Here is a 56265-nt window from a genome sequence, read left to right as displayed (position 1 = left end):
CTCGCCCTGCATCGCCGCCATGGCGAGGCGATCGCCTATTCCGGCTTCGATATCGTGCCGTTCGGCATTCGCTGGTGCCGGCGCTGGGCGCGCCGGCATGCCGCGTCCTTTCGCTTCGACCATGCCGATATCGCCAACAGCTTCTACAATCCGAGGGGGACGCTCTCGCCGGCCGAGTATCGCTTCCCCTACGAAGATGACAGCATGGATTTGTCGATCTCGACGAGCGTCTACACCCACATGATGCGGCGCGAGGTGGTGCATTACCTGAAAGAGACCGCGCGCGTGACCGCGCCGGGCGGGCGGCTGTATGCCACCGCCTTCGTGCTCGATGCCGGGGCACGCGACGCGCTCGGCCAGGGACGTGCCGCCTTCCGCTTCGAACATGTGTTCGAGGGATCGCGCGTCGAGGAGGCCGGCGCGCCGTCGGTGGCGGTCGGGCTGGACCCGGAGGTCTTCAGCGAAACGCTCGGCGAGGCCGGTGCCCGGAGCGTGGATATCCGGCCCGGAAGCTGGCGCGGCGGCGCAGGGACGGACTTTCAGGACATCGTTGTGGCGCGCTTCTAGGCGCACCGGCGCAAATCTTGCGAGGTATCGGGCGTATCTGAAGGATATCGCCCATGAGCGTCCCGTTTCGCGCCGCCTCCCTGCTGTCAGGCCCGCATGGCCGGATCGAAGACCGGTCCAACAATTTCACCGCCCTGCGCATCGCGCTCGCGGTCTTCATCGTGTACGGCCACGCCTTGATGCTGCCCTTCGGGGTCGACCAGGCCGGGGCCTGGTTCGCCGGGATCGATGGCGCGGTCCAGTACGCGCTCGACGGCTTCTTCATCCTGTCGGGCTACATGCTGACCGCAAGCCTGTTCCGCGGCGCGTCGCTCTCCGGCTTTGCCGCTGCGCGCATCCTTCGCATCTTTCCCGGCCTCATCGTCACGGTCCTGGTGCTGTGGCTCATCGTCGGACCGATGGAGACCCGGCTGGGCCTCGGCGCCTATCTGCAACAGGCCCAGACCTGGTGGTTCCCGCTGGCGGTGATCGGGCAGATTTCGCCGCAGGCCACCTTGCCGGGCGTCTTCGACACTCATGCCATGACGTACATGAACGGGCCGCTCTGGACGATCCGGTACGAGCTGGCCTGCTATCTCGCCGCCGGCGGGCTGGCGGCTGTCGGCGTGTGGCGCAGGAAGGCCGGCGTGCTGGGCCTGACTGCGCTGGTCGTGGCCTGGTCGGTGATCGAGGCCATCGCGCCCTATACCGGCCCGCTGGACGACACGCTTTATGCAGCTGCGCGCTTCGGCGGAGGCTTTCTGATCGGGGCGTCGGCCTTTGCGCTGCGCGACCGTCTGCCGCTGGGCGCAGTCCCGGCGCTTGCCCTGACCGGGCTGGCCGTCCTGCTTTCCGGCACGCCGCTGGCCATGGTCTCCGGCCAGGTCGCCGTCGCCTACGTTCTGCTATGGCTCGGCTTCGTTCGCCTGCCCGGACGCGCGGGCGCAGCCGTGCGCGAGGTGGAGGATGTCTCCTACGGCATTTACATCCTGCACTGGCCCATCGGCCAGGTCGTGCTGAACGCCATGCCGGACATCGCACCGCATGTCTTGTTTGTGGCGATGCTGACCGGCGCGCTGGGTGCAGGCTGGTTGCTGCGGCGCTATGTCGAGCTGCCGGCGCTGGCGCTGAAGCCGCGCCTGAGCGCAGTTTTCAGCACCGGCTTTGCCGGGCATGCCCGCACAGGCGCGCGCGCCGGCGTGCCTGCAGAGTAGAGGGCCTAGCGCGCGGCGGCCGCTTCGACCGCGCGCATGACGCGCAGCACGTTGCCGCCCCAGATCTTCGCGATGTCCTCTTCAGAATAGCCGCGCGCGATCAGTTCGGCGGTTACTGCAGGGGTCTGTGTCGCGTCGTCAAACCCGCCCAGACCGCCGCCGCCGTCGAAATCGGACGCGATGCCGACATGGTCGATTCCCGCGATCTCGACCGCGTGGTCGATATGGTCGACGAAGTCCGAGATCGTGACGTCATTGCCCGATGACGCGCGCAGCTCGGCCAGCCGGTCGCGATAGGTGTCGAAGACCTCCTGAGCGGCCGCCTCGCGCCCTTCGGGCGTATCGAGACCCATCTCCACGGCCAGCGCCTGCTCGGCGGCGCGCAGCGCGGGGTCGATCTCGCCGACATAGCCGCGGAAGGCCACCATCTGGGCGACGCCGCCATTGTCGCGGATGGCGCGCAACTGCTCGTCGTCGAGATTGCGCGGATGATCGAACAGCACGCGGACGCCGGAATGGCTGGCGATAACCGGCGCGCGCGACAGCTCGATCGACTCCAGCATGGTGCGCTTGCCCACGTGGGAGATGTCCACCATCACGCCGTGATCGTTGAGTTCACGGATCAGGCCGCGGCCAAGCTCGGTCAGGCCGGGATCTTCGGGCGGATCGCCGGCGGCGAGATTGGGATTGGAGCTGCCCCCAAACTGGTTGTTGCCGAAATGGGTGACCGACATGTAGCGCACGCCGCGATCAGCCCACATCTCGACATTGGACAGATCTTCTCCCAGCGGCCAGGAATTCTCCATGCCGATCAGCGCAACGCGCCGGCCGGAGGCGTGGATGGCCTCGACCTCGTCGGCGGTCGTGGCGAGCGCGATCTGGTCGGGATAGGCCCGCACCATGCGCATGATCGCCTCATATTTCTCGTCGGCGATACGCGCGGCTTCTTCATAGCCGATCGGGCTGATCGTGCCCTGGCCGACATAGACGATGAAGAAGGCGGCATCGAGCCCGCCGGCCCGCATCTTGGGCAGGTCGACCTGGGCGCGGGTAAAGCCGCCCGGATCGAGCCGGTAGGTCGCATAGCCCTCGTTGATGTCGACATGGGTGTCGAGCGTGAAGACGCGGTCGTGCAGCGCGCGGTCGCTGACCGGCAGGTTGTCGGCGCCGGACGCCTCGGCCCGGCTTCCGGCCTGACTGCCGGCAGAACCCGCCATGGCGGTGTCCGGCTGCATCGACGCACATCCAGCGGCCAGAGCCGCCAGCGAAATCACGCACAGTTCACGCATTCATCTCTCCCCGGATTGAATTTCCCGGGAGGCTAGAGAGGTCGGCGTGAGAGTGCAATCAGGCCGGTGCCGCGATCAGGCCTTGAACGGGTCCGCCATCAGGATGACGTCCTCGCGTTCGGGCGAGGTGGACAGCATGGCGACCGGGCAGCCGATCAGCTCCTCGACGCGGCGCACATATTTGACCGCCGCGGCAGGGAGGTCAGCCCAGCTTCTTGCGCCGAACGTGCTCTCGCCCCAGCCCTCCATCGTCTCGTAAACCGGCTCGATCCGGGCCTGATCGCGGGTCGAGGCCGGCATACGGTCCAGGATCTCGCCATCCAGCTTGTAGCCCGTGCAAACCTTCAGCTCGTCGAAGCCGTCGAGGACATCGAGCTTGGTCAGCGCCACGCCGTGCAGCCCGTTCAGACGCGCGCTCTGGCGCACCAGAACCGCGTCGAACCAGCCGCAGCGGCGCTGGCGGCTCGTGACGGTACCGAACTCGCGCCCGCGCTCGCCGAGCCGCTGGCCGGTCTCGTCGGTCAGTTCGGTCGGGAAGGGGCCTTCGCCCACGCGCGTGGTGTAGGCCTTGACGATACCGAGCGCATATCCGGTCTTGCTCGGACCGACACCGGTGCCCGCGGCGGCCTGGCCCGAGACGGTGTTGGAACTCGTCACGAAGGGATAGGTACCGTGATCGACGTCGAGCATGGCGCCCTGCGCACCTTCGAACAGGATTTTCTCGCCCCGGTTCATCGCCTCGTCCAGCTCGCGCCAGACCGGTGCCGCGTAGGGCAGGATTTTCGGAGCGATCTCCAGCAGCGCGGCGACCAGCTCGTCGGCCTTGTAGGGCTCCAGGCCCTGGCCCTTGCGCAGCGTGTTGTGATGGTGAAGCAGATCGGTGACGCGCGCGCGCAGCCCGTCCTCGTCGGCCAGATCGATCAGACGGATCGCGCGGCGTCCGACCTTGTCTTCGTAAGCCGGCCCGATGCCGCGCCGTGTCGTGCCGATCTTCATGCCGTCATCGCGGTTCTCGCGCGCGGCATCCAGGTCGCGGTGAACGGGCAGGATCAGCGCGCAGGTCTCGGCGATCTTCACAAGATCGGGGGTGACGTCCACGCCCTGGGCGCGCACGCGCTCGACCTCGTCGATGAAGGCCCAGGGATCGACCACGACGCCGTTGCCGAGCACCGACAGCTTGCCGCGCACGATGCCGGACGGCATCAGGGACAGCTTGTAGACGACCCCGTCCACGACCAGGGTGTGACCGGCATTATGCCCGCCCTGAAAGCGCGCGACCGCATCGGCGCGAAGGCTGAGCCAGTCGACGATCTTGCCCTTGCCCTCGTCGCCCCACTGGGCGCCGACAACCACCACATTGGCCATGGAAAAACTCCGCGTTTCTTCGATTGAAGTGCGGGACAACGGCTTATAGCGCGCCCGCGCTGCGGGCAAGCGTCAGGCGCGGCGCGCCCCTGTTTGCGCTTGGATTTGCCGCCCGTCCGGCGCATTATGTAATCAATCGAAAACCAGGAGGGCTCCAGATGCGTGTACTGATCATGGCCGGCGTGCTCGTTTGCACGGTCTCTTCCGGCCTCCCGGCTGCCGTCTCTCAGAGCGCGCCGCCCGGCTGCGCGCAATCGGAGCGTCACAGCGAGTTCGGCTTCTGGGTGGGCGAATGGAATGTCTATGACCGCGAAGGCCGGTTTGCCGGCCGCAACGATGTTTCGCTCCGCTCTGGCGACTGCCTCATCGTGGAGGAGTGGGAGTCGGCAGGTGGTGGCGACGGCACATCGATGAATTTCGTCGATCCGGAAAGCGGCCACTGGCGCCAGATCTGGGTCAGCGCCAATACCCATATCGCCTATTCGGGCGGGTTGAACGCGCGCGGGGAGATGATCCTTCGCGGAGAGATAAGCTATTTCGGCGGCGAGACGGAGACGACAGCCGATTTTCGCGGCAAGTGGACCCCGCTGGAGACCGGCCGCGTGGTCCAGCATTTCCAGCAATACGATCCCGGGAGCGATAGCTGGCAGGACTGGTTTGCCGCAACCTATGTCCCGCGCGGCGACGATCCCAACGGGACCGAACCGGACGCCGATGCGACCGGCCCGGTCATCGAGACGCTGACCGGCTTCGACTAGCGCGCCGGCCTAACCGCCGAAATGGTAGCCGAGCCGCACGCCGAACTCGTCGAGCGCCTGGTTGCGTCCATTGCCCAGAATCTGGCCGTGGGAGAAATGCTCGTAATAGGCCCCGACCGCCCAGCGTTCGGTCATCATGTAGTCGGCGCCGATCTGGCTCCGGAACAGCCAGTCGGATCCGAGCAGGGCGCGGGTTTCGGCAATGCGGATGCGGTCCGGGTCGCCCGGCGGCAGATCGACCACGTCGCTCACGCCGTCATTGTAGGAGATGCCCAGCGAGCCCTCGATGCGCAGGCGGTCGGTCAGATGCCCGTCCCAGGCCAGACCGGCGGCGACGAGATTGGTATATCCCTGCGTGCTGAACGAGCCATAGAGATAGGGGCGCGGCGACCAGACCCGAGCGAGGAAATCGGGGCTGCTGAACAGCGCCTCGACCGAGACTTGTGGCCCGTCCTCGGCGTGATCCACGACATCGTGCGCGACCAGGCCGACGCGCAGCTCATCGAGCTGAGCCTCGGCGCCCGCTGCGCCAGCCATCAGAAGCGCCAACGCGCCGGCACCGGTTCGAATCATCATGAATTCATTTCCTCCCCGATGGCTCGTGCCTGCAACCCCGCAGGTCAGACGAGCTCCGATATCGCTTCGTGATACGCCCAATCGAGCCACGGGCCAAGCGCGCGCACGTCGTCGGTATCCACCGTCGGTCCGCACCAGATGCGCAGGCCTGCCGGCGCCTTGGGATGCGGGGCGACGTCGAAGGCCGCCTCCTCGCGGTCGAGTAGCGCCGCCAACTTGCGCGACACGGCCCAGCGCTCCTCCTCGCTTTTGCCCTCCAGCGCCTTGCCGGAGAATTTCAGCGTGATGGAGGTGTGCGAGCGCGTGGCCGGATCGGCGGTCAGGTAGTCGATCCAGTCGTAGGACTCCACCCAGTCGGCCAGCGCCTCGAAATTGGCGTCGGTGCGCGCCACCAGGCCCTCTAGCCCGCCCTCGCGCATCGCCCATTTCAGGGAGTCGATATAGTCTTCTGTCGCCAGCAAGGAGGGCGTGTTGATCGTGGAGCCCTCGAACATTTTGGAATCTTCGGCTGCCGCCTCGAACCATTGCAGGATGCGCGGGACGGGCCAGGCCGGCTTGTGCTCGGCGAGCCGCTTGCGCGCGCGCGGGCTGAGGACGGCGATACCGTGCTGGGCTTCCCCGCCCATGCATTTCTGCCAGGAGAAGGTGGTCACATCGAGCTTGTCCCAGGGCAGGTTCATGGCAAAGGCGGCCGAGGTCGCGTCGCACAGGGTCAGCCCCTCGCGATTCGCCGGGATCCAGTCACCGTCCGGGATGCGGACGCCGGAGGAGGTCGCATTCCAGGTGAAGATGACATCGCGCGAGAAGTCGGCCTCGTCATAGTCGGGCGCGACACCGAACGGGGCTTCGAACAGGCGCAGATCGGAAAGCTTCAGCTCGTCGCGCGCGTCGATCAGCCAGCGCCGGCCGAACTCGTCGCAGGAGAAGACGTCGACGCCGCGTGCACCGAGCAGGGACCACATCGCGCCTTCCATCGCGCCGGTATCGGAGGCCGGCGTGATGATGACGCGGTAATCGTCGGGGATTTCGAGCATGGCCCCGGTGCGCTCGATCGCCTCGGCCAGCCGCGCCTTGGGAATGCCGCCGCGATGGGTCCGTCCCAGCGGTGCGCCGGACAGTGCCGCCAGCTCCCAGCCCGGACGCTTCTTGGTCGGGCCGGAGGAAAAGCGCGGATCGGCGGGGCGGGTGGACGGCTTCTGGCTCATGACGACTCCCGGTCGGTCTTCAGGAAAACGAGGCGGCACTGTGCGATGCAGCACGGCAGATGAAAAGGCCCTGCGGCGACTTTTCCGGGATGGGGCTCAGGATGTCATACCGATACGTGTGCGGATCGATTGCGGTGTCTCGCCGGACTCGCGCAAGGCCTGCAACGTCAAGGACTTGTCGCGCTTGGCGAAGCGCTGGCCGTCCTCGTCCAGCAGAAGGCGGTGATGGCGGTAGCGCGGCACCGGCCAGTCCATCAGCGCCTGCAGCAGGCGGTGGACATGGGTGGCGAAGAACAGGTCCAGCCCCCGGACCACATGGGTCACACCCTGAAGCGCGTCGTCGTGGGTGCAGGCCAGATGATAGCTGGTGCCGACATCCTTGCGGCCCAGGATCACGTCGCCCAGGGTTTCCGGCCGGGCGGGCAGCTCGCCATGCTCGCCCTGCGGCCCCTCGCCCTCCTCGATGAAGGTCAGCGCGTCGAAGCGCGATCCCAGCGCCTCCCGGCAGGCCCGCATGGACAGGCGCCAGGCGAAGGCATCTCCGCGCGCCAGGCGCGCCTGCTCCTCGTCCTCACCCATCGGTTCGCACGGGCCGGGATAGATCACGCCCTCCGGGCCCTCTCCGGGGTGATGGGGTGCGCGCGCGATCTCCTCGGCGATCTCCTTGCGGGTCTTGAAGCAGCGATAGACCAGGCCGCGCCGGGCGAGCGGCTCCAGCGCCCGGGCATAGTCGGGAAAATGCGCGCTCTGACGGCGCACGGGCGTCTCCCACTCCTGCCCCAGCCAGGCGAGGTCTTCAAAGATCGCCTCCTCGAACTCCAGCGTGCAGCGCGTGACATCGATATCCTCGATGCGCAGCAGGAAGCGCCCGCCGGCCTCGCGCGCCGCCTCGAAGGCGGTCAGCGCGGAGAAGGCATGGCCCAGATGCAGGAGCCCGGTCGGAGAGGGGGCGAAGCGCGTGGTGAAGCTAAACTTGTGTTCGCGGGTCACGTTGAGGCAATCGAGTGAGTAGGGGCGATTTCGTAAACTCAAGTACTTCAATGATATCTTTGAAATCTTTGTCTGAGTCGTAATCGGATCGGTATTGAGGAAACACTGCCATAACAATTAACATCGCTTGGCCCTTGCTAGCCCCCCACAACTCCTCGGCAAGTGGGCGTCTCAAAGCTCGCGACATTACTTCAGCCATTCGGGCAGTGCGGCTGGTGAATATCGCTAGCGCTTCTTCCCCGAGGTCGTCCCGACCTAGGCCATAAGCCTTCAAATGATGGAGTATGGCGCCTTTAACTTTGCCCTCTATCGGTGCAAACACTCCGACCAGTACTTTGATCGCTTGCCAAGCCACCCAGAGCGCTGGAACCAACAGAACGAACCAAAACCAATTCATGAGATCCCCCGAAAGTGGGTGCATCGTACGCAATTAGCGGGAGATTTAAAATGATACTGATTGACGGACCGCGCATTGCGCCGCGCAGCGGCACGGCGAAGAAGCTGGTTGTGCTGTTTCACGGCTATGGCTCGAACGGGCAGGACCTGGCCGGGCTGGCACAGCACTGGGCCGGCAGCTTTCCCGACGTGGCCTGGGCCTCGCCCAATGCGCCCGAGCCGGTGCCCGGCGCGCCCGGCGGCTATCAGTGGTTTCCGATCTCCCGCCTCGATCCCGACCTGATGGAGGCCGGAGCCCGCTCTGCCGCGCCAACCGCGCAGCATTTCCTGGATTCCGAGCTGCGCCGCTGGTCGCTGACGGGCGAGGACCTGATCCTGGTCGGGTTTTCGCAAGGCACCATGATGGCGCTGCACTGCGGCCTGCGGCGCGAGACCGGGCCGGCCGGCATTATCGGCTATTCCGGCGCGCTGGCGGGGGCCGAACGCCTGAAGCAGGAGATCACGGCCAAGCCGCCAGTCCTGCTGGTCCATGGCGACCGCGACGATGTGCTGCCTCCGGCCATGACCTTGATGGCGGCGCAGGGGCTGGCCGCAGCGGGCGCAGGCGCGGAGTTCCACCTCTCGCCCGGACTGCCGCACTCGATCGGTCAGGACGGGCTGGAGCTCGGCGCGCGCTTTCTGAAAGCCGCCTTCGCCGGCCGGTATCGCTGAGCGTTTTCCAGAACTGTTACGGCGGTGTCACACCAACGTCATATGAGGTAAGTTACTCTCCTGACATCCGAGGTGGGCCGGACTGATTCGAAATGACGGATCAGGGTTTTGACCAAGGGAGGCGCGTCTTCACGACGATGCACAACATTGCGGACCGGACCCGCGTTCTTGCGAACGCCGGTATCACGGAGATGCTCGCGGAGGTGAGCCGGTGATGCATGTCTCGCGCATCGCTCCGCAGGATCTGCGCTGCCTCGTGCTGAATGCGGATTACCAGCCGCTCTCCTATTACCCGCTGTCGACATGGCCCTGGCAGGAAGCGGTCAAGGCGGTGTTCCTGGAACGCGTCGACATTGTGTCCGAGTACGACCGGGCGATCCGCTCTCCCAGCTTCGAGATGCGCGCGCCCAGCGTGGTTGCCCTGCGCGACTATATCAGCCAGGACCGGCCGCCGGCCTTTACCCGCTTCAACGTCTTCCTGCGCGACCGCTTCACCTGCCAGTATTGCGGCACGAACAAGCTGGACATGCTGACCTTCGATCATGTCATTCCGCGCTCGCGCGGCGGCAAGACGACGTGGGAAAATATCGTCGCAGCCTGTGCGCCGTGCAATCTGAAGAAGGGCGGGATGCTGCCGCGCGAGGCCCGCATGCCGCTGCTCCAGGCGGCCGAACGGCCCAGCATGCACCAACTGCAATATACCGGCCGCCGCTTCCCGCCGAAATACCTGCACGAAAGCTGGCTCGACTATCTCTACTGGGACGTCGAGCTGGAGGCGTAGCGCGCTCTTGGGGAATGTCCCCGTGCCCCGCTCCCGTCAGGATACCCCACATGCCCCGCACCCCCACCATCGCGCTCGCCTACGACTTTGACGGCACGCTCTCGCCCGGCTCGATGCAGGAGCATTCCTTCATCCCGGAGATCGGGGAGGAGAAGGACGCGTTCTGGAAGCGGGTGAACGGCGAGGCGGCGCGCCTGGGGGCCGACAATATCCTCATCTACATGCACGAGATGGTGAAGGCGGCCCGACGGGAAGGGAAGCGTTTTCGCCTGGACGATATCCGGCGCCATGGCGCCGATATCGGCTTCTTCCCCGGCGTGGCCGATGGCTGGTTCGAACGGCTGCGCGCGCACGGGGCCGGGCAGGGCGTTAAGGTACAGCACTTCATCATCTCGTCGGGGCTGAAGGAGATGATCGCCGCCAGCGCGATCGGTCCCGAATTCGAGGCCATCTTCGCCAGCGAGTTCAAATATGACGCCAACGACGTGCCCGAATGGGCGGCTTCGGCGGTGAATTACACCAACAAGACCCAGTTCCTGTTCCGTATCAACAAGGGCGCGCTGGACCTGTCCGACCATTCCGAGGTCAACAAGTATATTCCTGAGGATGACCGCCCGGTGCCCTTCCGCAACATGATCTATATCGGAGACGGGGATACCGACGTGCCGTGCATGCGCACGGTCAAGGAGCAGGGCGGGGTTTCCATCGCGGTCCACCCGGCCGGCGACGAGACGCTGGCGGAGAAGACCGCCGCGCTGAAGACCGACCGGCGCGTCCAGTTCACCGCCGACGCGGACTATAGCGACGGCTCCCCGCTCGACGCCTATGTGAAGGCGGCCATCGACAAGATGGCGGCGGTCGAACGCTTGAGGGCGCTGGAGGGGTAGGCCGCGGGCTTGGTCCGAGCAGGGTGTGCTAGACCTTCTCCGTCACCTTGATCGCGATCCGGCAGCCGGTCTTGATCAGGCCGGACAATAGCGGATAGGCGAAGGCATCCTTCGCGCCTTCCTCGGCGGCAAGGTCCTTGTGGGCGACTTCTTCCTCGCGGAACCGGTCGAAGGTTTCGGCCAGTTCGGTCTCGCCGGCGGCTTCCAGCTCGACAACCTGATCGCCGTAATGGCCCTCGATGACGCTTTCCACCGCTTCGGTGCAGGCGTGGGCCGCCTTCTCGCCCATCAGCGCGGTCGCGGCGCCGAGGCCGAAACCGGCCAGAGTCCAGATCGGGCCGAGCGCGGTCGGGCGCACATTGCGCTCCATCAGGAGCCGGTCGAAGGCGCGAAGATGGTGCTGCTCGTCGGCTTCCATATGGCGAAGCTGACTGGCGATGCGCGCCTTGTGCGGCAGGCGCGAGAACACGGCGAGCTGGCCTTTATAAATCTGGACGGCGCCGTATTCGCCGGCATGATCGACACGGATCATCTCGCCGGTGCGTCCGGCGCGGTCGATCATCCCGGGGCGTTTGACCTGGCGGCGCTGAAATCGGGTCTCGCTCATCGGGTCTGGATCTCCGTATTGCGGAAGGCGCTCGCGAAGGACGCAGCGGCCAGGAGGATGGAGAGGATCGCATTCCATCCCGCCATCGAGACGCCCAGCATCGACCACGCCACCTCGTCGCACAACACGACATTGGTGCGTGAATTCAGCGCGGCGGAGAGGTCGGAGAGGCTGAACTGGCCGCCGCCCGAGGCTGTACACGTGGACGGTCCCGGCCAGAAGCCGTACTCGATGCCCGCGTGGTAGGCTGCCCAGTAAGCGCTGACCAGGAAGATCAGTCCGAGCACCCAGCACAGCAGGCGGGAGATCCGGCGTGCCTGCGCGCTGAGCCCGATCGCGGCGGCGCTGGCGAGCCCGAAGACGATCGCGGCGGCGTGCACCCAGCGCTGTGTCAGGCAGAGCGGGCAGGGCGGCAGTCCGCCGAGATATTCGAAGGCGAAGGCGCCGCCCAGCAGCGCGGCCGAGGCGAGGCCGCCGATCAGAGGCCAGCGCACCGGGTGAAGGATGAAGGTGACGATCCGCATTATCCGGCCGCTCCCAGCAAGTTTCTGATGAAGTCCTTCAAGATCGTCACGAACGCATCGCCCAGGATCACGAACCCGCCCACCAGCAGGGTGATCCAGGCCAGGCCGAGCAGAAGGCCGGCAACGATCAGGAGCCCGTCACGGGTGATCAGGCCGAGCGCGGCGATGACGATCGCGATGCCCGGCACGGAGTTGGTCAGCGGCAGGGGCACCAGAATGGAGCAGCAGAACAAGACGAAGACCATGCCGATCACGCGCTCCGCACGCGGCCCGGAGAGGAGAAGCAGGCGGGGCCGGGCGAGGGTCTCCAGCCAGCCGAACCATTTGCGCGCGCCCTGCGCCATCTGGCGCAGGCCCGCCTTGTCGATCTTGCGATTCCTGAACCGGGCCGGCAGCCAGGGTTCGGACCGGCCCGCAGCCATCTGGACGGCCAGGACGATCATGGGCAGGGCGACGAGCTGCGGGATGCCGTAGAGGAAGGGGATGCACACCGGAATGGCCAGCGCGAACAGCACCATGCCGAAGGCGCGTTCGCCCAGGCCCTCGAGAAAATCCTCAAGTCGCAGCCCATCGTCTGGCGCGGCCTGATAAATCGCCTCCAGCGCGGCGATCAAGCCGTCGCGCGGGGCCAGTTCCTCGTCGATCGGATCATGGGAATTCGGCCCGTCCATCATCGGTGTCCTGACGTGGGAGGAGAGAATGGACGCGACAGTAGAGCGCACGATTTGCACCGTCCAGATCGCACAGCTGCATCATGTGGCGCACCCTCTCGACCGAGGCCGGACGGTGTTATAGAAAGCGGCGTCCACGGCATGCGGGCGTGGCGGAATTGGTAGACGCAGGGGACTCAAAATGATTCAAAATCATCTATGTAAAATAATTTTGATCTAAAAAATGCATTTATAACAATGGCTTAAAAGCCTGTTTCAAGAATATATTCCTCGTAAAATCGTTACACATAGCTTTCACACTTTCTTGCACATGAAGCGGTGTTGTGCTAATGTTCTAACATGGCAGAACAGCACGACATGTTTGGAGGCAAGCTCCACCTTTACAAGCGGCCGAATAGCCGCTTCTGGCAGTGCTCGACATACCTAAAAGGCAAGAACCGTCGCACAAGCACGAAGGAGGAGAGCCTCGCTCGTGCCAAAGACGTAGCTGAAGACTGGTATCTTGATCTTCGTGGGCGTGCTCGCGAAGGCCGCCTCAAGAATGAGAAGACCTTCAAGCAGGCTGCTGAGCAGTTCCGCCGCGAATTTGAGATTATCACCGAAGGCCAGCGCTCAGAGACCTATGTGACGGGACTCATGAGCAAGCTGGACAATTATCTAATTCCATATTTTGGCGATAAGGGCCTGTCGGAGGTGACGCCAGGTCTCGTTCAGGAATATCGCATTCATCGGCACAATTACTCTGTGCCTCGGCATAATCAGAAAACTGATCACTCAGGATCAAAGCCGAAGTTCAGCACGATCCATCAAGAGATCGTTGCGCTTCGGCAAGTGCTAAAGACCGCTGTGCGGCATGGCTGGCTCGATCGCTTGCCAGACCTGTCTACGCCCTACGGAGCGAGCAAAAAGATTTCCAGGCGCGCTTGGTTCTCGCCCGATGAATACCGCCGCCTCTACGAGGCGACGAGACGGCGGGCGAACACGCCCCAGCGCAAGCATCACAAATGGTCGTGCGAGCAGCTGCACGACTATGTGCTGCTGATGGCCAATACCGGCCTTCGGCCAGACGAGATGAAGCGGCTCGAACATCGCGATGTTGAGCTGGTCGAGGATGCAGATACCGACGAAACGATCCTGCTGATCTCGGTTCGCGGCAAGCGGGGTGTCGGCTATTGCAAAAGCATGCCCGGCGCGGTGAAACCCTATCAGCGGCTACTGGAGCGCAACGACCCCGAGCCGACGGATCTTTTGTTCACCAAGAGCCATACCGGCTTGCTGAACGCGATCCTCGATGAAGAGGGGCTCAAGTTCGACAGGGATAATCAGCCGCGAACGGCCTACAGCCTTCGACACACTTACATCTGCCTGCGCCTTATGGAGGGCGCTGACATTTATCAGGTCGCAAAAAATTGTAGAACAAGCGTAGAAATGATCGAAAAATACTACGCTTCACATATCGCAACTAGCATTGATGCCTCGGCTGTCAATGTTCGCAAAAAGAAAAAATCAAAAAAGTCAGATATAGACGCATAATTATTGTTATAAGTATTTGCAAAAACAACCTATTGCATTTATAAATGGCTTAGTTAAATGAGTGCTTCGAATGCGGGTGTGGCGGAATTGGTAGACGCACGGCACTCAAAATGCCGCGACCTCGGTCGTGCCGGTTCGAGTCCGGCCACCCGCACCAATTTCAAAGATATAAAAAGCGATAGTCAGCGCGAGCCGGAACCGGCGCCTGTCTAGCGCAATCTCGAGAAATGGATCATCGCTCAGGCACCTGATCGACCATTTCGTGGGCCGTGGATCAAGCCGAACGGCGACTCGAGTGCCCCGCTTCCATCGACCGCACGTTATCGGGTCGCAAGCTGGCGATCCGGTGCGAGCATGGCTGTCCCTTGCCCGTATCCATCTTTTATCCAATTGGGCCCATGAGCTCGCTGCCTAAGGAGGATAAATTTCTTTCTTTAGGGAAATAAGGCGGACGCGTTCTTTCAAGGACGGTCTCGCCGATAGATTGACATGGGGGTCATCGACACCCAATTTTGTAACATTCAGCGAGGTGCCCGTGTGACCTATTCGATTGATGCAACGAATAAAGATTTTGAGCAGATCGCTAAGGGACTAGCGGCAGCGTTTGAGACATACCCGGATAGCCTCACCCGAGAAGCCGGGGTGCCGAAAGCGATTGCTGACGACAGAGTTGTAATTTTCAACTTAAGAGCGGCTATGCTTCCGGAGCGGCTGAATGCAAAATTGGCGGGTATTGGATCGGATCAACAAGACCTGTTCGCGGCAGAGATAATATTTGCGAACTTAAAAGCGTCTGTAATGCAGTTTGCAACTCATAGATCTATTCGCAAGCTTCTCGAAAACATTTTCCATGATGAGACTCTGAAGCGCTCTGAATACAAAGAAATTAAAGATTTTACGAAAGAAATATTGCAGAACGCAGAAATTTACGATAAATTACAGAGCAGGTATATAAGTGATGCTAGATTATTTCCCAATAGTAAACAGATTGTAGAAGACATGAAAAATTCAATAACTCCACTTTTTAGATCTATAGCGGAAGACATGGCGGAATCGAAAGGCGAATTGAAGTCTGGGCTCAAAAGCCTTAGCAATGACATTGTCAGCCACCGAGGCGAATTGAAGTCTGGGCTCAAAAGCCTTGGTATTGATATTGTCAACCACCGAGACGAAACAAAAGAAGGTTTTCAGCGCTTAGAACAATTAATTCGTAGTAGCGGGGCTACAGCGCCTGAAATAGAGAATCCCTCTGAACCAGAACCAAAAGGCGCTGAAGATAAAAAGTTTTTAAAGCCGCGCCGTCGATCATCAAAAGGCTACGACAAAGACAGCTAATACCAAGATCTCTCAATTGAAGGTATTCCAATCGATGAAAGTACCTGATAAATCGAAGATTGAAGAGTTTGAACTGCCAGGTTCGCACGCGCCGCTAGATAAAGACTTTTACGATAAGGCCTTTAGCATAGACGAAAATGACCGTCTTTGTTTTTTTGGCGAGCCTTTAGCGTTTGAGCAAAATATAAAACTCGATATCTGGCTGAATAGGGCATTGATATTCGGTGCGGTTTCGACCGGGGCGGGAGCAATTTTGAGCTTGCTTCTAACGCTTGGATGGCAGCCACCTTTCGGATGGCGAGATATGTCAGAGCCTGATACTGTCCAAATTGCCAATTTGCCTCAATCACCCGAAGGTGTTGTCTGGGATTGTAGATACCTTCTATCTGGTGAATCAAATCAACAGTATGAAGTTAGCTGTTCACTTGTACCAACGACTGAACACGACATTACACCGGCAGCTCGATAGCGTTAGGCTACACTTAAGCCGCGATGTGCTCCCGATTACGCTTTGGTAGTTGCCATGCTGCCTTAGCATAGGCCCCACCGATAAAAGTATCATCCGCAATTTTGGCACTCTTGCCTTCTACGCGAGGCCGATGAACAATCGGCAACTGGAGCGGGAGGGCTGCTTGGACTGGGAACAGCTTGTTAGCGAGGGTCATGTCCGCGCTGCACGCCTGAGAGCTGCGCAGCCCGCCGTGCTCTTTACGGCCATCGCCCTCTGCCTAATTGGCGCCTACCTGATCATGCAGGTCGAGCCTGCACCGGTTCGAGCCCTTGACCAGGGCGCAAGGCTTGAACGCCATCAAAAAACATCCAACCAATTGCGCGCCTTTTTCAGGACCCTTCCTGAGATCGCGCTTACGGGAGAGGAGCAAGCCCAGCTCGCGCCGGCTCATGAGATTGAGCGGATTGTGCCGCTCATCCTGGACAGCCTCAATGAGAGCGGAGAACTGCCCGAGATCCTGCCTATGCAGGAGCTCAGGGCGAGCCAATTCTGGTCACTCGATTGGCCGGTCGATACCCTTCTGACGGATAGCAAAGAGGGCCTCATCCTTGTCGGAGCTGTCCTATCGGATGAGCCGGTGATGAGGCGTGAGCGCACATTGCCGGACCCTGTGCGCTGGATTGGTGTATTCCGGCGGGCCGACAATGAATGGCATGGCTATTCGCTGCGCTTCTCAGGCGCCTATATGCCAAGCGAGACCGCGAGCCTTGATCCGGCCAACTACCCGGTCACCTTCGCCGACCTGATCCCGGAGCGTTTGCTAGAAGAGGCAAGCGAATGACCGAGGCCTTCGCATCCCTATACGGCATGATCAGTGAGTACGGCTTGATTGCGCTGAGCGTCCTGTTGATCGGCGCGGCGATATTTATCGGGCCGATCCGCAGGCTGATCCTGAGCATCCTGGCGCTGATCCCCGCAGCGCTTCTGACCATCCTTTCAGCTCTTGCGGTTTTCATCTGGAAGCCCGTGCTGGGCACCGTGAACCGTTTGCCCGGTCTCAAGGCCGTTCCCGCCTTTATGGCCGGATTGCTGGAAAGGGTCGGCCAAAGCTCCGACGACCTTTTGCAGCAGGGCGAGCGTGAGGAATTCGCTCGCCAGGTCTGGCCAGAGGATCGCTATCCCTGGCTTTACCGCTCGGTGCCGAAAGACATTCGCCGCCCGCTTTGGGAGGACGGTCGTCTCCCAGGCGGCTTTGAACTCAGCTGGCTGGCTGATCGCCAGCTCTCAGCCTCGCTCTTCAAGGACGCCGCAAAGGCCGGATTGGCGGCGGCGATCCTGCTCGCGCTTGTCGCCTTCGCGCTTTTCTTACTGCCGGCGGGATCGGCGGCCTTTGCCCCGCTGGGGCAAGCCTTCGATGCTCAGCCACCCGTCATTGAGGAATGGCCGGATGGATCGACGGTGAGCGTCAATCGTTTGAGCCTGATCGCCCAGGGCCTGGGCCTCTCGATCGTGTCGCTTTTCAGCACCCTTTGGCGCAGCAGCGCTTTCCTGCTCGCCTGGCTGCCATTGATGTTCGGCACATCGATCTTGATGATGCTGGTTGTTATCGAGTGCCATCGCCGGGAGGCCGCGGCGCCCTATGAGATTTCTTCGAAAGATGCGCTCGTGCGCTGGCCATATCGCGCAGAGATGCGCGCCATCGCCAATTCGACCTATGCCCGGCAGGTCGAGCTCTCAGAAGGCTATCTGAAAGACACGCCGCTCTTCGATCTTGGCAAGGCCACCGGTACGCTAAAGCTTCGCGGTGACCTCAATGCCCCGCTTGCCGATCAGAAGCTGGCGCTCGATCGGGACTCGCTTTTTCAGCACATCATGGTCATGGGCGGCACCGGGGAAGGCAAAACCACAGCCGTGCTGAAGCCCTTGCTTCGCCAAATGCTCGCTCAGGAATCCTTCGGCCTCTATGTCTGTGACGCCAAGGGCGTTCTCTGGAATGACGCGCTCGCAATCGCGCATAAAGCCGGCCGGTCGGCGGGCTCCATCCGGATCATCGGGACGGGCGAGGATCAATATGGCGTCGATGTATTCAGCTCCCTGACCCCGACACAGATTGCTTCCGTCCTGCGCTCTGTGCTCACCCAGCTCAGCGCGGGTGAACGTGGAGACAGCTTCTGGCCGGACATGGCCGCGACCTTGATGCGCCACATGCTCACCATCGGTCAGGCCTACGCTCAGACCGATCAGGGCAAGGCGCTTCTTGCCCCTTCAGCACCAGATCGGGTCAACCCCTATAGCCTCTGGTGGGCCTACCAGGCGCTTCTTGATGAGCAGAAGCTCCAAGAGGCGCTGGATCAGATCGGCGCCATGATCGACGGCTTCGCGGAGGACGATGCGAAGCCGGCCGATAAAGAGGCCTATGGCGTGCTCACCTCTTCCGAGGTCACGGCCAGCCGCAGCTATCTCAGCGGCCCTTGGGCCGATATGGCGGAGAAGACCCGTTCGGGGATCATCGCCAATGTCAGCCAGCTTCTCGACGGCTTCTCAGGCGCGCCCAAGCTGCGCAAACGCTTTGTCTCCGGCCTCCCGGAAAACACCATTCCGATATCCGATGCGCTTGAGGGCAAGGTCGTCCTCAGCGCGCTATCAAACATCGAGGACGGCCTGCCGGCGCGTCTGGTCAATATCCTCCTCAAGACCTGTCTCTATCGCGAGGCTCGCACCCGCGAAGCCCGCATGAAGGCAGAAGGGTCAGGATCGCCCCAAGACAAGCCCTGCATCGTCATGATGGATGAGGTGCAAGAGCTGGTGACCGTTGATCCAGCCTCAGGTCTCAGTGATGCGAGCTTCTGGAATGTCGCACGCAGCACCGGCCTGGTCGGCGTGTTCGCGACCCAGACCGTCGCCGCGCTTGATCAGGCCATGGGCGAGGTTGCGGCTAAGAACTTCCTTCAGCAGGCGCGCACCAAGATATTCCTTCGCTCCGAAGACCGGGCGACGGTCGATTATGCCTGTTGGTGCGCCGGTCAGTTTGAGCGCAACCGCGTCTTTGAAAGCGACCAGAAAGAAAGCATCGACCACCGCTTTATGGTCGATGGCTGGGATCCGTTCGCCTCGGTTGAGGACGAGGCTCGGATCGACATTGATCGCGGCGGGCTGTTGATGCTGCGCACCGCCCGCATGCTGATCTCGATGAACCGGAACCAGGTCGGCGCAGCTCAGACCGAGCGCGCTTATAAGCCTGATCTGCGGTTTGTGCCGGAGCAGAGCTTCGGCATGGATAACTCGCAGAAATTCTCGGTCAATATGGCGCGCCTTCAAGCGCTTCAGGCCGCGCATTGGCGCGCTGAAGACCTCGAGCGGAAGTTTCGCGCCGAGGGCAATCAGATGAGCCCGGCGCTCAAACCGGCCGATATGATCGGCATGGGACGTTGGCATGCTTACGCACTTGTTCAGCGTGCTGGCGCGATGCGTCAGGATATCATCCGCCTCGAGCATGATTATGAGTGAGCCATGATCCAGCTTTTGAGCATCACTGCGATGGCTGTCGCCTTGGTTGGCCAGGAAGCCGAGACCCTGCCCTCGGGTTCGTTCCTGACGGCCTTCTGTGAGGCCAATCCAGAAGACGAATTTTGTGAGCGGCTGGCTGCTGTGCGCGCCGGCGAAGCTGGGGAGCGACCGCAGGCCGACATTGGCAGAAACCCGCAATCAAGTCAGTCTATCGGCGACTTCGAGATGATCCGCGCGGGGCGTGTGCGGTCAAGTCCGACGACGGCGGCGAACTCCAACATCCTTGGAACGCTCGAAGCGGGTCAGCGGCTGACCGTAAGGCGCATCGTCGAGGGCGATGGGCGCACCTGGTATGAGTTCACTTTGGCAAATGGACGGATTGCTTATGTGGAGACAAGTCTTGTTCGGGAAATCTAGAAATCAAATCAAGTTAATGATGAAATATAACTATTGATCCGATGTCGATATAGAAATTAGTCTTTATTGTGCATATATTCTATATCGATGGTTATTATTTCTCACTTTCAATATGTTGCCCATCGTGTAATATATTTTTAGATCAATGAATCGCCAAGAATAACCAATCCTAAAGGCTAAGATGACCAAAACATATCAACCTCTTTTCTCTGATTCTTATCTGCATGCGGCTCTCGCAGACGAGTACGCTATGTTTAAAGGGTCCGAGGCGGAAAAATCTCTTATCACGACATTGATCAATTGGCAGAATAGAGCGCAAAACCTAACAGAGACACAGGAGGAGGGCGCTTTTCTCGACAGCTTTTTTAAAGGCGTATGGGGGTATTACGCTAATGGCGAGACAAAGGCTGGAGAAGGTTTCACTTGTTATCCAAAATTCCGGGTAGCCGGCGCAGGGCAGTCTGGCGGCTCTGGGGAGGCTGATCTTGCGCTGGGCTGGTTTGGCCGTGAAGAAGATAACATCCCGCCGATCCCACAGGTTTTGTGCGAGTTTAAGGATATCCGCTCGAATCTGGATGCCCGTCAAAACCGCAAGGGCAATACCCGCTCTCCCGTAAAGCAGTGTGGGGATTACCTGCGCGAGGCTGGAAAAGAGCTTTACGGCAACGAAGCGATACAGCCGACATGGGGCATTGTCACGGACATGAACGAGTTTCGCTTGTATTGGCGCAACCGCATGCCCTCACAGTATCAGCGCTTTGTCATCCGCACGACAACCGGCGATGACGTTGTTTCGCTTCTAGCGCAAACGGAAGAGGCATCATTCCAGCGCTTCCTGTTCATGAAGCTGTTCCATTCGGACATGCTCTTGACGACTGGTGGCGATAGCCCGCTCTTAAAGCTGTTACACAAGCAATGGGTTCTCGAAAAGGAGATCGAGAACGATTTCTACAAGGAATACAAAGCATATCGCGAGCGCGTATACAATGCGCTTGTGGCATATAACGATGACTTCGACGGTACACGGGGGCGGCTTGTCCGGCTAGCGCAGAAGTTAATCGACCGCTGTATTTTTGTGCTGTTTTGCGAGGACATGGGCGAGGCCTTGAGTTTCCCGCCGAATGCGCTGCGCGACTTCCTGAAAGAGTTTAGCAAGGCGGACTGGTACGATCCGAATGCTCAGGATGTCTGGAACAAATTGAAAGAACTTTTCCGGGCGATGGACCAGGGCGAGAAGTTTCTGGACAAGCGCATCAACCGCTTCAACGGCGGCCTGTTTGAGGCGGACAAGGAACTGGACGGGCTGTTCATTCCTAATCACGTTTTCTGTGAGAAGCTACAAGGTGAAAGTGCGGAGACGATCAAGCAGCATCCGCGCACACTTTTGTATTTATCTGCCGTGTACAATTTCGGTACGTCCGGCACGGGCGAAAACGCTATCACCCTTTACACTCTTGGCCGCATTTTCGAGCAATCCATCACAGAACTGGAGGCAATGGAGGCGGAGGCCGAAGGCCGCGTTTCCTTAACCGAGATCGAAAAGCGCAAGCGGGACGGCGTGTATTATACGCCGGAATGGGTGGTTCAGCACATTGTTGAAGAGACCATCGGCACCCGCTTGCAAGAGATTCGCGATGCACTCGGTTGGAGCATAGAGATCGAAGGTGATGATGGGTATGTCCGCAAACAAAAGAATCTACCCCCATCAAGCCGGAGCCAGAAATTCAACGCTCATGTGGACGCTGTAAAGGCATACAAAGAGCGATTAAATAACTTTAAAGTATGTGATCCGGCCTGCGGGTCGGGCGCATTTCTGATCCACGTTCTCGAATACTTGCTAAAAGAGCGCCTGAAAGTCACTGCGGAAATCGGTCGCGTGACCCGGCAGGGCGAGGAACTTTTCGAGGCCAATACGGAACAAGAAATTCGCGAAATCCTTTCCCGCAACATTTACGGCGTGGACATCAACCCGTCATCTATAGAGATCACGAAATTGGCCCTATGGCTGCATACAGCCAAGCCGGATCAGGCCTTGTGCGATCTGGATGAAAACATCGTGGACGGCAACAGCCTTATCGGGCCAGAGTTTGGCAACTTCAAGCAACTCTCCCTCCTGTCCGCCGACAAACAGGAAGAAATCAATGTCTTCGACTGGGAAGCGACCTTCCCAAAAGTCTTCGACGACAAGAATCCTGACGGCCCCGGCTTTGATTGCATTGTGGGCAATCCGCCGTATGTGAAGCTGCAAAACTTCCGGAAGAAATACGCGGAGATGGCTGACTTCCTGCGCAACGGCAAAAATGAGGACGGTACGCCCGTTTATCAGAGTACGCAGAAAAGTAATTTCGACCTTTTCCTGCCTTTCATTGAGAAGGCCATTCACTTGCTTAACAGTCGGGGACGCATGGGCTATATCGCCCCTAGCCTCTGGCGCTATAACGAGTATGGCGAGGGCCTGCGTAAATTTCTCCATGACGGTAAGCATCTTGACCGTTGGATTGATTTCGGAAGCTATCAGGTGTTTGAGGCAGCAACGACCTATACCGCCCTGCAATTCTATTCGAATACCCCTAAAGACGAAGTGCGGTTCGTTTATGCCCATGATGGCGCTGTGTCCGACACGCCAGACTGGGACGACCAGAACTGGCGCATGCCGTACGACCAATTGCCCAGAACCGAGCCATGGGTCTTTGTCCCCGGCCATGAACGCAAGCTCATCCGCAGGCTGCAAGAAGCCTGTGTGCCACTCAACGACTCCAAAGTGAGCACGATATTTGTAGGTGTCCAAACGAACGCAAACAAAATCTATCACCTAAAGCGCATCGGTAATGACACTTATTTGTACGAGCCCGACAAGGACGTAGCAATAGAAGTGGCCGTCGAGGACAAAATAATGCGCCCACTAGTCTCAGGAACAGAGGCAAAGCGGTATGTTTCTCCGGATGGTGAAAAGCGCATACTTTTTCCGTATCGAGTGAAGGGGGCGGACTATTCTCTTTTTACAGAAATTGAAATGAAGAAGTGGTTTCCGAACGCGTGGAAATACCTAAAATCGGTAGAAGAAGAGCTCCGGGCAAGAGGAAATGGTGAGGTAGATAATGATGAAAAGTGGTGGGGTTGGATTTATCTAAAGAACATCGACAAACAAGGATTGCCCAAGCTAATGGTTGCGCAAACTGTTCCTGAAATGCGAGTATCTCCAGATGAAGGCGGTGATTACTGCCTAGACAACGTTCGCGTCAACGGAATTTTGCCGGCGCACCAACAAGATTTCTATTACCTTCTGGGAATTTTGAACTCTCATTTGGTAAATTGGGTATTCAGGCGCATTGCCAAGCCAAAGGATAACGGCTTCTTTGAAGCTAACAGACAATTTATTGCTCCGCTTCCGATGCCGAAGGCCAGCGCCGCGCAGAAGCAGGACATCGACGACCGGGCGAGGACATTGCAGGATCTGCACACGAAGCGCCGGGACAAGCTCAAAGCGCTTGAAAAGCGGTACTCTGCATGCGCCGTGAAGAAGCGGAGCGAAGACTGGCTCTTCCCGCAGGTCGGGGCCCTAGACCACTGGAAGGCAGAAGCCCCGGATGACATGCAGGCCCGCGAGAAGACGAAATGGGCCAAGGAACAACGCAAGCTGAAACTCGAAGAGTGCCTTGAACACATTGAGGCCCGGCTATCCCCGTCCTCAGAGCTTGAAGCCCGGTATGATGACGGGGAGCTGCGCTTCCTGGTCGACGGGGTGCTTGTCATTGAAAACGTGTATGTAAATGACGCGGACGGCCAGCACATCCTGACCTACTGGCTACACCTTGCCCGCACCCTCTCGATAACCGAGAAATTCAAGGCCAAGACTCTGGCCGACAAACTGCGCACCACGCCCATGACCGGCAATGCCGACCTGTCCGCCCAGATCAACGATTTGAGCAACGACATCGACGGCCTCAATCGGGACATCAGGGCCAGAGAAATTGCGCTGAATGAAGCAGTTTACGAAATCTACGGTCTGTCAGATGAAGATCGGGCAATAGTTGAGGGGATGGCATGAGCTATAAACCTCTATCGACCTCAGATAGAGGCGCGCATTATTATCGCTGTGATTTCCAGGTTCACAGCCCAAGAGACCGCCGATGGGCCGGCGCTGCGCGAGTCACAGATGACGAACGGCGCGATTATGCGGCCAGTCTTATCGCCGGATGCCGCGAGAAGGGTCTGGATGCGATCGCCATCACGGACCATCACGACATGGTTTTCGTGCGCTACGTCAGGGATGCAGCGGCACAAGAGACCGACGCGGAAGGCAATCCGCTGCCGGAACATGAGCAAATTGTCATTTTTCCTGGCATTGAGCTTACGCTGGCCGTGCCCTGCCAAGCCATTATGCTTTTGGATGCCGACTTTGAAGACAATAGATTTGATGCAGTACTGACCGCGCTGACAATCAGCCCAGCCCCCACCACGGACGAAAAGACCGCACAGACCGAGCGCCTCGACCACATTGACTCGCTAAAGACATTAAAAGCTAAGTTAGATGAGCATACTTGGCTAAAGGATCGGTACATTATTCTTCCAAATGTGAGCGGGGAAGGAAAATTCTCGCTTCTCCGAACCGGAATGGCTCCAAAGTATAAGGATATGCCGTTTGTAGGCGGATATCTTGATGGATCAAAAAGCGGCCTTAAAGAAGGTTCACTCAATATTTTATCGGGAAAAGATAAAGCATGGGGCAACAAGCGCATTGCTTGTTTTCAGACCTCGGACAGTCGGCGCGAAGATCATGCCGAGCTTGGCAAGCACTCGTCTTGGGTTAAGTGGGCCAGCCCAACGGCGGAGGCGCTTCGGCAGGCATGTCTCGCTCAGGAGTCGCGTATCGCCGATGCCGAGCCAAGCCTCCCTTCTGTTGTCATCACTTCAATAAGTGTTCAAAACAGCGCTTTTCTTGGTCCCTTGGAGTTATCATTTAATCCGCAGTATAATGCGCTGATCGGCGGACGAGGCACCGGTAAATCTACTATTCTCGAATATCTTCGCTGGGCGCTGTGTGACCAGCCACCGGCCGCAAGCGAGGAAGATGCGCCGGATTATCAGGCAAGACGGCTTCGCTTGATCAATGGAACACTCAAGCCTTTTAGCGCGACTGTGGACGTGACGTTCACGGTGAATGGCGTCCCCCATCAGGTCCGGCGCGCCAGCAAGGATGGCTCCGTGCAAATCAAGGTTGGTGATGATGAGCTTCGCCCTTGCACTGACAGCGAAGTTCGCACGCTTCTTCCAATTCAAGCTTACAGCCAGAAACAGCTCAGCAATGTCAGTGTCCGTTTGGATGAGCTGGCCCGTTTCATTACTGCGCCAATCCGAACTGAGCTCGACAAGCTGGAGCGCCAGATGGACGAGCAGACCGAAAAGCTTCGCAAGAGCTTTTCGACCCGTCAGCGTCAGAAGACAATCGAAAAGGATATTGAGCGGCTTGCGCTAGAAATTCGATCCTACCAGGAACAAGCAAACCAGATTCGCGCATCACTTGGAGGCCTGTCTGACGACGACAGGCGGCTGCTCGAATTGGGCCGTCATTTTGATCGAGCCGAACAGGCAATAGAGATCCGAAAATCGAGACTTGAATCTACGAAGGAGCGGGTCAACGTGCTCGCCGACGGGATAAGGCCTGGGGAAAGCGATGAAGTTCTGGACCTGCCCGAGGAATTTCCAGAGCGCACACTCATTGACGCACTTTTTGCTGATTACAATTCGTTGATTGCCGAGGTCGATACCGCTCTATCTGAAATATCGGCGCGTATAGATCAGACGCTCGCAGATGCCTCTGAGAGCCAGTGGGTTCAGTGGGAGGGGAAGGTGTCCGCTTACCGGGAAGCCTATAACGCTGCATTGGAGCGTTCCTCCGCCCACAAAGACCGCATGGAGCAACTCAAAGGGCTAGAGGACAAGGTTGGAGGGCTTCAGCGTGAACTCTCAAGTCTGCGAGAGGAACTGAAATTCTATAAGAAAGCCGCAGAGACCTATCAGACGGAGCAGGAGCGTCTTCACGAGATCCGCCTGCAGCGAGACGCGCTGATCCAGCAACAGTGCGATGCCCTTACGGAGCGGTCCGATGGCGCTATTCGTGCCGTCGTTCACAGATATTCCAATGCAGGGAAATTTGCTGCGGCCCTGCGGGAAAGATTGAGTGGATCGAACCTCCGCACGACCAAGATTGAACAAATCGCGCAGGCCATAATTGATTCGGAAGACCCACATCGGGCATGGCTTGGAACGCTTGAGGACCTTGAGAATCTGGCCAATTTCGATCCTGATGCGGAGTCAACCGACCACATGCCGGAGACCCAATTCCTGACCAGTGCCGGGGCAACTAAGGGAGATTGTGAGAAAGTTGCCCGCAAGCTTGAAGCTGAGGATTGGCTGTCGTTGGCATTAACCGAGATAGAGAGCGAGCCTCATTTCGAGTATCGGTCACGCGAGGGGGAGTACATCAATTTTTCGAACGCTTCCTCTGGTCAACAAGCGACGGCATTGCTCCGCACGCTACTCAATCAAGCCGGACCGCCGCTTCTGATCGATCAGCCGGAAGAAGACCTTGATAACCCTGTGATGCAGGAGGTGGTTGAACAGGTCTGGTCAGCCAAGAAGCGTCGTCAGATCATTTTTGTCAGTCATAATGCAAATCTAGTTGTGAACGGCGACGCTGAGCTGGTCGCTTGGTGCGAATACCGCAAAGCTGGCGATCAGTCGGGTGGAAAAATTGCTGGCGAGGGGGCTATCGACATCCCTGCCGCGCGAGAAGCCATAAAGCGAATTATGGAAGGCGGAGAGGCTGCTTTTAATCTCCGCAGAGAAAAGTATGGATTTTAGGCGTGACAGAACTGTTTGTGGCTTGGTCCGGCTCATTTGGTGATCTTCTATCCACGTCCCTCGTCCGATGGGCTCTAGGCCCTTATTCCGCCGGCGTTAACGTCACGGGGTTATCGACCAGCCCCGTCGCGGGTCAACGCGGCTCGCTTCCTTCGCTCTTCTGCGTATCGCTTCGTGCAGCTCCGCCCCCGCATGCGCGGGCTATAGGCGTTTGATCCCCGACTGATTAGGTCCGGTCGCTCTTCTCCCCATGACGCCGGCGGATGGTCCGCTGGCCATATCGAAAGGAGAAGAACATGTCTGATCAATCCAACAACGCTCGTCCGAGCCATCGGCTCTTCACCGTCACTGGCGACGGCGAAAACGCCCGCTGGACCGAAATCGGTGCAGCCTGGTCCAACAAGGACGGCAAAGGCTTCAATCTCGCCCTGGAGGCGCTTCCGGTGAACGGTCGCCTCGTGATGCGCTCTATCGAGCCCAAAGGTGCTCAGGGAGGTCAGTCATGACCTCCAGCACGAACATCAAGCGCGAGCATCGCTCGGCCTTCGTCGCCTTGCTCTCCGGCCGTTACGCCAACTTCGCGCTGTTTTCCTGTTTCGTGAACGGAAAGCCAGCTTCAGCGATCATCGCGCTCAGCGACGCCGACGGCGAGGTGAACATTGCGCCGCTCTTCGTGAGCGTCACCGAGGACATGATCCTCAGTGATCACGATGGGAGGGTTGCATGATACACCGATCCATCGAAACCTTCACCATCGACTGGCAGGGGCGCACCCTGTCAGTCACCTTTGAAGCCGACTGGCTTGGCTTTGTCCGAGACGATTACGAAATGCGTACCTCGCATCTCGAGGTGCGGTGCATCGAGCCGAAGGACGGCCGGATTCCGATCACCGAGACCGGCTATCGCTCGCACTTCTGCCATCCCGATCTGATCGCCGAATCCGGCGGGCCTGAAGCCTTCATTCGGAGCTGGCTTGAAGAGGCGTCATCCACACCTGAGTGGAAAGCCTATGAGGCCTCACTTCGTCAGCCATCGCTTTTTGACGGGCTATAGTCCCGTCAATCCGCTGAGCCCGGCTTGTCCGGGTCAGCGGAAAATTCTGTCCGGTTTTGGCTCATACATATGTATGAGCTTATTTCGGCCGGCCACTCGGTCCGGGGGGCTTGTTCCGGGGCTTGCGGTAGTCCGCTGACGCCCTGTCAAAGGATGCCTGTAGGTCTGAGTCCAGATCGAATAGCGCGCGGTCGCGCTTGCCCACGGAAGCGTCCAAAATCCGGTAGAGGATGCGCGCAAAGTCGGCGTCTTTCGCGGCATGAGCGAGCACCGCTTCACCGGCGACGATCTTGCGCCGTAATTCCCGTTTGCGCCGGGTCTCCGCTTGTCGCGAATCCAGGCGGCGTATTTCATCTTCGATGCGGGTTCGCTGCTGCATCAGCGCACGAATCCGGTCATCGTTTTCGTTACCGTGCATCGTCAATTTTCCCCATTAACTTAATTCTATCACAAATGGCGTATAATTTCCATAAGAAAGACTAATGGCGCACTTATACAAACTGGCCGTTTGTGTGCGTCTCTCAGTCGCCGAGAAGGCTCTCTCGGGCCGGCGTTTCGCGAGGCTTCACGGCGGCCCGACCAGTCAGGGGGCGCATGGCGATATATTCGTTCCGGGTCTCAATCGTGAAGCGGTCGACAGGGCGTAGCGCTGTCGCCGCAGCGGCCTATCGAGCCGCCGAGGAACTCGGTGACGATCGCACCGGCCTCACCCACGATTATTCCCGGAAGGGCGGCGTCCTCCATTCGGAAATCCTTGCCCCCGATGGTGCCCCTGACTGGGTCCTCGACCGCGAGCGTTTATGGAACGCTGCCGAGGCCAGTGAGACGCGGGTCAATTCCCAGGTGGCGAGGGAATTCACCGTGGCGCTTCCTCACGAGCTCAATGACGAACAGCGCATCGAACTCGTGCGCGAATTCCTGAAACAGGAATGCGTCTCAAAAGGCATGGTGGCTGATTTCGCAGTCCATCTACCGGAACGAACCGGCGATCAACGAAACCACCATGCGCATGCCATGCTGAGCATGCGCGAACTCGAACCTGAAGGCTTCGGTCGCAAGGCGCGCGAATGGAACGCGCGCGGCCAGCTGGAGACCTGGCGCTCAGCATGGGCGGCTCACGTGAACCAGGCTTTGGAGCGTGCCGACCGCCCGGAGCGGATCGACCACCGCACGCTTGATGCCCAGGGCGACGACCGGGAAGCAACCACCCATGAAGGACCGGTCGTCACGGCGCTGAGCCGTGAAGGTGAGCCGCTGGACGCTGCTCAAGTGAATGCCGAGAAGCGCCGGCGCAACGCCGATCGAGGCCAGCTCGAGGGCGAGCGTCGCGAAGTCGATACCCAGATCGAGCGTCCTGAACTGGCGAGCGCGCAAAAAGCCGGCTCAGCCAAGCCCGATCTTAACGAGGCGCTTCGGCATCTTCGACAAGTCGATAAGCGCCACGGCGAGTTGAACGCGATACGCCGTGATATCGCAGAGGCTCGAAAGACCCTCTATGCGCACGACAAGCGTGCAGGCGCCCTTAAACGCCTTGATGAGGCCGTGACGGGCGGATTTGAGACCCTCTACCGCGATCCTCAAAAAGCAAAAGAGGCCTTTCTTGAGGCCTGTCATGCGAAGAACAGCAATCCGGCGAAAGCCGCCCGGCTGATGAAGAACCGGCCCGCCGAATATGGCCGCATGAAGGGCTGGGCCATCGGAAACCTCTGGCACAGCCGAACCCGTAAGGAAGCCCTGACCGTACTTCCTCAGCTAGCCGACAAGGCGCGCAAGGCTGAATACAGCCGTCGCAAGCTGGAACGATCTGCTGACGCGGCGGAGAAAGCTCAAGAGCGCCTTGAAGACCTCTCCGAGCGCAAGCAGGAGATCGAAAAGCACGATCGCCCGGAGCGATTGGTAGCCCAACGTCAGCTGCAACAAGCAGCCCGAGGCATGGAGCGCCCCAAATGGGACAGCCTAACCGATAAGGATCGCTTCGCCATCGCTGATGCCAGACGCGAGATGAAGTCCCGCGAAACCCGCGAATATGCAGACCGTCTGATTGCCGAAGAAAAGCGCAGAGCCCGCGAGCGCGAGCTGGAGCTTGAGCGCCAGCGGCGCAGAGACCAGGGATTGGAGCGATAGCGCCTGATTGGTCGTCGTCGGTGATGAGGTTCGCACGGCAGGGCGTTTGATCGGCCGGCGACGCCGATCATCTCTGGATCAAGTGAGCTGGATAGGCCCGCTTCAGTTCTTGTTCCTGGCCTTTCATGTCTATCTTCCAGGTGCACGGTTCGTTTGATGCGCACCAGCCAAGGCACGTCCTCGATATGGCGTTTGCTAACGGGTGCGCCGTCCTGAAGTGCAACGGATCGCTGACGGTTTCTTCCCCGGCTATTCGCCTCCTCGCGCAACAAGAAACAGCCAGCTTGTAGATCCGTCCTCCGCTTTGCTTCGGCCTGCGGTGCACCGGCCGTCTTGCCCCCGTCTCTTCGCAGCCATGGACGCGCCCATGGTGGCGCGCGTCCGAAACCGGACCACGGAGAGACGAACATGAAAAGGAATCCTCAAAAGCGACCCGATATCTATTCGCAGATCACCAATACGATCGTAGAGGCGATCGAGCAGGGTGCAGGCGAATGGCAAATGCCCTGGCATCGCTCAGGCGAAGGCCTTAACCGACCGATCAACATCCACTCAGGCAAAGCCTATCGCGGCATCAACATCCTATCGCTCTGGGCTTCCGCCCAAGCCCGTGAATTCACGACTGGCTCCTGGGGCACCTATCGCCAATGGCAGGAGAAAGGCTGCCAGGTTCGCAAGGGCGAGAAATCATCGCTCATCGTCTTCTACAAAGAGTTCGAAGTCGAAGAGCCCGATCCGAATACCGGCGATGAGACCTCCAAGCGCCGCGTCGCGCGCGCATCCTGGGTATTTAACGCCGATCAGGTTGATGGCTATGAACGCCCCGAGCCAGTCGAACCGGTTTCTGATCCGGTTCAGCGCTCGCAGGCTGCTGAGCGGTTCGTAACTCGAACCGGTGCTGTCATCCGCCATGGCGGAGATCAGGCCTTCTATCGACCCAGCGATGATGTCATTCAGTTGCCTGAGCCTGAGCGCTTTCTGGGCTCTGAGACCAGCACGCCGACCGAGAGCTACTACTCGACGCTTCTTCACGAGCTGACCCACTGGACCGGTCACGCCAAGCGCTGCGACCGCCAGTTCGGCGAACGCTTCGGCGATGACGCCTACGCCGTTGAAGAGCTGGTCGCCGAGCTTGGCGCATCCTTCCTATGCGCTGATCTTGGGATCAATCTTGATCCAAGACCTGATCACGCCGCCTATATCGATCACTGGCTGCGCGTCCTGAAGGCCGACAGCAAAGCGATCTTCACCGCCGCTGCGCAGGCGGCCAAGGCCAGCGACTATCTCGCTGGTTTGCAGGAGCGCTCAGAGGCCGCCGCTTAGGCGGCCTCTTCCTGTTTTGGACGTTCTATTTGCTGCCATCTTCATATCGGTGGAATTCCTCCTCGGGCGCATAGAATTCGGCAGCGTCATGAAAGCAGAATTCACTATGAGCGTTATCGCCGCAGCAAATCAGCAGAGATCGAATTTTCTTCTATCTGGCGCAGAAATTCCCGATGCCGCGGAAGGCTGTTGCACTTTGCCGCCCGTTCGTTCCCGATTAGGTCAACACACCACTGGCGCTGATCGTCTCTCACCGACATTCTGGCGTGCCGAAGAGCACTGTAAACCGCCGCTCTTTGTCCTTGTATGCCAATTTCCGCAATGACGAGATGATGAGAAAATAGATCAACCGAACTCGCCACAGCCTTCTCTTCGATCATCGACCGTGCGCGCTTTTCATCAATCACTGCTATCGCACCGCGCTTCTGTGCCACTACTAAGGTAGCAGCTTCGCCATCCCCCAAAGGGCGGTGGGGCGCGCTGATCAGTTCAGCGAACTGCTCGCGCTCGTCAGAGGTCAGTTCTAGGATTTGGATCCGCCCGGCTTGCCGCTCGGCTTCAAGAGTTTGCCGATCACCTGGTTTTGCTTTGGAGTTATCGAGCTCCTCTGACGCCTCTTTCGTAATGAAAGTGCGATTTGGCAGAGCCTGAAGAATGCGACTCGCTTCTCCAGAGGCCCTCAGATTGATGAATGCGCTCGTATCGAGAATGAGATGGGCATCTGATTTATCAAGGCAGCTTCGGTAACTCATCTGCCTCGCTCTCTTCATCTTGAAGTTCGTAGAGATGCTCGCGCAGCGTCACACGATCAACCTTAAGTAAGTCTGAGAGTTGACCCTCGGTCATGAGTTCTCTCTTCCAGACGCGGTAGGCCATCAGGCCAATCTTGGGCGAGAATGGCTTCGCTGCTTCTTCCTTACCTTGATCAACACCTAACGTCTTTCGACCGAGAACCCTTTCAACATCGGCAAGTTTAAAGCCGCCGTTGGATTGAAACCAATCCCACGTTCCGGAGAGCACCAGGCCAAGCTCCTCCAGTCTGCGAACCATTGCTTCGCGAGAAATGCCAAAAGCATCGGCCAAAAGTATCACGATCCGGCGCGAAAGCCGGTCTTCGCCTGCCGTCAGTTCACGGAATTTTCCTTCGACTGCTTTACGTGGAGTCAGCAACGCACGTCCGAATGCGTTGGCATAGCGCTCTTCACGAGACGTATAGGGCTCATCGTCGTCAAGGACCTCCGGTGCATCCCGAGTCGCAACGAAATGCCCAACTTCATGCGCCGCAGACTGGCGGCGTCGTTCGATCGGATGCGATGCGTTCAGCAGGATTGCGGCACCAACTGACGGATCGTAGGTGAACAACCCGGATATCTTCGACGGAAGGTGACGTTGGTAGAGGCGGATGCCGAGCGTCAGCTCTATAAAGCTAAATATATCCGGTATCGCGCCCGCCCCGAGGCCGAAGGCGTTACGCAGGGCTTCTGCGTCTTCTTCTGCCTGGGTGATCACATTGCCTGAACGAAGCGGCTTCTGAGGCGGGTAATTGTATTCGCGCCCCGCGCCTAGAAGATCTTCAAGCTCGACTTCGGCAGCGACGAGTTCATTCAGAAGCTTCGCTGCTTCAAGGACGTCGGGATCACTGGATTCGCTCAGCCGCCGGAAACGGGGTACAAGATCCACATGCACAGCTTCGCGACGAAGAAGCCTATTGGCTGACAGGCCGTAGCGATGTGCCAGCTTTTGCAGTTCATCAATCTTGATCCGGCGTTCGCCTTTCTCGATGGCTACAAGAGTCGTGCGGGCAACTTCGATAGCCTCAGCAGCTTCAGCCTGTTTCAAACCGGCGCTTTCCCGCGCGGTTCTTAATCGTCGGCCAAGTTCAATTGGACTCATATCGTTGAAGCTCATTGCGTGTCCCCCGCCCAGGCACGAACAAACGACGCATCGCCCAGGTCTTTTTTGAAATTGGTCCACTCGGCGTGGTGGTGTTCAAGAAGGCTGTCGATCGCTTTTCGCGTCGCGCCTTCGGCCGAGCCGGTGGCTATGGCAATTTCACAAGCATGCCCAGAGAGACTGTCAGTAAGATCGCCGTACTCATGCACGCGGGCCAATTGATCGAGATGCTGCGCCCCGGCGATGCCATATTCGACCATCGACTTGGTCGCCCGCATGCCCTCTGGCGTTGCCAGTCCGTATGCATCGGGTCTCAGGTCTTCCCAGACGTAAGTGCCGGGTGCCTCTTCGAGTCCAGCGCTGTGAAAACTTAGCCGGCGAAGAAGGCAGGCTGAACAAAGACCGCATTGCCTCAGCTTTTTGTCCAAGCGCACGTTAAAACGGGTTTGCCAACATGAGCGCGTTTCCAGCAATCGCTCTTTGTTGGCCTGATCAGTTTGAAGATATGCGCTGACCGTTTCGCCTTTCGTGGACCAGAGGCGGGGCTGCTCATATCTGATGTCGCGCCCAAGGAGCACCTTTAGAAATATTTCCATTTTTCGGAAGAAAGCGGGGTGATTGCGATAGTCAGGATAAATCCGGTCCAGCTCCGCGAGTACCGGTCCCAATGCGCCTTGCCCGCTTTCCGGTACGATCACGCTTTTACTGTTACTGAGATAGGCAGCCAACCCGCTGATCATTGAGAACTTAAAGCCACGAGAGCGAGCGCTGCTTTCGCGAGAATTATCGACAGAGACGTCAAAAGGGATGGCTGAGAAAGGCTCGCCTTTGGGCCGGCCCTTCGCGGGACCCCCGACCCGGACCTTGACCAGATCGTTCTTTGGATAAAGGCCTGCCACGCTTTTTGAATCGACGCCGTCGCTAAAGGCCATCACATGCGGGTAGGTCTGAGCGAAATTCAGGGTATCTGGCGCGCCTATATCAGGCACGAGCTTTGAGAAATGAAAACGCCAGGTATCCCCAGTCAGAAATCGAAGGGTACGCTCAAGTGCCGTTTTCACAGGCTGGTCCGACCATCGGCTGGGTTCATGGAGCGGAATTGAGACGTCGAACGTGCGCGACCAACAATAAATTGGTCGCCGACAGCTATGGTCGCAGAACTCTACTGACGCTGCGACCAGCATCGCGTCATACAATACGGGCTCCCAGCTCGTAAGATTGAATGACGCGAGCGCTACGGCATTGAACTTGATGCCTTTACGGCCAATAGGGCAGTGCAATGCGTCTTTCGATCCATTGGGCGGAGCAGCATCAATGAAAACATTGTGATCGTTGGGAATTCGAATTTTTGGAGAACTCATGGAAGGGCCGGACCTTCCTTAAGCCGATCAATCGACGTATCGCCACGGCGCGAGCTCGAGCGTTCAGGTTTAAGTAACCGTCGCGCTTCTGCCTTGAAATCAATCTGCTGCTGCGCCGTTCGGCAGCGGCTTTGAAGGAAATCTACTGCACGCGGCGTGGTCTCACGTTTCTCGATTGCTTGATGATAATGATCCTCTATGCCGCGCATGCTAGGGGCCATCGACTCTTTTAGCGTCGCGGTTAAAGCGCGTTCGATAGTGGGTTGGCGACGAAAATGACGAATGAAGCATTCGGTCAACTGGTTTGGCCTGGCACGGTCACGCAAGGCTTCAATTAGATGTTCTTTTCCGGAGAATAAGGAAGGCTGAGGCCCATCCTGAACCAATTTGGCGGCAAGCCTTAACAAACGGCGCCCGTCATCACGGCGGAAGTCTTGACGCAGTGCTTTGCAGGCGCGCTCGTTCGCTTCCTCTTGCGTAAATGCGGGCTTCGCTAGCGCTTCAGCAGTGCATTTCCAAGCCTGGCTTTGCGGCAAACTTCTGTGCGGACCATCCGTCATAGCTAATCCTCCATAATCGAAGGATTACATAGGAAGCTGACATTGTCAATCAAAAAGCCGAATGTGCCGACATGTTCGGAAATCGGAATTTTTTCCGTGTTTTTATCAGAGCATCAGCTCAAAATCGTTGCCTTTGTAGAACTGATATCTCATTATAATCAATTGGTTAAATAACATTAGACGTTAATTCCGAAAAATGGTACAACATTAAATCCGAAAAATCGTGCAGCTCCAATTCCGAAAGATGGTGCAACACTAAACCCTAAAACCGGAGTTTCAGCTATGGCGACACCACAGGAAAAACTCGCTAGCTCCCTTGAAGCCCTTAAAGGTCTTCAAGATCGAGATGGCACCGTTGTGAGTGCAGATGCGCTCAGCCGGACTCATCGCGAGCGACTGGTCGACAACGGGTTCCTTATTGAAGTGATTCGCGGTTGGTACATTGCCGGGAGTCCCAATGACCGACCTGGCGATACAACACCCTGGTATGCGTCTTTTTGGGATTTCGCTGCACGTTATCTCAATGCCCGCTATGGTGACCAATGGTGCCTGACGGCGGAAGCCTCAATATCCCTGCACGCTGGAAACTGGGCGGTCCCCTCTCAGCTTCTGGTAAGGGCGCCGAAAGGTGGAAACAAACCAATCAACCTCCTGCATGGTACGTCGATTTACGATCTGCGCATCGCACTGCCCGAGCCGGAGAATATAGTCGAGGAAGGCGGTATGCGCCTCTACGCCGCCGCAGCGGCTCTGGTTGAAGCCTCGCCGGATACTTTCACTCAAAAAGCAACAGACCTGAGGGTCATGCTTGCGCAATTCCGGGATGCTTCCGGGATTCTGAGTCGCCTTCTTGAAGGCGGGCATAGTGTTGTTGCAGGGCGTTTGGCTGGAGCCTTCCGTAATATCGGCCGCACCCGCATCGCGGACGATATCCTCAAAGGAATGGCGGCGGCCGGTTATGCGGTTCGGGAGACAGACCCCTTCGAGACCAATCTGGAAATTGAACTGCCGAAACGCGAAGTTTCACCGGCCGCGACACGAATCCGGCTTCTTTGGCAGAAACTCCGGGGCGATGTCATTGCGTCTTTTCCTCAGACCCCTGGGAGGCCGAATAATGCCGAAGCTTATCTGGAAAAAGTCGAGGATGCCTTCGTCACAGATGCCTATCACTCTCTATCGATCGAAGGATATAGGGTAAGCCCCGAGCTTATAGATCGTGTGAGAAGCGGTGATTGGAATCCGGATGCGATCGCCCGAGATCGTGATCACCAAGACGCTTTGGCAGCGCGGGGCTACTGGCAGGCATTCCAAAAAGTCAAAAATAGTGTTGAGCGGGTTCTGGGAAACGAAAACCCCGGTGAGGTTGCCGACGAAGATCACGGCACCTGGTATCGAGAGCTATTCGGTCCCAGTGTGGTGGCGGGCATCATCAAGCCCGCCGATCTGGCAGGCTATCGAAGCGAGCGGGTTTTTATCCGTAATTCAATGCATACCCCTTTGGCACCCAGAGCCGTGGCCGACGCTATGGGGGTATTCTTCGAGTTGCTTTCAGAAGAAGAGGATCCAGCGGTTCGCGTGGTTCTAGGGCATTTTGTGCTCGTTTATATCCATCCGTATATGGACGGAAACGGTCGTATGGGCCGCTTTCTAATGAACGCAATGTTAGCCGCTGGCGGTTATCCTTGGACCGTCATTCCTGTCGAGAAGCGTGCCGCATATATGGAAGCGCTGGAGCAAGCTAGCGTGCATGAGAACATTGTGCCGTTTTCCGAATTTCTCGGAACTCTCGTAGAAGGGGGGCTCCAAGGAGAGCCATTGCCTTTGGTGCCGCAGAGCTGAGGCTTGCCATCAAGGTTTCAGGTTTAAAAAACTCATAATAGGCTCACCTTTGGTGAGCCTTTCGGCCAAAATATAAACTAAAATATGGGCCCGCTAGGCCTGTTCATCTGCCGTTTGCGGATGATCGCAGCGCGGATACGACCGATCAGCGCTTCGGCTTCTGCTCTGGCTTCCGAGCCTTCCGGCATCCATTCCATCTCATCGGCGATGGTTCGCCAGAGAGCGAGCAGTTCGTTTTCGCTGAGAGCCAGAAGTGAGGCGGTGTCGATATAGCTGGGCATGATTTTCTCCATTCGCTTGTCAGAACCCGGCCGATCCAGGTCCTTCGATGCTTAGGGGAAATGCTCGAACGTGCTTGGGCGCATCCGTCAGGATCGAAACGAAGAGGAGAACGCCATACCGCCCCGGCGGCGGCGTTGCGCTATAACGCTCCGTTTGAGCTGCGACTTGGCTAAAGAGAAGGAAGCTGGATCGAGGTGGTCTGAGGCGAATGGGGGAATGCCCGTATCGATACCGACCAATCAAAGCTCCTCAGGGTCGAACCGGTTTGTGATCTCCATTGAGGTGCACATGGATTGTCCCCGATAGAGGCGGGGGCCGTACAGGAGCAGGAAGCGGTTCTTACGATCGGTGACCGTCGCGCTCATACCCCAGAACGAATGCATAGGCACATGGGCGTAGAAGTCTCCCCGCCGCTTTGAAAGCTCCAGCATTCCAATGCCCGGCGGCTTCCAACCAGGGGCATGCCTTGAGTCGTCCAGCCGCTCTGTGGAGCCGATCAGCCTGGCCGTGATTGTTTCGCCGACCAGCCTTTCAGGAAAGACGCATCGTCCTGTGAAGGTGAGCGAGGGATACTCCCAAAACAGGCCGGGCATCCTGTCGATCTGATTGATCGAGAAAGAATATGTCGTCTCCGGCTCCTCAATTGCGAAGACGTAGTGCTCCGGTTCGCGGCGCGCCTTTTGGGTCTTGCGGGCCATTTGACTGCCTCCAGGCCATTTATAACCCGAGGGCAGGGCGCCTTGAACGCTCTGTTTCCGGTGAATCGCCCGGCAAATTGTTGTTTGCCGCTTATTAAAGGTTTTAGGTCAGCCTAGAATCTGCGAAAATAACGTCAGAATGGGTGTGAAATCCCATCAAACTGACACAGTTTCTTACACATACACAAAAACACATTAAATTTTTCTGTTTTATATCAGTTACTTAGATATAAAATTTGATTACTCAAAATCCCCCGGTGTAACAACCTTGTCGGTTCGAGTCCGACCGCCCGTACCATCAGGCTTCCGCGATCGTTCGCGTTATTTGAAGTCGGCCGTATGGCCGTCCAGGACCAGCTCCTTGTAGGCGAACCGGATGGCGACCCGGGTGCCGCCGCCTTCGGTCCGGCTGCGCACGATCGTACCGGACAATTGCTGGGCAAAAGCCTGCATCAGCGTCGAGCCGGTGCCTTCGCTCGCATCCTCGGCGAGGCCGGAGCCGTCGTCTTCCACCGCGATCTCGAACATATCTTCCTCGTCGTGGATCAGGCTGACCAGGATGGCGCCGGAGGTGCGGTCCTCGAAGGCATGCTTGAACGCATTGTTGGCAGCTTCGGTGACGAAGAGGGCGAGCGGGACGGCGTAGTCCGGCTCCATCTCGATTTCCGTGCTATCCACCTTGACCGCGACGGTCTGTTCGCTCGCCTGGGAGGCATCGGAAACATAATTGAGCAATTCGTGCAGGAAGGGGCGCATTTCCACCCGGCGCAGGTCTTCGGCCTCGTACAGGCTGCGGTGCACAAGAGCGAGCGCGTTGATGCGCCGGCGCGCCTCGTAGAGGGCGGCCCGGCCCGGCCCGTCGGGCAGGCGGCCGGCCTGAAGGTTCAGCAGAGAGACGATGACCTGGAGGTTATTCTTCACCCTGTGGTGAATTTCACGCAGCAACGCGCCGCGTTGCTCCAATGCGCTTTCCAGCTCCTGGTGCTGACGACGCAGCGACGCGGCCATGTTTGCTAGCGTGTCGGCCAGCTCCTCGACCTCCAGCGGCGCGCGCTTGGCCCGTGAGGGGTCGATGTCCAGACGGCCGTCGCCATACAGGCGCGCGATGCGGCGCAGATAGGTCAACCAGCGCAGCACGAAACGGTCGATCGCGATCCAGACGCAGACGATCGCCAGCGCCCACATCAGGGTCGGAATCAGGATGGTACCGACCAGGTCAAACCCCGCCCACACCGAGTAGGCCGGTCCGCGCGGGCTGACCACGAGCGTGCCGACATGCCCGTTGATCAGGGGCGAGAGGAGAAGCAGGGCGCCGTCGGCAAATTGCGCATCGTTCACGACCTGTGTCTCGTCCGCGGTGACGAGCTCATTCAGATAGGGTTCCGGGATACGGTCGAAAGGCAGCGGCTCGGCGTCCTGCGTGATCGTGAAAATCCCCTCGGGATCCCACAGCGCGAGCGTCGCGCCCTCAGGAAGCAGGTCCTCCTGCAGGCGAGTCGTGGCGGCGTCGATATCGATCGCGATACCGATATAGCCTGCAAAATTGTCCGGGGTTCCGCGGCGCCGGGCGGCAATCAGGATCGGGCGCTTGGACATCGGTCCGAAAACGACGCGGCTCACGCCGGTTTCATCGCCATTGCGCAGGCGTTCGAACAGCGCGCGATCCGCGGGGACATCCCCCTCTTCCGGCGGCGGCAAGACAGAACATTCGATCTGGCCGTAGGCGTTGATCAGGGTGATGTTGGAAATGGCCGGATCGTTGTCGGCGATCCGCGCGAGCGCTTCATCGCATTCGGCGCGCGGCCGGCTGATGCCGTATCCGCCTTCCTCGATGGCCGAGGAAATGCCGAGGGCGCGCTGGAGCGCGGAATCCAGTTCCTCGGCGGCAATCGCGCTGGCCGCATCGAGGGTCTGAAGGTGTTCGCGCCGCTCGTCCTCGAATTCGACCGCCCCCTGGATGATGGAGAGCGTGAGCAGCGGCGTAAGCGCGATTGCGAGAATGGCTACGAGCTGCAGTCGCAGGCTTCGCCGGATATGCGGCAGCGCCATGTCGGACCTCCAAGCGATACGGATACCCCGCCCCGGGCGTCAGGGCGCAATCCGGCGCTGAATTCTGCATGACCGGGCTGACCGGTCACAAATGAAACCGCCTGGCCGGGCCGGATGCTCGGCAAGTCAGACGCACTGAGTAACGCGCTCCCGTCCAGGAAGTGCCGCGTGTTTATGAATTTTCTCAGTTAATAAAAGTCTGCAGCCGGCGCGCAAGCCCACCGTGTTCGCGGTCAGTCCGCGCTTTCAGGCCGGCGGGTCCGGGAATCCAGCCGGTCCAGGAGGGCATCGATGTCGTCAGGCACACCGTCAGACACGACATCGTCATAGAGACCGCGCAGCTGACGGCCGATGGCCCGCTGGCGCACACGCGCCTCCTTCAAGCGGGTATCGCCCTTGCGATCCGCATCCGTATCTGCCTGGAAATCCCTCATACTCACTCTACAATCGGCTCTTCTTCGGTTAGGCTTGCCTTTCTTTCGGCAGATGTTGAACGTATAACTGCTCTCATTGTTCCCGCTGCCTGCAGACAGGAGGAACCTTCCGCGCGCGTACGCGTTTCTGCTCCTCAATTGGTAAAACTGACTGACCGGGACACACATGCCATTTAGCACAGCCATTCGTCCGCACATTCCGTATCTGCGCCGGTATGCCCGCATTCTCACGGGCTCCCAGGAAAGCGGTGATGCCTATGTGCGTGCCGCTCTCGAGGCAGCTATCGAGGGTGCCGAGGAGATCGATCGCGATCTTCCGCCCAACGTGGCGCTCTATCAGCTTTTTCACGCGACCTGGAAAACCAGCGGGGCCCGGCTGGACCGGCCCGGCGGCGATGGCGACAAGCGCCAGCTCGGCGAACTGCCGCCCGAAGCGCGCCAGATGCTGCTCCTGACCGCGGTCGAGAACTTCTCGGTCGACCAGGCGGCAACCATCCTGCGGATCGATGTGGCATCGGCGAAGAGTAATCTGATCGAAGCGCAGACCTATCTGGAAAACGGTATGGCGACTGAAGTCCTGATCATCGAAGACGAGCCCATCATCGCGCTCGATCTGCAGTCCATCGTCGAGCGTATGGGCCACAAGGTGGTCGGCGTCGCACGGACCCGAGACGAGGCGGTCAAGCTGGCTAACGAGCATAGTCCTCGCCTGGTGCTGGCTGATATCCAGCTGGCCGACAACAGCTCGGGCATCGATGCGGCCCACGATATCCTCAAGGATCATCGTGTCCCGGTCATCTTCATCACCGCCTATCCCGAGCGTCTGCTGACCGGTGAGAAGCCGGAGCCGACCTATCTCATCACCAAGCCCTTCATGCCCGAAACCGTCGCCGCGACGATCAGCCAGGCGCTGTTCTTTGCCGGAGACGAGGAAAGGGCCGAGGTCGCGGAGTAGGCGATGTTCGGTCTGGCCCTGCTCTTCTTCGTGGTCGCGCTGATTGCCGGCGCGTTCGGTTTCTTCGGTCTGGCCGGAATGGCGGCCGTCATCGCCCAATGGGTGTTCTTTATCGCGCTGGCGCTTGCGGTAGTGTCCGCGATCTTCCAGGCGCTGCGCGGCGACCCGCCCGTCTAGCCGGCGGGCCGATACTCAGGAAACAGGCGTGAAAACGCCGTGGAAGGCCCGGTCAGCGATGCGACCGGGCCTTTTTGCGCGATGCGCCCATTGTCCAGCACGATCGCCTCGCGTGCCGCGTCGATCACGCGCGCGCGATGGGTCACCAGAAGGAAGGAGCGGCGCTCGTCGGCGTCTGCCCAGTCCCCCAGCGACGTCAGGAAATCGTGCTCCAACGGTGCGTCCAGGCCCTCCGTGGGCTCGTCGAGCAGCAGCACCGGCGCCCCGGTGACGAAGGCGCGCGCCAGCGCGATCCGGCGCGCCTGGCCGCCGGACAGCGCCGAGCCGAATTCGCCAAGCCAGGTGTCCAGCCCGTCGGGCAAGGCGCGCACCACCTCGTCTGCGCGCGCCAGTTCGAGGGCTTTCCACAAGGCGCCGTCCTCGGCCCCGGGCGCGCCCAGACGCAGATTCTCGCGTACGCTGGCCGAGATCAGCTCGGCGCGCTGGTCGACCAGGGCGAACCGGCGGCGCACCTCGCACGGATCCAGCGTGGTCACGTCCTGACCGCCGAGCCATACCGTGCCGGCCGGGACCGGATAGAAGCGCATCAGAATCTTGATCAGGCTGGACTTGCCCGAGCCGGAGGCGCCGGTCAGCGCAAGCCGGCTTCCTTCCGGCAACGCCAGCGAGACATGCTCCAGGGCCGGGGTTTTGCTGCCCGGGTAGGCAAAGCTGAGGGCCTCCACGCGCACGTCGTGACGCCCGGACGGAGCGACCGGGGTTGCCGGGGTGACGACGTCGCATGTCTGCTCGGCGATGGCGCGCAGACGGGCGGCCGATCGCTGCATCCGGCCATAGCCTTCTGCGGCCTGCACCAGCGGCGCGGCCCCTTCAAACAAGGCGAAGGCTGCAAATCCGCACAGAACAGCCAGGCCCGCACCGGCGCCGCCAGCGGTCGCCAGACCGAGCGCGGTAACAAGCGCCAGGGGCGCGCCGAGTGCCAGCACGGCGCTGTTGACCATCGTCAGCCGCGCGAGATCGCGCTGCGCCGATGTCCAGGCCCGCGAGGCCTCGTCCAGACGGTGACGCACGCGCGTATCGGCCCCGTAGGCCTTGAGCTCGGCGAGCCCGGCGGCGAGATCGCCGGCCTCCGCGCGCACCAGGGCGGCCATGTCGCTGGCGCGCTCGCCGGCCTTGCGGCTGGCACGCGCGGTCAGCACCGGCAGACCCACTGCGCTGACCAGGAAGAGAAACAGGATGGCCGGCAGGGCGAGGGGCGCGGCCAGGGCCAGCAGGATCGCAACTCCGGCGGCGCCGGCCGCGGCCGCAGCGACCGGCGTGAGAAAGCGCAGGTACAGCCCGTCGAGCGCATCCACATCGCCAGTGACGCGGGCGACGAGATCCCCGCTGCGCATCCGGGCGATGCCGCCCGGAGACAGCGGGATCAGGCGTTCGAACGTCCAGACGCGAAGCCGGGCGAGAATGCGGAAGGTGGCGTCATGGGTGACGAGACGCTCGGCGTAGCGCGAGAGCGGTCGCAGAAACGCGAACGCCCGCACGCCGCGCGTGGCGGCCAGTGCGCTGGCCAGGCCGCCCGCTGCCGCAGCGGCGATGAACCAGCTGGAAACCGCGATGAGCCCAATTCCAGCCAGCAGAGTCACGGCGGCAAGAGCGGCGCCGAGCCGCAACCAGATCGCGTGCGGGCGCGCCAGCGCCAGGAAGAAACCCAGGTCCTTCATGATCCCGCCTCTTCGCCCGACAGGTCCACGATCCGTGCACAGACCGCCCTGGCCGCGGGGCTGTGCGTCGCCATCAGGACGGTGCGTCCCTCGGCTGCTTTCGTCAGCGTATCGAGGAACAGCGCTTCGGCCTCCCCGTCGAGATGGGCGGTCGGTTCGTCGAGCAGGAGGACGGGCATGTCGGCGGCAAGCGCGCGCGCCAGGGCCACACGCTGGGCCTGACCGCCCGAAAGACCGTAGCCGCGCTCGCCCAGCATCGTGTCCAGACCCTCGGGGAGCCCGGTGGCAAATCCCATGGCCCCGCTGGCTTCGGCGGCGGCGCGGATGCGCGCTGGCTCGATTGTCTCATCGAAAAGCGCGATATTCTGCGCCAGCGTGCCGTGGAAAAGCCGGGGGCGCTGACCGATCCAGGCGGCCTGTCCCAGCAAAGGCGCGTGCGCGGGGTCCCCGTTGATGCGAATTTCCCCCGCCGAGAGCGGCACATATCCCATCAGGGCTTTCAGTACGGTCGACTTGCCACAGCCCGACGGTCCCCATAGAGCGGTGATCTGCCCGGCCTCGGCGGTGAAGCTGAGCGGTGCCAGTCCGCGCCGCCCGTCCGGGTATATCACCTCGCCTTCAGCCAGGCCGATCGACGGCGCCCCGGAGCTATGCTTCGGGCCGGCCGCGCTGTCGCGCGCTTCGCCCTCGAACAGCGGAGCGAGAGACTCTGCCGCGGCTTCGGCATCGGCACGGTCGTGATAGGCGGCAGAGAAGCGGCGCAACGGCATGTAGAATTCCGGCGCCAGCAACAGCAGGAAAAGTCCCTCGCCCAGCGTCAGGCCGGCTCCGAGACCCGCGACGGGCCGATCCATCAGTGCGAGGCCGACAAAGATCGCGATGGCGGCAATGGCAAGGGCCGACACCGCCTCGAGGACAAGCGAGGAAAGGAAGGCGCGCCGCAGAACGCGCATGGTGCGTACACGGAAATCGTCTGCGGCCGCGGCCAGGCCGTCCGCTTCGCGTTCGGCCGCGTTGAAGGCGACCAGTGTGTCGAGCGTTTGTATACGGTCATTGAACCGGCCGGCCAGGCGCTGCAGCGTGATCAGCTGGTCCCGGCTCGCCGCGGCGGCACCGGCCCCTGCCAGTGCCATGGCAAGGATGAGGACGGGGGCGCTCACCATCAAGATGATGGCGCCGGTGACGCTGACCGCGCCCGCAGCCAGGATCAAGATCATCGGACCCCCCAGCATGACCGGCATGAGCGGGCGGTAGCGGGCAAAATACCCGTCGAGCTTCTCGACGCCATCGGTGAGGGTCGAGGCCAGCTCTCCGCTATCGATGCGTTCGCTGAAGGCCGGGCCGCGTGCCGCCAGCGCCCGGGCGGCCTGTTCGCGCACACTCTGCCTGACCGTGGTCGAGGCCTCCACACCTGCACGGATCTCTCCGGCCTGACATGCGGCCCGCAGCGCCGCCAGCAACAGTGTCGCGCCGAGCCATGCCAGCGCAGGCTGGCCGGAAAAAAACGCTTCGAGCGCCTGACCCGCCGACCAGGCAAAGCCGGCATAGGCGGCAAACTGTGCAATGCCGAGACCAGAGGCGAGTGCCATCGGGCCGCGGGCAGGCCGGGCCCAGCCTTCCAGTCGTGCTTTGAGCGTAGTGTGGTTGGGTGAAGGGCTCGCCGGCGTCATTCAAATCGGTCTAGCACGAAACGGAAGGAAGCAAGCGTGACGTCCTGCCTCATATCGATCCGGCTGAAAAGGCGTGCGGTGTAAGGGACGTGCTCAGCGAGCCGGTGGTCCAGGCGGCTGGTCCTGGAGCAGCTGGCGTGCGGGAACCGGCTTGCTGCGACCGAACAGATAGACGAGCAGGCTCTCGCCTTCATTCTGCAAGCGCGCTTCATAAGCCTCGCGCGCGGCCTCCACATGGGTCGAGTGCAGGTACCAGTTACCAATCTGGTCGCGCACCGGCACATTGATCGTGCGCCAGAACCGCACGGTCTCGTCCGTTTGCGAATACCAGAGGCCGTCCACGGCCGAGACCTCGCCGGAGAAGACTCCCAGCCGGATCAGCCGTTCGATCTCGGCGCTGGCCGCCTCGCCCAGCTCCTCGGAAATCATGTGACCCTTGCGATACCCCGTCCAGGGACTGCCGGCCGCCTCGAGCGCGGGGCTGACGGCCTCCACGCGCACATCGCTTTCCTGCAACGAGCTGAGGACAAGGAAGTGGGGCGAATGCAGGACGGTCGCCAGCCAGTGCTCGAAATGCGGGCGGTGCTTGGGCGTCTGTATGAGCTTGCAGATCCGCTCCGCAAGGCTTTTCGACGGCCGGGCACTTCCTGATTCCATTCGGGAAATATAGGCTTGGCTCACGCCCAGATGGGAGGCTGCCACGTCCTGTTTCATCCCGACTGTATTGCGGAACTTTCTGAGTTCTGCGCCCCAGTCCATAGTGAACTCCGCGTTCTGCGTTCTTCAAGAAATCGAGCGCGTACCAGATTTCTCCGGTGTGGTGTATAACAAGTTGCATATACGCGTACAGCGTGCAGGGCGTGTATTCGGGGTCATGCGAACGATGGCGTAAGTCCGCCTCGCAGCCTGCGCGCGCGAGGATATAGTCCGCTTTGCAGGTGATCCACGTAGCGCTCCCGGCTCATTTCCGAGTGACTGCTGTGCAGGTACCACGTGGCTTCGCCGTCGAGAACCGGGGTAGACGCGCCAAGACCCCAACGAATGTCGGCCATGTGCCCGGTTCCCTGCCGGCTATTGGCTCCCAAATCCGGAGACCAGCACGGCCGTTTGCCGGGCCAAGTGCGGTGGAGGGGTGTTTTTTGGCAGCCCTGCCGGCGTGAGACGCACTCAGCATTCTTGACCGCGCAGGCTTGCTCCCTACTGTCTGCCGAAATGGCGTCGAGCCGTAAAAAGGGGAGAGATGGGCATGGGCGTGTTGCGTGCGATCAAGCGCGAGTGGTTCTACGTCACCGAGTTGCTGCGTCTGCTCGGCAAGCTGAAGAGCATCACTCCGGACTCAGACTACCTGACCGCCGACCTGTTTGAAGACAGTGTGGATGCCCACGCAAAGCGCCCGGCCTTCGTCGATGGCGACATGCAGGTCACCTATGCCGAGTTCGACGCCTATGCGAACCGCGTCGCGAACTGGGCGCTGGCGGGTGGGCTCAAGGCCGGCGACACCGTTGCGCTCTACATGGCCAATCGCTGGGAATACGTCGCGATCTGGTACGGGCTCTCGAAGGTCGGCGTGATTGCCGCCCTGCTCAACAACCAGGTCAGCGGCAAGGCGCTCGGCCACGGTCTCAATATTTCCGGCGCCAGCCATGTGATCGTGGAAGGCGAGCTCGCCGAAGAATACGAGAAGGCCCGGCCGTTCTTCGAAGCCGAGCTGACATGCTGGACCACCGATGCGCCGGGAATGGGCGAAGACTTCGATGCCGCGCTGGCGGGTCAGTCCGATGCCCGGCCGAGCCGCGAACATCGTGCGCATCTGCGGGCCAAGGATGCCTGCATGAAGATGTACACGTCCGGTACTACGGGCCTGCCCAAGGCCGCGATCGTGGCCCACACGCGCTCGCTCTATTACTTGCAGGTCTTCGGCACGATTGTGCGGGCCAAGCCGTCCGACCGGATGATGATGGTGCTGCCGCTCTATCACGCGACGGGCGGCCTGTGTGGAATTGGCGCGGCGCTGTCCTTCGGCGGCGCGGCGATCATCCGGCGCAAATTCTCCGCCTCGCGCTTCTGGGATGACGCGATCGAGAACAAGGCGACCTTGTTCATGTATGTCGGCGAGCTGTGCCGTTTCCTGGTCGCTGCCGAACCGAGCAAGGCGGAGAAGAAGCACAAGATCCGCGCCGCCATCGGCAACGGTCTGCGTCCTGACGTGTGGCCGCGCTTCGTGAAGCGCACCGGCATCTCGCGCGTTGTGGAGTTCTACGGGGCGACCGAGGGCAATGTCGGCCTGGTCAATCTGGACTCCCAGCCCGGCGCGATCGGGCGCATTCCGCCTTACCTGTCCTGGCGCTTCAACGTGAACCTGGTGAAGTTCAATCTCGATGCCGAGGAGCCGGTTCGCAATAGCGACGGTCGCTGCATCGAGGTGGAGCCCGGCGAGGTGGGCGAGGCGATCGGCGAGATCCGCGCCGACGATGCGCGCTACCGCTTTGACGGCTACCAGGACGAGGAAGCGACCAAGAAGAAGATTCTCACCGACGTGTTCGAAGCCGGAGACGTCTATTTCCGGACCGGCGACCTGATGCGCCGCGACAAGCTGGGCTACTACTATTTCATCGACCGGGTGGGCGACACCTTCCGCTGGAAGTCGGAAAACGTGGCCACGTCCGAAGTCAGCGAAGTGCTCGGCATGGATGAGGGTGTCGTTCAGGCCAATGTCTATGGCGTCGAGGTCGCGGACTATTCGGGCAAGGCCGGCATGGCCGCGCTTGTGGTCAACGACAAGTTCGACCTCGCCCGGCTGCATGCGCTGGTCCACAAGGAGTTGCCGCACTTTGCCCGGCCGCTCTTCCTGCGCATCCACCAGGAGGATCCCAGCGCACACACGACCGGCACCTTCAAGATGAAGAAGACCGATCTGGTCACCCAGGGCTGGGACCCTGACAAGGTCGAGGAGCCGCTCTATCTCGACGATCCCGATTCGGGCGCGTATGAGGCTCTGACTGCGGACCTGCGCGATGAGGTCCAGTCCGGCCGGAAGCGCGTCTAGCGATGCGTGTGGGACCGGACGATATTCTCGATTTCTGGTTCAGCGACCGCGCTCGCGCGCGCTGGTTTGCGAGCGATGCGGCTTTCGACGCCTCGGTCAGGCGGTTGTTCGCGCCGCTATGCTTCGACCTTGACCGCGCACCGTCGGTTGATGGCCATCCCTGGCTTGACGGGCCGGAGGGCGCGCTTGCGCTGATCGTGGCGTGCGACCAGTTCCCGCGCAATGTCTGGCGCGGCACGCCGATGGCCTTCGCCCTCGATACCAAGGCAAGAGCCGCTGCCCTCCATTCGCTGGACTCAGGCTTTGACTGGGTGTTCGAAAACGAAGCGCGCAGCCTGTTCTACATGCCTTTCATGCACGCAGAATCGATGGAAGCGCAGAATCTCTGCGTCGCGCTGTGCGAGACCCGGCTCGGCGAGGAGGTGTCCACGACGCGCCATGCGCGCGCACACCGCGACCTCATTGCCCGCTTTGGCCGCTTCCCGCACCGCAATCCGATCCTCGGCCGGGAGAGCACGCCGGAAGAAAGCGAGTTCCTGCGCAGCGGGGGGTATGCACCCGGCGCGAAACGCCAGGCAAAAACCTCCAGCTGAGTCACAATTGCCCGGTTTGTCGAGCTTGTGGATAAGTTTTTATACAACAATAACATATAGATAAGCTTTTCCGGCGCTGGCGCAGCCCTTGCGTGGACGTCGGGACACTCTGTCCCGTCCCTGGAGCTATCCATGACTGTCCAAGCCGCGCGCGCCTCGCGCATCACGCCCGACGACATCCGCAACATCGCCTTCACCCTGGTCGAGCGTCACGGTGCCCAGGCGCTGGGCTACGCCGACCTGGCGGTTGAAGAGATGGAGGAGAAGGGCGAAGAGGCGAGTGCCGAGGCCTGGCGGGCGCTGCGTTCGGAGATTGAGGACGCGCTCGACGGCCGCATCGTTCGTAACCGGCAGATTGTGCTGCATTAGCGAAAACATCACTTGCACGCCGGGCTGCGCGGCGTGACCTTATGCTCATGTCCGGCGAAACTTCCCTCTTCGATCATATCTTCAAGAGCAGCGGCCTGGCCGACATGCTGGCGCCGGCCAAGACGACGCCGGCCATGCGTGACGCGCTGGAGAAGGCAGTCCCGCTCATGGAGTTGCCGCCGCCCGAGGTGGAGACGGTCGAGGATATTCACATCGCCGGGGGCGAGGGGCCGCGCAATGCCCGCGTCTATATCCCGACCGACGCGATGGATAACGGGGCCGGTCTGGTCTTTTTTCATGGTGGCGGTTTTACGGTCGGAAGTCTCGGCACGTACGATCCGTTCTGCCGGCGCCTGGCGGCCGTCTCCGGCGTGCGCATCGTCTCTGTCGATTACCGCATGGCGCCCGAACACCGCTTTCCTGCTGCGGTTGACGATGCCCTCGCCGCCTTCGACACGGTGCGTGCAGGACGGCTTCAATCCTTCGGCTTCAATGCTGAGCGCCTCGCCGTGGGCGGAGATTCGGCGGGCGGAAATCTGACCGCGATCGTCACCCAGCAGCGGCGAGGCGAAGCGATATTCCAGCTGCTGATCTACCCGCTGCTCCAACTGGTCGAGATCAAGCGCAAGAAATCGCGCTGGCAGGACGGACCCTTCCTGGCCGAACCTACACTCGCGCACATCCGGGAGGTCTATCTGCCCGATCCGGGGACGGCGAGTGATCCGCGGGTATCGCCGCTGCTTGCACCCGACCTGAGGAATCTGCCTCCCGCCTACATCCTGGCGGCCGAGCTGGACCCGCTCCTGGCCGAGGGCGCGGCCTATGCCGACAAGCTCGCGGCCTTTGGCGTGCCGGTCAAACGGGTCGAGTATGCCGGCGTACCCCATGGTTTCGTGAACCTGACCCGGCTTGTCTCCAAAGCCATTCCCGCCATAAATGCAGCCGGCAAGGCCTTGCAGGATGCCATGGCCGACTAGCCGTCCCGCTTGCAGTGTGCATCGCAGCAGCTTAGCTCTTGAGCCATGCCCTTTGACCCCGCCTACAAGCCGGACCCGCGTTTTGCGGCCCTGGGCCCGGATTTCGCCGACCCGGTGGAGCCGGCCGATTTCCCGAAAGCCGAGTTGCGCTTCTGGAATCAGCGCTGGGCGCAGGAGGTCGGCCTGGGTGAGCTGACTGAGGCGGAACGCCAGAGCCATTTCCACCATTTCGAGCCCTTGCCGGACAATCAGCCCCGGCCGCTGGCCGTGCGCTATCACGGCCACCAGTTCCGCACCTACAATCCTGAAATCGGAGACGGGCGGGGTTTTCTGTTCGCCCAGCTGCGCGATTCGCGCGGGCGCCTGCTGGATCTGGGCACCAAGGGATCGGGGCAGACACCCTATTCGCGCTCCGGCGACGGGCGGCTGACCCTGAAAGGCGCCGTCCGCGAAGTGCTGGCCAGCGAGATGCTGGAGGCGCTCGGCGTCTACACCTCGAAGACCCTGGCCGTTTACGAGACTGGCGAGCAACTGCACCGGGGCGATGAACCGTCGCCCACGCGCTCGGCTGTGATGACGCGGTTGTCCCACTCGCATGTGCGCTTCGGCATGTTCCAGCGCCACGCCTATTTCGATCGGCCGGATCTCGTCGAAGCCCTGCTCGACTATACCATCGAGACCTACCACCCCGAATCGGGCAGGGCATCCGGCCCGGACCGGGCCTCGGCCTTCCTCAGGGCGGTATGCGAGAAGAGCGCGGCGCTCGCCGCCCAGTGGATGGCCGCCGGCTTCGTGCACGGCGTGTTGAACACCGACAATCTGGTCGTGACCGGAGAGAGCTTCGACTACGGACCCTGGCGCTTTCTGCCGAGTTTCGAGCCCGGCTTCACGGCGGCCTATTTCGACCAGACCGGGCTCTACGCCTATGCGCGTCAGCCCGAAAGCGTGTTCTGGGCCTTGCAGCAACTGGCCGGGGCGCTCAGCCTGGTCGGTGACCGGGACGGACTGGTCGAGGCGCTATCGGCCTATCCTGACATGTACAAGCGTGAAGTCCCGCGCGCCTTCCTGCGCCGGCTGGGCCTGGCAGAAACCCCCGGCGAAGCGGGTGTGGAGGCGGACGGTGCATTCGTCAGTGGCTTCCTGAACGCGATGCGCGAGATGCAGCTGCCCTGGGAGCAGGTCTTCTTCGACTGGTTTGGCGGAGCGGCGTCGCAGGCGCGCGCGGACGCCAGCGCCCATGCCGATCAATACCGGTCGCCGGCCTTCGCGCCGGTGCGCGAGGGGCTGATCTCGCGTGAGCCAGTGCGCCCCGAACGTCTCGAACACGTCTATTTCAGGCGTGCGAATCCGGTTCACCTCACCATCGAGGCGGTGGAGGCGCTCTGGGCGCCCATCCATGAGGATGATGACTGGAGCGCATACCGCCAGACGCTGGAGGACATCGCCGAAGCTCGCGAGGGTTATGGCCTCGGCGAGGGGCGAAGCGGATTTTGACCGAGGAGACGGCGTGAACGATCTTGAATTCTTGACCACCGAACCGGTGAATGGGGCGCTGCGCGTCTTCACCACGCGCACGGGCGGGGTCAGCACCGGCCCGTATGAGAGCCTGAACCTGACCTGGTCGCGTGGGGACGATCCCGACGCGGTGAACCAGAACCGTCAGCGCGTGATGTCTGCACTGGGACTCGACCGTCTGATCTTTGCCAGCCAGGTCCATGGCGATACGGTGCTGCGCGTCGACCGCGTGGGATCGAAAACCTGGCTGGCCGGGGAGGGGGATGCGCTCATTACGGAGATGCCGGGCATCGGCCTATGCGTGCAAACCGCCGATTGCGTGCCCGTCCTGCTCGTTGACCCGGAAAATCGCGCCATTGGCGCGGTCCATTCGGGCTGGCGCGGCACGGTGAAGAACATCACCGCCAGGACGATCGAAGCGATGAGCCGCGCTTTCGGCAGCGTGCCCGGCGAAATGTACGCGTCGATCGGTCCGGCGATCTGCAAGGCCCACTACCGCGTCGGCCCGGAAGTGCTCGAACAGTTCGAGGCACAGATCGGCCAGCTGGATTCCACGCTCATCACAGAGCGCGACGAGGAAGGCGGGGCCGGACTCGATGTCGGTGAGGCCGTCCGGCGCCAGCTCGCCGGCGCCGGCATTCCCGAAGAGCAGATCGACCGCGTGGCCGGATGCACTTTCGCCGAGGAGGACCGGTTCTTCTCCTCGCGCCGGGCCGCACGCGACGGCCATCCCGGCGAATTCGGCGGCCAGTGCGGCATCGTGGCGCTACGCTAGCCGATCAAGCCCGCCACATCGCGCGCGATCACGCTTTCCTCGTCGGTGGCGATGACCCAGACAGCGACCGGGCTGCTTTCTGCGCTGATCCTGGTTTCCCGTCCGGCACCGGTATTGGCTTCAGCGTCGAGTTCGACACCGAGCCAGGACAGGCCCGCGCAGATTTCCCTGCGGATGAAGGCGGAGTTCTCTCCGATCCCGGCCGAGAAAACGAGTGTATCAAGACCTTCCAGCGTGCTGGCCAGCGCGGCGATCTCCATGCGGCAGCGGCGCACGAAATAGGCGAGCGTTTCCTGCGCCTCGGTCGTCCCGCTTTCTTCCAGCTCCCGCATGTCGTCTGTCCCACCGGACAGCCCTTTCAATCCGCTTTGCTTGTAGAGCAGCTCGCTTGCGCCGCCGGCGTCCAGACCTTCATGGCCGATCAGATGCAGCACGGCGCCGGGATCGATCTGGCCACAGCGCGTGCTCATGGGCAGACCGTCAAGCGCGGTCAGGCCCATCGTCGAGCCGAGCGGGGCGCGTCCGTTGACTGCGCACATGGACGCGCCCGACCCCAGGTGGGCGATGACGGTGCGGCGCTCTCCCTCCAGTTCGCAGACCCGGTGTGACAGGTAGTCGTAGGACAGGCCGTGAAACCCGTAGCGGCGAATACCCTCATCGTAATATCGCCGCGGCAGCGCGTAGGTGTCGGCCACAAAGGGCTGGGCACGGTGAAAGGCTGTGTCGAAGCTCGCGGTCTGGACCGCGCCAGGAAAACGCGTGCGCGCTGACGCGATACCGGCCAGATTATGCGGCTGATGGCTCGGGGCGAGGGGGATCAGGACGCGCAAGCGGTCCTCCACTCCGTCCTCGATCCGGACTGCGCGGGTGAACGCCGCGCCGCCGTGGACGATGCGGTGGCCGATGGCGCGCATTTGTCTCCCGGCCTGGTCATGAACACGGTCCAGGGCGTATTCGAGCGCCTGCTCGTGGGAGAGCTCGCCCAGGGTTTCTTCGGTTGTCTTTTGATCGGCGCGCGTCAGGGACAGCTTGGCTGTCTTGCCGATGCCGGAGACCGCTCCGCGCAGGCGCCGGGTGCGCCCGTCATCGTCATAGAGGGCAAACTTGATCGAGGAAGATCCGGAATTGAGCGTGACGAGGCTCATCCCTGTTTCAGTGCCTCCACGGGCTCTCCGGTCTTCAGCCAGTGACGGTGCAGCGCCGCGACTGCGCAGGAAACGAGACGCGAAAATTCGCTATCGGCACGGCTGGTCAGGATCACCGGCACGCGCGTGCCCAGCACCACGCCGGCGGACTCTGCGCGTCCGACAAAGCTGAGCTCCTTGGCCAGCATGTTGGCGGCCTCGATATTCGGGCCGACCAGTATCTGCGCCCGCCCGGCGACCTCGCCGGAGATATTCTTCACCTTGGCGGCTTGCAGGTTGACCGCGTTGTCGAGCGCGAAAGGACCGTCGACCAGCCCGCCCGTGATCTGGCCGCGCTCGGCCATCTTCGACAGCGCAGCGGCGTCGATCGTGGAGGCCAGGGCCGGGTTGACCGTCTCTACCGCCGACAGGATGGCGGCCCTGGGCTCGCCGATCCCCAGTGCCCGCGCCAGGTCGATCGCGTTTTGAACGATGTCGCGCTTGGCCGCGAGCGAGGGCGCGATATTGACCGCCGCATCGGTGACCAGAAGCAGATGATCGAGCCCCGGCGTGTCGAGCACGAAGACGTGGGAGACCCGGCGCTCGCCCTTCAGACCGCTGGAGCTGGACAGTATGGCCTTCAGGAAGGTCTCGGTATGCAGATGCCCCTTCATCACCGATCCGGCCTTGTCCTCGGCGACGAGCCGGCACGCGGTGCGCGCGGCGTCTTCTTCGCCCTCGGCCTCGACGATCTCGATGCCTTCGATATCGCAGCCGGTCGACTTGGCCGCCGCCGCGATCTTGTTGCGATTGCCGACCAGGATCGGGGTGATGAGCCCCTTCTTCGCGGCCGTGACCGCGCCTTCCAGGGCGTCGTCGCTATAGGGGCAGACCACGGCGGTGACGACCGGATCGAGCGCCTCGCAAGCGGCGACGAGGGCGGCGAACTTGTCGTGGCGGCGTTCGAGCAGCGCGCTGACCTCGGCCCGGCCGAAACTGCGCGCCTGGCGCGGCGGAATCACACTCACCCGCGCATCGAGCGCCATCCCGGACGGGCCGGTAATCCGCCCTTTCAGCGTCAGGACCGACTCGTCCTTTTCTTCGGCCTCGAGTTCGATCGTGACGGTCTCGCCCATGCGCACCGGCTCGCCCAGGCGGATCGACCAGGCGGTCTCGCGCGAGCCCGGCCCGGGCAGCTCCGTGCCGATCAGTCCGGACACGAGCCCAGCCAGATAGGCGGCCGGGCAGATCGCCTCGGTCTCGCCATCGCCGTCTCCATCGAGCTCGGGCAGGTGGAGCGGGTTCAGATCGCCGCTCGCGCTGGAATACAGCCGCAAGTCCTGGTGGCTGACGGTATGGGAGCGCTTCGCGCGCATGCCCGGCTCAATCTGATCGAGCGTCAGACCGTCCATTGCCTCGCGGGTCATCCTGCCTCCTTCACATCGGGCGTCCGAGCTTCTCGATCAGCATGCGGCGCAGCTTGCGCATGCCGCCGACCCAGCGGTCGCGATCGGCGCCCTTCATGGCGACGTATTCGGGTGTCTTCTCGTGCGTGGTCACGAGGAAGCGCTTTGTTTTCATGGCGTCGAGAACAATGGCAGCGACCGCGTCAGGTTCCATGTAGCCCCCCAGTCCCTGCGCGCCGCCTTCAATGCCTTCCACCAGCGGTGTCCTCACCCCTTCCGGGCACAGGCAATGGACGTTCAGCCCGTCATCGCCATGGGTGATCGCGAGCGTTTCGGCGACCGAAACGGCTGCGGCCTTGGTCGCGGAGTAGGGCGCATCCCCGATCTGGGCGAGCAGGCCCGCAGCTGAAGCGGTGATGACGAAATGGCCGTCGCGCGCGGCCATGGAGCGGGCCAGATGGCGCGCCGCGTAGACGCTGGCCATGACGTTCACGTCCCAGCAGAGCTGCCAGCCGGCATTGGGCGCGTCGCCCGCCCCCCAGCCCGGCCCGTCGGTCACGCCGAGCCCGGCATTGGACACGTAGATGTCGACCGGGCCGAGCTTGCGCTCGACCGTGTTGATGAAACGCACCAGCGCGCCTTCATCGCCCACATCGACCGCCTGGCCGAAGCCGCCACAGGCCTCGCCTGCCTCGCGGGCCGCGCCGGCATTCAGATCGGCGATGGCGACGCGTGCGCCGGCCGCATGCAGCGCCGTGGCAATCGCGCGGCCGATACCACTCGCTCCGCCTGTCACAATGGCGACCTTGCTGGACAAATCCATGACTTCAAATCTCCTCGCGTATCGATGCAGGCCAGCTTGCCACGTTTGCCCGGAGAGGAAAGCCATTTACGCTTGGCCGCTTGCATTCTGGAGTCTGGCAAAACCATGAAGCTCATCGGCATTCTTGGCGGCATGTCCGCTGCCTCCACCGCGCTCTACCAGGCGCGTCTGAACACGCTTGCCCGTGAGCGCTTCGGCGGGTTGCACAGCGCCAACCTGCTCGTGCGCTCGCTCGACTTTGCCGAGATCGAAGCCATGCAGATCGCTGACGACTGGTCGGGGGCGGGCGAGCGCCTGGCCTGGGAGGCTGAACGCCTGGAGGCCGCGGGCACCGAACTGATCGTGCTGGCCACCAACACGATGCACAAGGTCGCCGATGCGATCACCGCGCGCCTGTCCGTGCCGTTTCTCCACATTGCCGATGCCACGGCGCACGCCGTAACCGGGGCAGGCCTGCTGCGCCCGGCCCTGATCGCGACCGCCTACACGATGGAGCAGGATTTCTACACGAGCCGGCTACGCGCGGCGGGGCTGGACGTGGTGTTGCCGGACAAGGGCGACCGGCAGGAGATCCACCGCATTATTTTCGAGGAGTTGTGCCGGGACGAGGTCCGCGAAGCGAGCCGGCAGGCCTTCGAGGCGATTGCCGCGCGACTGATCGAGGACGGCGCGGACAGCCTCATTCTGGGCTGCACCGAGGTCGGCCTGCTGCTGGACGAGACCAATGTCGGCGTTCCGGTCTTCGACACGACCCGTATTCATTGCGACCGCGCGATGGATATGGCGATATCCGGGAACTAGAGCATTTTCATTCTAATCGAGGTCATATCCGCAGGCTTGGAAGTAGTTGATGCATTCGGCTGGCGTGATGGCG

Annotated in this window: 53 protein-coding genes and 1 tRNA gene (1 of these 54 only partly in view); 30 read left to right on the top strand and 24 right to left on the bottom strand. The window is 60.9% G+C overall.

Going from position 1 to position 56265, the window contains the following annotated elements; genetic code table 11:
• Positions 1-567, top strand: the 3' portion of a protein-coding gene (locus tag PGP17_RS00270; protein ID WP_270373673.1) for a class I SAM-dependent methyltransferase. It extends 228 nt beyond the left edge of the window; the window shows 567 of its 795 coding nt (coding positions 229-795); the start codon falls outside the window, past its left edge; its stop codon occupies positions 565-567.
• A gap of 53 nt (positions 568-620) precedes the next feature.
• Positions 621-1760: an acyltransferase family protein gene (locus PGP17_RS00265; RefSeq protein WP_270373672.1), complete on the top strand. Its 1140-nt coding sequence runs from the start codon at positions 621-623 to the stop codon at positions 1758-1760.
• A gap of 5 nt (positions 1761-1765) precedes the next feature.
• Here the strand turns inward: PGP17_RS00265 and PGP17_RS00260 are convergent, their stop codons facing one another.
• The gene (locus tag PGP17_RS00260) at positions 1766-3049 is read right to left on the bottom strand and encodes a dipeptidase (RefSeq protein WP_270373671.1); all 1284 of its coding nucleotides are present in this window, start codon (positions 3047-3049) and stop codon (positions 1766-1768) included.
• A 75-nt stretch (positions 3050-3124) separates the two neighbouring features.
• Positions 3125-4414, bottom strand: coding sequence for an adenylosuccinate synthase (locus PGP17_RS00255; protein WP_135944671.1), 1290 nt, complete (start codon positions 4412-4414; stop codon positions 3125-3127).
• Positions 4415-4572: 158 nt separating this feature from the next.
• On the opposite strand from PGP17_RS00255, the gene PGP17_RS00250 reads away from it, so the two are divergent.
• Entirely contained in the window at positions 4573-5172 is a 600-nt protein-coding gene (locus PGP17_RS00250; RefSeq protein ID WP_270373670.1) for a hypothetical protein, read from the top strand.
• A gap of 9 nt (positions 5173-5181) precedes the next feature.
• Here PGP17_RS00250 and PGP17_RS00245 read toward each other — a convergent pair whose 3' ends face one another.
• The 4 genes from PGP17_RS00245 to PGP17_RS00230 form a co-directional block, all read right to left on the bottom strand.
• The gene (locus tag PGP17_RS00245; protein ID WP_270373669.1) at positions 5182-5748 is read right to left on the bottom strand and encodes an acyloxyacyl hydrolase; all 567 of its coding nucleotides are present in this window, start codon (positions 5746-5748) and stop codon (positions 5182-5184) included.
• A 44-nt stretch (positions 5749-5792) separates the two neighbouring features.
• A complete protein-coding gene (locus PGP17_RS00240; RefSeq protein WP_270373668.1) occupies positions 5793-6953 on the bottom strand; it encodes a phosphoserine transaminase in 1161 nt (386 codons plus the stop codon).
• Between the two features lie 96 nt (positions 6954-7049).
• Entirely contained in the window at positions 7050-7943 is an 894-nt protein-coding gene (gene gluQRS / locus PGP17_RS00235; RefSeq protein ID WP_270373667.1) for a tRNA glutamyl-Q(34) synthetase GluQRS, read from the bottom strand.
• The gene (locus tag PGP17_RS00230) at positions 7921-8340 is read right to left on the bottom strand and encodes a hypothetical protein (RefSeq protein ID WP_270373666.1); all 420 of its coding nucleotides are present in this window, start codon (positions 8338-8340) and stop codon (positions 7921-7923) included. Before PGP17_RS00230 ends, gluQRS begins: the two co-directional genes overlap by 23 nt.
• A 50-nt stretch (positions 8341-8390) precedes the next feature.
• Here PGP17_RS00230 and PGP17_RS00225 point away from each other — a divergent pair, with 50 nt between their 5' ends.
• From PGP17_RS00225 to PGP17_RS00215, 3 genes are all read left to right on the top strand, one after another.
• A complete protein-coding gene (locus PGP17_RS00225; RefSeq protein ID WP_270373665.1) occupies positions 8391-9050 on the top strand; it encodes an alpha/beta hydrolase in 660 nt (219 codons plus the stop codon).
• Between the two features lie 214 nt (positions 9051-9264).
• Positions 9265-9831: an HNH endonuclease gene (locus tag PGP17_RS00220; RefSeq protein ID WP_135944661.1), complete on the top strand. Its 567-nt coding sequence runs from the start codon at positions 9265-9267 to the stop codon at positions 9829-9831.
• A 50-nt stretch (positions 9832-9881) separates the two neighbouring features.
• Positions 9882-10718 (top strand): HAD family hydrolase, encoded by an 837-nt coding sequence (locus tag PGP17_RS00215; RefSeq protein ID WP_270373664.1) that lies wholly within the window; start codon positions 9882-9884, stop codon positions 10716-10718.
• Between the two features lie 28 nt (positions 10719-10746).
• On the opposite strand, the gene PGP17_RS00210 is transcribed toward PGP17_RS00215, so the two are convergent.
• The 3 genes from PGP17_RS00210 to PGP17_RS00200 are packed head-to-tail and all read right to left on the bottom strand — an operon-like array spanning position 10747 to position 12571.
• Complete coding sequence (locus tag PGP17_RS00210) at positions 10747-11325, bottom strand: demethoxyubiquinone hydroxylase family protein (protein ID WP_135944658.1); 579 nt, start codon at positions 11323-11325, stop codon at positions 10747-10749.
• Complete coding sequence (locus PGP17_RS00205; protein ID WP_270373663.1) at positions 11322-11849, bottom strand: disulfide bond formation protein B; 528 nt, start codon at positions 11847-11849, stop codon at positions 11322-11324. Before PGP17_RS00205 ends, PGP17_RS00210 begins: the two co-directional genes overlap by 4 nt.
• On the bottom strand, positions 11849-12571 hold the full coding sequence (locus PGP17_RS00200) for an exopolysaccharide biosynthesis protein (RefSeq protein ID WP_270373662.1): 723 nt from the start codon (positions 12569-12571) through the stop codon (positions 11849-11851). Before PGP17_RS00200 ends, PGP17_RS00205 begins: the two co-directional genes overlap by 1 nt.
• Positions 12572-12859: 288 nt before the next feature.
• Here PGP17_RS00200 and PGP17_RS00195 point away from each other — a divergent pair, with 288 nt between their 5' ends.
• The 12 genes from PGP17_RS00195 (at position 12860) to PGP17_RS00140 (ending at position 27680) form a co-directional block, all read left to right on the top strand.
• Positions 12860-14053 carry a tyrosine-type recombinase/integrase gene (locus tag PGP17_RS00195; protein WP_270373661.1) on the top strand — a complete coding sequence of 398 codons (1194 nt, stop codon included), beginning with the start codon at positions 12860-12862 and terminating at the stop codon, positions 14051-14053.
• A 72-nt stretch (positions 14054-14125) separates the two neighbouring features.
• A tRNA-Leu gene (locus PGP17_RS00190) sits at positions 14126-14210 on the top strand.
• A gap of 332 nt (positions 14211-14542) precedes the next feature.
• Positions 14543-15388 carry a hypothetical protein gene (locus PGP17_RS00185; RefSeq protein ID WP_270373660.1) on the top strand — a complete coding sequence of 282 codons (846 nt, stop codon included), beginning with the start codon at positions 14543-14545 and terminating at the stop codon, positions 15386-15388.
• A gap of 34 nt (positions 15389-15422) precedes the next feature.
• Positions 15423-15857 carry a hypothetical protein gene (locus PGP17_RS00180; RefSeq protein WP_270373659.1) on the top strand — a complete coding sequence of 145 codons (435 nt, stop codon included), beginning with the start codon at positions 15423-15425 and terminating at the stop codon, positions 15855-15857.
• Between the two features lie 163 nt (positions 15858-16020).
• Complete coding sequence (locus PGP17_RS00175; RefSeq protein ID WP_270373658.1) at positions 16021-16680, top strand: hypothetical protein; 660 nt, start codon at positions 16021-16023, stop codon at positions 16678-16680.
• Positions 16677-19346 (top strand): type IV secretory system conjugative DNA transfer family protein, encoded by a 2670-nt coding sequence (locus tag PGP17_RS00170; RefSeq protein ID WP_270373657.1) that lies wholly within the window; start codon positions 16677-16679, stop codon positions 19344-19346. The genes PGP17_RS00175 and PGP17_RS00170 overlap by 4 nt, the downstream gene beginning before the upstream one ends.
• Positions 19347-19349: 3 nt before the next feature.
• Complete coding sequence (locus PGP17_RS00165; protein ID WP_270373656.1) at positions 19350-19763, top strand: SH3 domain-containing protein; 414 nt, start codon at positions 19350-19352, stop codon at positions 19761-19763.
• A gap of 181 nt (positions 19764-19944) precedes the next feature.
• A complete protein-coding gene (locus PGP17_RS00160; RefSeq protein ID WP_270373655.1) occupies positions 19945-23811 on the top strand; it encodes an Eco57I restriction-modification methylase domain-containing protein in 3867 nt (1288 codons plus the stop codon).
• On the top strand, positions 23808-26627 hold the full coding sequence (locus PGP17_RS00155) for a TrlF family AAA-like ATPase (RefSeq protein WP_270373654.1): 2820 nt from the start codon (positions 23808-23810) through the stop codon (positions 26625-26627). The genes PGP17_RS00160 and PGP17_RS00155 overlap by 4 nt, the downstream gene beginning before the upstream one ends.
• A 296-nt stretch (positions 26628-26923) precedes the next feature.
• Positions 26924-27133 (top strand): hypothetical protein, encoded by a 210-nt coding sequence (locus PGP17_RS00150; protein WP_270373653.1) that lies wholly within the window; start codon positions 26924-26926, stop codon positions 27131-27133.
• Complete coding sequence (locus tag PGP17_RS00145; RefSeq protein ID WP_270373652.1) at positions 27130-27354, top strand: hypothetical protein; 225 nt, start codon at positions 27130-27132, stop codon at positions 27352-27354. The genes PGP17_RS00150 and PGP17_RS00145 overlap by 4 nt, the downstream gene beginning before the upstream one ends.
• The gene (locus PGP17_RS00140; RefSeq protein ID WP_270373651.1) at positions 27351-27680 is read left to right on the top strand and encodes a hypothetical protein; all 330 of its coding nucleotides are present in this window, start codon (positions 27351-27353) and stop codon (positions 27678-27680) included. Before PGP17_RS00145 ends, PGP17_RS00140 begins: the two co-directional genes overlap by 4 nt.
• A gap of 79 nt (positions 27681-27759) precedes the next feature.
• On the opposite strand, the gene PGP17_RS00135 is transcribed toward PGP17_RS00140, so the two are convergent.
• Positions 27760-28098 (bottom strand): hypothetical protein, encoded by a 339-nt coding sequence (locus tag PGP17_RS00135; RefSeq protein WP_270373650.1) that lies wholly within the window; start codon positions 28096-28098, stop codon positions 27760-27762.
• A 176-nt stretch (positions 28099-28274) separates the two neighbouring features.
• On the opposite strand from PGP17_RS00135, the gene mobQ reads away from it, so the two are divergent.
• Together mobQ and PGP17_RS00125 are read left to right on the top strand one after the other, a co-directional pair.
• Positions 28275-29804 carry a MobQ family relaxase gene (mobQ, locus tag PGP17_RS00130; RefSeq protein ID WP_333485396.1) on the top strand — a complete coding sequence of 510 codons (1530 nt, stop codon included), beginning with the start codon at positions 28275-28277 and terminating at the stop codon, positions 29802-29804.
• 408 nt (positions 29805-30212) lie between these two features.
• The gene (locus PGP17_RS00125) at positions 30213-31127 is read left to right on the top strand and encodes an ArdC family protein (RefSeq protein ID WP_270373648.1); all 915 of its coding nucleotides are present in this window, start codon (positions 30213-30215) and stop codon (positions 31125-31127) included.
• A gap of 113 nt (positions 31128-31240) precedes the next feature.
• On the opposite strand, the gene PGP17_RS00120 is transcribed toward PGP17_RS00125, so the two are convergent.
• From PGP17_RS00120 to PGP17_RS00105, 4 genes are read right to left on the bottom strand one after another with little or no spacing between them, the layout of a single operon-like run.
• Positions 31241-31879, bottom strand: coding sequence for a hypothetical protein (locus PGP17_RS00120; RefSeq protein WP_270373647.1), 639 nt, complete (start codon positions 31877-31879; stop codon positions 31241-31243).
• Positions 31857-33035 (bottom strand): XRE family transcriptional regulator, encoded by a 1179-nt coding sequence (locus tag PGP17_RS00115; protein ID WP_270373646.1) that lies wholly within the window; start codon positions 33033-33035, stop codon positions 31857-31859. The genes PGP17_RS00120 and PGP17_RS00115 overlap by 23 nt, the downstream gene beginning before the upstream one ends.
• Positions 33032-34381 carry a 7-cyano-7-deazaguanine synthase gene (locus tag PGP17_RS00110; protein ID WP_270373645.1) on the bottom strand — a complete coding sequence of 450 codons (1350 nt, stop codon included), beginning with the start codon at positions 34379-34381 and terminating at the stop codon, positions 33032-33034. The genes PGP17_RS00115 and PGP17_RS00110 overlap by 4 nt, the downstream gene beginning before the upstream one ends.
• Entirely contained in the window at positions 34378-34941 is a 564-nt protein-coding gene (locus tag PGP17_RS00105; protein WP_270373644.1) for a hypothetical protein, read from the bottom strand. Before PGP17_RS00105 ends, PGP17_RS00110 begins: the two co-directional genes overlap by 4 nt.
• Positions 34942-35223: 282 nt before the next feature.
• Here PGP17_RS00105 and PGP17_RS00100 point away from each other — a divergent pair, with 282 nt between their 5' ends.
• The gene (locus tag PGP17_RS00100; protein ID WP_270373643.1) at positions 35224-36780 is read left to right on the top strand and encodes a Fic family protein; all 1557 of its coding nucleotides are present in this window, start codon (positions 35224-35226) and stop codon (positions 36778-36780) included.
• Positions 36781-36857: 77 nt separating this feature from the next.
• Here PGP17_RS00100 and PGP17_RS00095 read toward each other — a convergent pair whose 3' ends face one another.
• The 4 genes from PGP17_RS00095 to PGP17_RS00080 all read right to left on the bottom strand — a co-directional run bounded on the left by PGP17_RS00095 (position 36858) and on the right by PGP17_RS00080 (position 40243).
• Positions 36858-37061, bottom strand: a complete 204-nt coding sequence (locus tag PGP17_RS00095) for a hypothetical protein (RefSeq protein WP_270373642.1) — start codon at positions 37059-37061, stop codon at positions 36858-36860.
• A 240-nt stretch (positions 37062-37301) separates the two neighbouring features.
• Complete coding sequence (locus tag PGP17_RS00090; RefSeq protein WP_270373641.1) at positions 37302-37760, bottom strand: hypothetical protein; 459 nt, start codon at positions 37758-37760, stop codon at positions 37302-37304.
• Positions 37761-38081: 321 nt separating this feature from the next.
• Complete coding sequence (locus tag PGP17_RS00085; protein WP_270373640.1) at positions 38082-39809, bottom strand: sensor histidine kinase; 1728 nt, start codon at positions 39807-39809, stop codon at positions 38082-38084.
• A gap of 233 nt (positions 39810-40042) precedes the next feature.
• Entirely contained in the window at positions 40043-40243 is a 201-nt protein-coding gene (locus PGP17_RS00080; protein ID WP_270373639.1) for a NepR family anti-sigma factor, read from the bottom strand.
• Between the two features lie 166 nt (positions 40244-40409).
• Between PGP17_RS00080 and PGP17_RS00075 the strand changes: the two genes are divergently transcribed.
• Together PGP17_RS00075 and PGP17_RS00070 are read left to right on the top strand one after the other, a co-directional pair.
• Positions 40410-41198: a response regulator gene (locus tag PGP17_RS00075; protein ID WP_270373638.1), complete on the top strand. Its 789-nt coding sequence runs from the start codon at positions 40410-40412 to the stop codon at positions 41196-41198.
• Positions 41199-41201: 3 nt separating this feature from the next.
• On the top strand, positions 41202-41375 hold the full coding sequence (locus PGP17_RS00070; RefSeq protein WP_135944648.1) for a DUF1328 domain-containing protein: 174 nt from the start codon (positions 41202-41204) through the stop codon (positions 41373-41375).
• On the opposite strand, the gene cydC is transcribed toward PGP17_RS00070, so the two are convergent.
• From cydC to PGP17_RS00055, 3 genes are all read right to left on the bottom strand, one after another.
• On the bottom strand, positions 41372-43093 hold the full coding sequence (gene cydC, locus PGP17_RS00065; protein ID WP_270373637.1) for a thiol reductant ABC exporter subunit CydC: 1722 nt from the start codon (positions 43091-43093) through the stop codon (positions 41372-41374). The two genes, PGP17_RS00070 and cydC, sit on opposite strands and share 4 nt — an antisense overlap.
• Positions 43090-44763 carry a thiol reductant ABC exporter subunit CydD gene (cydD, locus tag PGP17_RS00060; RefSeq protein ID WP_270373636.1) on the bottom strand — a complete coding sequence of 558 codons (1674 nt, stop codon included), beginning with the start codon at positions 44761-44763 and terminating at the stop codon, positions 43090-43092. The genes cydC and cydD overlap by 4 nt, the downstream gene beginning before the upstream one ends.
• A gap of 93 nt (positions 44764-44856) precedes the next feature.
• Positions 44857-45522 (bottom strand): helix-turn-helix domain-containing protein, encoded by a 666-nt coding sequence (locus tag PGP17_RS00055; RefSeq protein WP_270373635.1) that lies wholly within the window; start codon positions 45520-45522, stop codon positions 44857-44859.
• A 487-nt stretch (positions 45523-46009) separates the two neighbouring features.
• On the opposite strand from PGP17_RS00055, the gene PGP17_RS00050 reads away from it, so the two are divergent.
• The 6 genes from PGP17_RS00050 to pgeF all read left to right on the top strand — a co-directional run bounded on the left by PGP17_RS00050 (position 46010) and on the right by pgeF (position 52038).
• The gene (locus tag PGP17_RS00050) at positions 46010-47809 is read left to right on the top strand and encodes a long-chain-acyl-CoA synthetase (protein WP_270373634.1); all 1800 of its coding nucleotides are present in this window, start codon (positions 46010-46012) and stop codon (positions 47807-47809) included.
• A gap of 2 nt (positions 47810-47811) precedes the next feature.
• Complete coding sequence (locus PGP17_RS00045; protein ID WP_270373633.1) at positions 47812-48402, top strand: DUF924 family protein; 591 nt, start codon at positions 47812-47814, stop codon at positions 48400-48402.
• A gap of 132 nt (positions 48403-48534) precedes the next feature.
• Complete coding sequence (locus PGP17_RS00040) at positions 48535-48771, top strand: hypothetical protein (protein ID WP_135944636.1); 237 nt, start codon at positions 48535-48537, stop codon at positions 48769-48771.
• 47 nt (positions 48772-48818) lie between these two features.
• The gene (locus tag PGP17_RS00035) at positions 48819-49748 is read left to right on the top strand and encodes an alpha/beta hydrolase fold domain-containing protein (protein ID WP_270373632.1); all 930 of its coding nucleotides are present in this window, start codon (positions 48819-48821) and stop codon (positions 49746-49748) included.
• 45 nt (positions 49749-49793) lie between these two features.
• On the top strand, positions 49794-51242 hold the full coding sequence (locus PGP17_RS00030; protein ID WP_270373630.1) for a protein adenylyltransferase SelO family protein: 1449 nt from the start codon (positions 49794-49796) through the stop codon (positions 51240-51242).
• 13 nt (positions 51243-51255) lie between these two features.
• Complete coding sequence (gene pgeF / locus PGP17_RS00025; protein ID WP_270373629.1) at positions 51256-52038, top strand: peptidoglycan editing factor PgeF; 783 nt, start codon at positions 51256-51258, stop codon at positions 52036-52038.
• Here the strand turns inward: pgeF and PGP17_RS00020 are convergent.
• The 3 genes from PGP17_RS00020 to PGP17_RS00010 are packed head-to-tail and all read right to left on the bottom strand — an operon-like array spanning position 52035 to position 55391.
• Positions 52035-53183 (bottom strand): acetate/propionate family kinase, encoded by a 1149-nt coding sequence (locus tag PGP17_RS00020; RefSeq protein ID WP_270373628.1) that lies wholly within the window; start codon positions 53181-53183, stop codon positions 52035-52037. The genes pgeF and PGP17_RS00020 overlap by 4 nt on opposite strands.
• Positions 53180-54589, bottom strand: coding sequence for a bifunctional enoyl-CoA hydratase/phosphate acetyltransferase (locus PGP17_RS00015; protein WP_270373627.1), 1410 nt, complete (start codon positions 54587-54589; stop codon positions 53180-53182). Before PGP17_RS00015 ends, PGP17_RS00020 begins: the two co-directional genes overlap by 4 nt.
• A gap of 10 nt (positions 54590-54599) precedes the next feature.
• Positions 54600-55391 (bottom strand): SDR family oxidoreductase, encoded by a 792-nt coding sequence (locus PGP17_RS00010; protein WP_135944627.1) that lies wholly within the window; start codon positions 55389-55391, stop codon positions 54600-54602.
• Positions 55392-55496: 105 nt separating this feature from the next.
• Here PGP17_RS00010 and PGP17_RS00005 point away from each other — a divergent pair, with 105 nt between their 5' ends.
• On the top strand, positions 55497-56192 hold the full coding sequence (locus PGP17_RS00005) for an aspartate/glutamate racemase family protein (RefSeq protein WP_270373626.1): 696 nt from the start codon (positions 55497-55499) through the stop codon (positions 56190-56192).
• The last annotated feature ends 73 nt before the right edge of the window (positions 56193-56265 follow it).

The sequence above is a fragment of the Marinicauda sp. Alg238-R41 genome, from assembly GCF_947331485.1.
Lineage (GTDB): Bacteria > Pseudomonadota > Alphaproteobacteria > Caulobacterales > Maricaulaceae > Marinicauda > Marinicauda pacifica.
The sequence above is the reverse complement of the archived record's forward strand: the minus strand, read 5'-3'. Positions and strand labels throughout refer to the sequence as shown.

Bases quoted from the DNA above. Each gene is read 5' to 3' on its own strand.
- PGP17_RS00265 (WP_270373672.1), top strand. From the start codon at position 621: ATGAGCGTCCCGTTTCGCGCCGCCTCCCTGCTGTCAGGCCCGCATGGC.
- PGP17_RS00260 (WP_270373671.1), bottom strand. From the start codon at position 3,049: ATGCGTGAACTGTGCGTGATTTCGCTGGCGGCTCTGGCCGCTGGATGT.
- PGP17_RS00255 (WP_135944671.1), bottom strand. From the start codon at position 4,414: ATGGCCAATGTGGTGGTTGTCGGCGCCCAGTGGGGCGACGAGGGCAAG.
- PGP17_RS00250 (WP_270373670.1), top strand. From the start codon at position 4,573: ATGCGTGTACTGATCATGGCCGGCGTGCTCGTTTGCACGGTCTCTTCC.
- PGP17_RS00245 (WP_270373669.1), bottom strand. From the start codon at position 5,748: ATGATGATTCGAACCGGTGCCGGCGCGTTGGCGCTTCTGATGGCTGGC.
- PGP17_RS00240 (WP_270373668.1), bottom strand. From the start codon at position 6,953: ATGAGCCAGAAGCCGTCCACCCGCCCCGCCGATCCGCGCTTTTCCTCC.
- PGP17_RS00230 (WP_270373666.1), bottom strand. From the start codon at position 8,340: ATGAATTGGTTTTGGTTCGTTCTGTTGGTTCCAGCGCTCTGGGTGGCT.
- PGP17_RS00225 (WP_270373665.1), top strand. From the start codon at position 8,391: ATGATACTGATTGACGGACCGCGCATTGCGCCGCGCAGCGGCACGGCG.
- PGP17_RS00220 (WP_135944661.1), top strand. From the start codon at position 9,265: ATGCATGTCTCGCGCATCGCTCCGCAGGATCTGCGCTGCCTCGTGCTG.
- PGP17_RS00215 (WP_270373664.1), top strand. From the start codon at position 9,882: ATGCCCCGCACCCCCACCATCGCGCTCGCCTACGACTTTGACGGCACG.
- PGP17_RS00210 (WP_135944658.1), bottom strand. From the start codon at position 11,325: ATGAGCGAGACCCGATTTCAGCGCCGCCAGGTCAAACGCCCCGGGATG.
- PGP17_RS00205 (WP_270373663.1), bottom strand. From the start codon at position 11,849: ATGCGGATCGTCACCTTCATCCTTCACCCGGTGCGCTGGCCTCTGATC.
- PGP17_RS00195 (WP_270373661.1), top strand. From the start codon at position 12,860: ATGGCAGAACAGCACGACATGTTTGGAGGCAAGCTCCACCTTTACAAG.
- PGP17_RS00185 (WP_270373660.1), top strand. From the start codon at position 14,543: ATGGGGGTCATCGACACCCAATTTTGTAACATTCAGCGAGGTGCCCGT.
- PGP17_RS00180 (WP_270373659.1), top strand. From the start codon at position 15,423: ATGAAAGTACCTGATAAATCGAAGATTGAAGAGTTTGAACTGCCAGGT.
- PGP17_RS00170 (WP_270373657.1), top strand. From the start codon at position 16,677: ATGACCGAGGCCTTCGCATCCCTATACGGCATGATCAGTGAGTACGGC.
- PGP17_RS00165 (WP_270373656.1), top strand. From the start codon at position 19,350: ATGATCCAGCTTTTGAGCATCACTGCGATGGCTGTCGCCTTGGTTGGC.
- PGP17_RS00160 (WP_270373655.1), top strand. From the start codon at position 19,945: ATGACCAAAACATATCAACCTCTTTTCTCTGATTCTTATCTGCATGCG.
- PGP17_RS00155 (WP_270373654.1), top strand. From the start codon at position 23,808: ATGAGCTATAAACCTCTATCGACCTCAGATAGAGGCGCGCATTATTAT.
- PGP17_RS00150 (WP_270373653.1), top strand. From the start codon at position 26,924: ATGTCTGATCAATCCAACAACGCTCGTCCGAGCCATCGGCTCTTCACC.
- PGP17_RS00145 (WP_270373652.1), top strand. From the start codon at position 27,130: ATGACCTCCAGCACGAACATCAAGCGCGAGCATCGCTCGGCCTTCGTC.
- PGP17_RS00140 (WP_270373651.1), top strand. From the start codon at position 27,351: ATGATACACCGATCCATCGAAACCTTCACCATCGACTGGCAGGGGCGC.
- PGP17_RS00135 (WP_270373650.1), bottom strand. From the start codon at position 28,098: ATGCACGGTAACGAAAACGATGACCGGATTCGTGCGCTGATGCAGCAG.
- mobQ (WP_333485396.1), top strand. From the start codon at position 28,275: ATGGCGATATATTCGTTCCGGGTCTCAATCGTGAAGCGGTCGACAGGG.
- PGP17_RS00125 (WP_270373648.1), top strand. From the start codon at position 30,213: ATGAAAAGGAATCCTCAAAAGCGACCCGATATCTATTCGCAGATCACC.
- PGP17_RS00120 (WP_270373647.1), bottom strand. From the start codon at position 31,879: ATGAGTTACCGAAGCTGCCTTGATAAATCAGATGCCCATCTCATTCTC.
- PGP17_RS00115 (WP_270373646.1), bottom strand. From the start codon at position 33,035: ATGAGCTTCAACGATATGAGTCCAATTGAACTTGGCCGACGATTAAGA.
- PGP17_RS00110 (WP_270373645.1), bottom strand. From the start codon at position 34,381: ATGAGTTCTCCAAAAATTCGAATTCCCAACGATCACAATGTTTTCATT.
- PGP17_RS00105 (WP_270373644.1), bottom strand. From the start codon at position 34,941: ATGACGGATGGTCCGCACAGAAGTTTGCCGCAAAGCCAGGCTTGGAAA.
- PGP17_RS00100 (WP_270373643.1), top strand. From the start codon at position 35,224: ATGGCGACACCACAGGAAAAACTCGCTAGCTCCCTTGAAGCCCTTAAA.
- PGP17_RS00095 (WP_270373642.1), bottom strand. From the start codon at position 37,061: ATGCCCAGCTATATCGACACCGCCTCACTTCTGGCTCTCAGCGAAAAC.
- PGP17_RS00090 (WP_270373641.1), bottom strand. From the start codon at position 37,760: ATGGCCCGCAAGACCCAAAAGGCGCGCCGCGAACCGGAGCACTACGTC.
- PGP17_RS00085 (WP_270373640.1), bottom strand. From the start codon at position 39,809: ATGGCGCTGCCGCATATCCGGCGAAGCCTGCGACTGCAGCTCGTAGCC.
- PGP17_RS00080 (WP_270373639.1), bottom strand. From the start codon at position 40,243: ATGAGGGATTTCCAGGCAGATACGGATGCGGATCGCAAGGGCGATACC.
- PGP17_RS00075 (WP_270373638.1), top strand. From the start codon at position 40,410: ATGCCATTTAGCACAGCCATTCGTCCGCACATTCCGTATCTGCGCCGG.
- PGP17_RS00070 (WP_135944648.1), top strand. From the start codon at position 41,202: ATGTTCGGTCTGGCCCTGCTCTTCTTCGTGGTCGCGCTGATTGCCGGC.
- cydC (WP_270373637.1), bottom strand. From the start codon at position 43,093: ATGAAGGACCTGGGTTTCTTCCTGGCGCTGGCGCGCCCGCACGCGATC.
- cydD (WP_270373636.1), bottom strand. From the start codon at position 44,763: ATGACGCCGGCGAGCCCTTCACCCAACCACACTACGCTCAAAGCACGA.
- PGP17_RS00055 (WP_270373635.1), bottom strand. From the start codon at position 45,522: ATGGACTGGGGCGCAGAACTCAGAAAGTTCCGCAATACAGTCGGGATG.
- PGP17_RS00050 (WP_270373634.1), top strand. From the start codon at position 46,010: ATGGGCGTGTTGCGTGCGATCAAGCGCGAGTGGTTCTACGTCACCGAG.
- PGP17_RS00045 (WP_270373633.1), top strand. From the start codon at position 47,812: ATGCGTGTGGGACCGGACGATATTCTCGATTTCTGGTTCAGCGACCGC.
- PGP17_RS00040 (WP_135944636.1), top strand. From the start codon at position 48,535: ATGACTGTCCAAGCCGCGCGCGCCTCGCGCATCACGCCCGACGACATC.
- PGP17_RS00035 (WP_270373632.1), top strand. From the start codon at position 48,819: ATGTCCGGCGAAACTTCCCTCTTCGATCATATCTTCAAGAGCAGCGGC.
- PGP17_RS00030 (WP_270373630.1), top strand. From the start codon at position 49,794: ATGCCCTTTGACCCCGCCTACAAGCCGGACCCGCGTTTTGCGGCCCTG.
- PGP17_RS00020 (WP_270373628.1), bottom strand. From the start codon at position 53,183: ATGAGCCTCGTCACGCTCAATTCCGGATCTTCCTCGATCAAGTTTGCC.
- PGP17_RS00015 (WP_270373627.1), bottom strand. From the start codon at position 54,589: ATGACCCGCGAGGCAATGGACGGTCTGACGCTCGATCAGATTGAGCCG.
- PGP17_RS00010 (WP_135944627.1), bottom strand. From the start codon at position 55,391: ATGGATTTGTCCAGCAAGGTCGCCATTGTGACAGGCGGAGCGAGTGGT.
- PGP17_RS00005 (WP_270373626.1), top strand. From the start codon at position 55,497: ATGAAGCTCATCGGCATTCTTGGCGGCATGTCCGCTGCCTCCACCGCG.